At 61.8% G+C, this 56711-nt stretch carries 50 protein-coding genes and 1 tRNA gene (2 of these 51 cut by a window edge); 30 read left to right on the top strand and 21 right to left on the bottom strand.

The window, feature by feature from the left end; translation table 11 throughout:
* Positions 1-68, top strand: partial view of a MerR family transcriptional regulator gene (locus ACYVRU_RS03265; protein WP_231699535.1) — the 3' portion only. The gene continues 688 nt to the left of window position 1, outside the view; only the last 68 of its 756 coding nucleotides appear in the window; its start codon lies off the left edge, out of view; the stop codon is at positions 66-68.
* Positions 69-170: 102 nt separating this feature from the next.
* Here ACYVRU_RS03265 and thpR read toward each other — a convergent pair whose 3' ends face one another.
* Complete coding sequence (thpR, locus tag ACYVRU_RS03260) at positions 171-731, bottom strand: RNA 2',3'-cyclic phosphodiesterase (protein ID WP_114540569.1); 561 nt, start codon at positions 729-731, stop codon at positions 171-173.
* A 99-nt stretch (positions 732-830) separates the two neighbouring features.
* A complete protein-coding gene (locus ACYVRU_RS03255; RefSeq protein ID WP_114540568.1) occupies positions 831-1691 on the bottom strand; it encodes a DegV family protein in 861 nt (286 codons plus the stop codon).
* A 177-nt stretch (positions 1692-1868) separates the two neighbouring features.
* Here ACYVRU_RS03255 and ACYVRU_RS03250 point away from each other — a divergent pair, with 177 nt between their 5' ends.
* Positions 1869-2795, top strand: a complete 927-nt coding sequence (locus ACYVRU_RS03250) for a HipA domain-containing protein (protein ID WP_241521400.1) — start codon at positions 1869-1871, stop codon at positions 2793-2795.
* Positions 2796-2835: 40 nt separating this feature from the next.
* Here ACYVRU_RS03250 and ACYVRU_RS03245 read toward each other — a convergent pair whose 3' ends face one another.
* Positions 2836-3588 carry an NAD-dependent protein deacylase gene (locus ACYVRU_RS03245; RefSeq protein WP_114549437.1) on the bottom strand — a complete coding sequence of 251 codons (753 nt, stop codon included), beginning with the start codon at positions 3586-3588 and terminating at the stop codon, positions 2836-2838.
* A gap of 63 nt (positions 3589-3651) precedes the next feature.
* Positions 3652-4620, bottom strand: coding sequence for a glutaminase A (gene glsA, locus ACYVRU_RS03240; RefSeq protein WP_279056200.1), 969 nt, complete (start codon positions 4618-4620; stop codon positions 3652-3654).
* Between the two features lie 203 nt (positions 4621-4823).
* Between glsA and ACYVRU_RS03235 the strand changes: the two genes are divergently transcribed.
* Positions 4824-6188 (top strand): DNA cytosine methyltransferase, encoded by a 1365-nt coding sequence (locus ACYVRU_RS03235; protein ID WP_279056202.1) that lies wholly within the window; start codon positions 4824-4826, stop codon positions 6186-6188.
* Between the two features lie 52 nt (positions 6189-6240).
* Here the strand turns inward: ACYVRU_RS03235 and ACYVRU_RS03230 are convergent, their stop codons facing one another.
* On the bottom strand, positions 6241-7068 hold the full coding sequence (locus ACYVRU_RS03230; RefSeq protein WP_161128109.1) for a PmeII family type II restriction endonuclease: 828 nt from the start codon (positions 7066-7068) through the stop codon (positions 6241-6243).
* Positions 7069-7234: 166 nt separating this feature from the next.
* Between ACYVRU_RS03230 and ACYVRU_RS03225 the strand changes: the two genes are divergently transcribed.
* Positions 7235-7885 (top strand): HAD family hydrolase, encoded by a 651-nt coding sequence (locus ACYVRU_RS03225; protein WP_161128110.1) that lies wholly within the window; start codon positions 7235-7237, stop codon positions 7883-7885.
* Between the two features lie 260 nt (positions 7886-8145).
* Positions 8146-9555 carry an MFS transporter gene (locus ACYVRU_RS03220; RefSeq protein WP_302222784.1) on the top strand — a complete coding sequence of 470 codons (1410 nt, stop codon included), beginning with the start codon at positions 8146-8148 and terminating at the stop codon, positions 9553-9555.
* Here ACYVRU_RS03220 and ACYVRU_RS03215 read toward each other — a convergent pair.
* Positions 9533-10006 carry a GNAT family N-acetyltransferase gene (locus ACYVRU_RS03215; protein ID WP_302222785.1) on the bottom strand — a complete coding sequence of 158 codons (474 nt, stop codon included), beginning with the start codon at positions 10004-10006 and terminating at the stop codon, positions 9533-9535. The two genes, ACYVRU_RS03220 and ACYVRU_RS03215, sit on opposite strands and share 23 nt — an antisense overlap.
* A gap of 344 nt (positions 10007-10350) precedes the next feature.
* Between ACYVRU_RS03215 and ACYVRU_RS03210 the strand changes: the two genes are divergently transcribed.
* Positions 10351-11208 (top strand): AraC family transcriptional regulator, encoded by an 858-nt coding sequence (locus tag ACYVRU_RS03210; RefSeq protein ID WP_279056207.1) that lies wholly within the window; start codon positions 10351-10353, stop codon positions 11206-11208.
* 105 nt (positions 11209-11313) lie between these two features.
* Here ACYVRU_RS03210 and ACYVRU_RS03205 read toward each other — a convergent pair whose 3' ends face one another.
* Positions 11314-11763 (bottom strand): zinc ribbon domain-containing protein, encoded by a 450-nt coding sequence (locus ACYVRU_RS03205; RefSeq protein ID WP_161128114.1) that lies wholly within the window; start codon positions 11761-11763, stop codon positions 11314-11316.
* Between the two features lie 124 nt (positions 11764-11887).
* On the opposite strand from ACYVRU_RS03205, the gene ACYVRU_RS03200 reads away from it, so the two are divergent.
* Positions 11888-12418 carry a hypothetical protein gene (locus ACYVRU_RS03200; protein ID WP_302222787.1) on the top strand — a complete coding sequence of 177 codons (531 nt, stop codon included), beginning with the start codon at positions 11888-11890 and terminating at the stop codon, positions 12416-12418.
* A gap of 70 nt (positions 12419-12488) precedes the next feature.
* On the opposite strand, the gene ACYVRU_RS03195 is transcribed toward ACYVRU_RS03200, so the two are convergent.
* Positions 12489-13877: a GNAT family N-acetyltransferase gene (locus ACYVRU_RS03195; RefSeq protein WP_302222828.1), complete on the bottom strand. Its 1389-nt coding sequence runs from the start codon at positions 13875-13877 to the stop codon at positions 12489-12491.
* Positions 13878-14632: 755 nt separating this feature from the next.
* Here ACYVRU_RS03195 and ACYVRU_RS03190 point away from each other — a divergent pair.
* The gene (locus tag ACYVRU_RS03190; RefSeq protein ID WP_114548533.1) at positions 14633-15121 is read left to right on the top strand and encodes a MarR family winged helix-turn-helix transcriptional regulator; all 489 of its coding nucleotides are present in this window, start codon (positions 14633-14635) and stop codon (positions 15119-15121) included.
* A gap of 59 nt (positions 15122-15180) precedes the next feature.
* Positions 15181-15849, top strand: a complete 669-nt coding sequence (locus ACYVRU_RS03185; protein WP_114548534.1) for a nitroreductase family protein — start codon at positions 15181-15183, stop codon at positions 15847-15849.
* A gap of 34 nt (positions 15850-15883) precedes the next feature.
* Here ACYVRU_RS03185 and ACYVRU_RS03180 read toward each other — a convergent pair whose 3' ends face one another.
* Positions 15884-16336, bottom strand: a complete 453-nt coding sequence (locus ACYVRU_RS03180) for a hypothetical protein (RefSeq protein WP_114548535.1) — start codon at positions 16334-16336, stop codon at positions 15884-15886.
* 219 nt (positions 16337-16555) lie between these two features.
* On the opposite strand from ACYVRU_RS03180, the gene ACYVRU_RS03175 reads away from it, so the two are divergent.
* Positions 16556-16828 carry a helix-turn-helix transcriptional regulator gene (locus ACYVRU_RS03175; RefSeq protein ID WP_114548536.1) on the top strand — a complete coding sequence of 91 codons (273 nt, stop codon included), beginning with the start codon at positions 16556-16558 and terminating at the stop codon, positions 16826-16828.
* 98 nt (positions 16829-16926) lie between these two features.
* Here ACYVRU_RS03175 and ACYVRU_RS03170 read toward each other — a convergent pair whose 3' ends face one another.
* Complete coding sequence (locus ACYVRU_RS03170; RefSeq protein WP_114548537.1) at positions 16927-17373, bottom strand: SufBD protein; 447 nt, start codon at positions 17371-17373, stop codon at positions 16927-16929.
* A gap of 99 nt (positions 17374-17472) precedes the next feature.
* A complete protein-coding gene (guaA, locus tag ACYVRU_RS03165) occupies positions 17473-18453 on the bottom strand; it encodes a glutamine-hydrolyzing GMP synthase (protein WP_114540067.1) in 981 nt (326 codons plus the stop codon).
* A 436-nt stretch (positions 18454-18889) separates the two neighbouring features.
* Here guaA and ACYVRU_RS03160 point away from each other — a divergent pair, with 436 nt between their 5' ends.
* A complete protein-coding gene (locus ACYVRU_RS03160) occupies positions 18890-21106 on the top strand; it encodes a Na+/H+ antiporter (protein ID WP_302222790.1) in 2217 nt (738 codons plus the stop codon).
* Between the two features lie 292 nt (positions 21107-21398).
* On the opposite strand, the gene ACYVRU_RS03155 is transcribed toward ACYVRU_RS03160, so the two are convergent.
* Positions 21399-22697, bottom strand: coding sequence for an MFS transporter (locus ACYVRU_RS03155; protein WP_461185710.1), 1299 nt, complete (start codon positions 22695-22697; stop codon positions 21399-21401).
* Positions 22698-23070: 373 nt separating this feature from the next.
* Between ACYVRU_RS03155 and ACYVRU_RS03150 the strand changes: the two genes are divergently transcribed.
* The 3 genes from ACYVRU_RS03150 to ACYVRU_RS03140 all read left to right on the top strand — a co-directional run bounded on the left by ACYVRU_RS03150 (position 23071) and on the right by ACYVRU_RS03140 (position 26551).
* Complete coding sequence (locus ACYVRU_RS03150) at positions 23071-23400, top strand: thioredoxin family protein (RefSeq protein WP_114548540.1); 330 nt, start codon at positions 23071-23073, stop codon at positions 23398-23400.
* A complete protein-coding gene (locus ACYVRU_RS03145) occupies positions 23400-24890 on the top strand; it encodes a DUF2252 domain-containing protein (RefSeq protein WP_302222794.1) in 1491 nt (496 codons plus the stop codon). The genes ACYVRU_RS03150 and ACYVRU_RS03145 overlap by 1 nt, the downstream gene beginning before the upstream one ends.
* 257 nt (positions 24891-25147) lie before the next feature.
* On the top strand, positions 25148-26551 hold the full coding sequence (locus ACYVRU_RS03140; RefSeq protein ID WP_114548542.1) for a GGDEF domain-containing protein: 1404 nt from the start codon (positions 25148-25150) through the stop codon (positions 26549-26551).
* Between the two features lie 137 nt (positions 26552-26688).
* Here ACYVRU_RS03140 and ACYVRU_RS03135 read toward each other — a convergent pair whose 3' ends face one another.
* A complete protein-coding gene (locus tag ACYVRU_RS03135; RefSeq protein WP_181815518.1) occupies positions 26689-27276 on the bottom strand; it encodes an LOG family protein in 588 nt (195 codons plus the stop codon).
* Positions 27277-27586: 310 nt separating this feature from the next.
* On the opposite strand from ACYVRU_RS03135, the gene ACYVRU_RS03130 reads away from it, so the two are divergent.
* Positions 27587-28609 carry a VanZ family protein gene (locus ACYVRU_RS03130; protein WP_114548544.1) on the top strand — a complete coding sequence of 341 codons (1023 nt, stop codon included), beginning with the start codon at positions 27587-27589 and terminating at the stop codon, positions 28607-28609.
* On the opposite strand, the gene ACYVRU_RS03125 is transcribed toward ACYVRU_RS03130, so the two are convergent.
* The gene (locus tag ACYVRU_RS03125; protein WP_147270635.1) at positions 28606-28851 is read right to left on the bottom strand and encodes a helix-turn-helix domain-containing protein; all 246 of its coding nucleotides are present in this window, start codon (positions 28849-28851) and stop codon (positions 28606-28608) included. The two genes, ACYVRU_RS03130 and ACYVRU_RS03125, sit on opposite strands and share 4 nt — an antisense overlap.
* Positions 28852-28861: 10 nt before the next feature.
* Between ACYVRU_RS03125 and ACYVRU_RS03120 the strand changes: the two genes are divergently transcribed.
* Positions 28862-29230: a PLP-dependent aminotransferase family protein gene (locus ACYVRU_RS03120; protein WP_206604136.1), complete on the top strand. Its 369-nt coding sequence runs from the start codon at positions 28862-28864 to the stop codon at positions 29228-29230.
* Between the two features lie 447 nt (positions 29231-29677).
* Complete coding sequence (locus ACYVRU_RS03115) at positions 29678-31075, top strand: uracil-xanthine permease family protein (protein ID WP_264468692.1); 1398 nt, start codon at positions 29678-29680, stop codon at positions 31073-31075.
* Between the two features lie 298 nt (positions 31076-31373).
* Here the strand turns inward: ACYVRU_RS03115 and ACYVRU_RS03110 are convergent, their stop codons facing one another.
* Entirely contained in the window at positions 31374-31739 is a 366-nt protein-coding gene (locus ACYVRU_RS03110; protein WP_114548547.1) for a DUF488 domain-containing protein, read from the bottom strand.
* 524 nt (positions 31740-32263) lie between these two features.
* Between ACYVRU_RS03110 and ACYVRU_RS03105 the strand changes: the two genes are divergently transcribed.
* The gene (locus ACYVRU_RS03105; protein WP_114548548.1) at positions 32264-32833 is read left to right on the top strand and encodes an NAD(P)H-dependent oxidoreductase; all 570 of its coding nucleotides are present in this window, start codon (positions 32264-32266) and stop codon (positions 32831-32833) included.
* Between the two features lie 10 nt (positions 32834-32843).
* On the opposite strand, the gene ACYVRU_RS03100 is transcribed toward ACYVRU_RS03105, so the two are convergent.
* The 4 genes from ACYVRU_RS03100 to ACYVRU_RS03085 all read right to left on the bottom strand — a co-directional run bounded on the left by ACYVRU_RS03100 (position 32844) and on the right by ACYVRU_RS03085 (position 38296).
* A complete protein-coding gene (locus tag ACYVRU_RS03100) occupies positions 32844-34046 on the bottom strand; it encodes an excisionase (RefSeq protein WP_157012466.1) in 1203 nt (400 codons plus the stop codon).
* Between the two features lie 180 nt (positions 34047-34226).
* Positions 34227-35702: an MATE family efflux transporter gene (locus ACYVRU_RS03095; RefSeq protein WP_231699531.1), complete on the bottom strand. Its 1476-nt coding sequence runs from the start codon at positions 35700-35702 to the stop codon at positions 34227-34229.
* Between the two features lie 154 nt (positions 35703-35856).
* On the bottom strand, positions 35857-37107 hold the full coding sequence (locus tag ACYVRU_RS03090; protein WP_157012467.1) for an ATP-binding protein: 1251 nt from the start codon (positions 37105-37107) through the stop codon (positions 35857-35859).
* A gap of 265 nt (positions 37108-37372) precedes the next feature.
* Positions 37373-38296: a LysR family transcriptional regulator gene (locus ACYVRU_RS03085; protein ID WP_461185709.1), complete on the bottom strand. Its 924-nt coding sequence runs from the start codon at positions 38294-38296 to the stop codon at positions 37373-37375.
* Between the two features lie 204 nt (positions 38297-38500).
* On the opposite strand from ACYVRU_RS03085, the gene ACYVRU_RS03080 reads away from it, so the two are divergent.
* The 8 genes from ACYVRU_RS03080 (at position 38501) to ACYVRU_RS03045 (ending at position 47476) form a co-directional block, all read left to right on the top strand.
* Positions 38501-40081, top strand: coding sequence for an FAD-dependent oxidoreductase (locus ACYVRU_RS03080; protein WP_461185708.1), 1581 nt, complete (start codon positions 38501-38503; stop codon positions 40079-40081).
* A gap of 194 nt (positions 40082-40275) precedes the next feature.
* The gene (locus tag ACYVRU_RS03075) at positions 40276-40965 is read left to right on the top strand and encodes a nuclear transport factor 2 family protein (protein ID WP_016309903.1); all 690 of its coding nucleotides are present in this window, start codon (positions 40276-40278) and stop codon (positions 40963-40965) included.
* A 161-nt stretch (positions 40966-41126) separates the two neighbouring features.
* Positions 41127-42032: a LysR family transcriptional regulator gene (locus ACYVRU_RS03070; protein WP_461185707.1), complete on the top strand. Its 906-nt coding sequence runs from the start codon at positions 41127-41129 to the stop codon at positions 42030-42032.
* A 161-nt stretch (positions 42033-42193) separates the two neighbouring features.
* A complete protein-coding gene (locus ACYVRU_RS03065) occupies positions 42194-44680 on the top strand; it encodes a molybdopterin-containing oxidoreductase family protein (RefSeq protein ID WP_461185706.1) in 2487 nt (828 codons plus the stop codon).
* A gap of 15 nt (positions 44681-44695) precedes the next feature.
* Positions 44696-45316 carry a 4Fe-4S dicluster domain-containing protein gene (locus tag ACYVRU_RS03060; RefSeq protein WP_114548557.1) on the top strand — a complete coding sequence of 207 codons (621 nt, stop codon included), beginning with the start codon at positions 44696-44698 and terminating at the stop codon, positions 45314-45316.
* Between the two features lie 15 nt (positions 45317-45331).
* Positions 45332-46534 (top strand): NrfD/PsrC family molybdoenzyme membrane anchor subunit, encoded by a 1203-nt coding sequence (gene nrfD / locus ACYVRU_RS03055; RefSeq protein WP_418133379.1) that lies wholly within the window; start codon positions 45332-45334, stop codon positions 46532-46534.
* Positions 46535-46743: 209 nt separating this feature from the next.
* Positions 46744-47061, top strand: coding sequence for a hypothetical protein (locus ACYVRU_RS03050; protein WP_461185705.1), 318 nt, complete (start codon positions 46744-46746; stop codon positions 47059-47061).
* Positions 47048-47476: a DUF4405 domain-containing protein gene (locus ACYVRU_RS03045; protein ID WP_302808437.1), complete on the top strand. Its 429-nt coding sequence runs from the start codon at positions 47048-47050 to the stop codon at positions 47474-47476. The genes ACYVRU_RS03050 and ACYVRU_RS03045 overlap by 14 nt, the downstream gene beginning before the upstream one ends.
* A 222-nt stretch (positions 47477-47698) precedes the next feature.
* Here ACYVRU_RS03045 and ACYVRU_RS03040 read toward each other — a convergent pair whose 3' ends face one another.
* Together ACYVRU_RS03040 and ACYVRU_RS03035 are read right to left on the bottom strand one after the other, a co-directional pair.
* On the bottom strand, positions 47699-50356 hold the full coding sequence (locus ACYVRU_RS03040) for an excinuclease ABC subunit UvrA (protein ID WP_461185704.1): 2658 nt from the start codon (positions 50354-50356) through the stop codon (positions 47699-47701).
* Positions 50357-50808: 452 nt separating this feature from the next.
* Positions 50809-50884, bottom strand: a tRNA-Thr gene (locus ACYVRU_RS03035).
* A gap of 356 nt (positions 50885-51240) precedes the next feature.
* On the opposite strand from ACYVRU_RS03035, the gene ACYVRU_RS03030 reads away from it, so the two are divergent.
* The 4 genes from ACYVRU_RS03030 to rlmH all read left to right on the top strand — a co-directional run.
* Entirely contained in the window at positions 51241-53511 is a 2271-nt protein-coding gene (locus tag ACYVRU_RS03030) for a MurT ligase domain-containing protein (RefSeq protein WP_157012477.1), read from the top strand.
* Between the two features lie 230 nt (positions 53512-53741).
* Positions 53742-55442: an LCP family protein gene (locus ACYVRU_RS03025; RefSeq protein WP_241521333.1), complete on the top strand. Its 1701-nt coding sequence runs from the start codon at positions 53742-53744 to the stop codon at positions 55440-55442.
* A 66-nt stretch (positions 55443-55508) separates the two neighbouring features.
* A complete protein-coding gene (locus ACYVRU_RS03020; protein ID WP_114548570.1) occupies positions 55509-56294 on the top strand; it encodes an exodeoxyribonuclease III in 786 nt (261 codons plus the stop codon).
* Between the two features lie 3 nt (positions 56295-56297).
* Positions 56298-56711, top strand: the 5' portion of a protein-coding gene (rlmH, locus tag ACYVRU_RS03015; protein WP_114548590.1) for a 23S rRNA (pseudouridine(1915)-N(3))-methyltransferase RlmH. The gene runs 57 nt beyond the window's last position; the window shows 414 of its 471 coding nt (coding positions 1-414); its start codon is at positions 56298-56300; its stop codon lies off the right edge, out of view.

Here is a 56711-nt window from a genome sequence, read left to right as displayed (position 1 = left end):
GCTCGGTAGGCGAAGGCGCGACGGCCTTCCTGCGCGACGCACTTGTGGCTTGGTGCGCCGAGCAATAACCCTTTGAGCGATGCGCGGTTTGCCTGGGGTTCCCTGGTGAGCTTGCCGCAAGGTACGATGGCGTCGGTCCCGGGTAGCCATGTGCGCCCGGGGCCTTTCAGCTAATTAGGGGTTGACGTCGGCATCTCTGCCGGCTCCCCCAGCTCCACTGTGTAGAGCGGCTTGTATTCGGCGCCGTCGCGGGAAAGCGTGCTCTTGAACAGTGTGACGGTGCGGGCGTGCGCCGGCAGCGGGAAGGCCAGTGGCGGTAGGGGCTTTTTCGGAATGCGCACCCGGCGCCCCAAGGTGATGTGAGGGCGGAAAGGCTTCGGGTCGAAGGGAACGTCGCGGGCGGTGAGTTCTTCGCGAACACGTTCGGCCAGGGCCTGAAGGGCCGGGTCGGGCGCCACGCCCAGCCAGAGCGTCGCGTCGGCGGGGCGGCCGAACTTTCCCAGGCCGTCGGGCGCAAGCGAAACAGGAGCCGAGCCAGCGCAAGCCACATCGAGGGCGTCCATGGCCCGACTTGCTTCGGCATCATCGATGTCGCCGAGGAAGGCCAGCGTCAGATGGTAGGTGCTGCGGTCGAGAAAACGTCCCTCCAAAGATGCGCTTAGTCGGCGCGCTGCAGCCGCCGTGTCATCCGCGAAGTCGGCGGGTAGTTCCAGGGCGATGAATGCGCGCATGGCGATCCTCCGTTTCTCGATGCTGGTACGCTGGTGTGGCGGTGTGGCAGGATGATGGGCGAGCTGCTCCGCTTCGCTCCCCCTCTCGTCCCGTACTTTCTAAGCGCTCGGCGTTTCGGTCATGAACAGGATGCCGAGGGTGCCCGGTCCGCAGTGACTCGAAATGGTGCAGCTGGCCGTGGTGGTGTAGATGGTACGGAACCCGCGCTCTTCCAGCAGCTTCCGCACGGCGGCGGCAACCTCGTCGCTCACGCCGGAATGAGTGATGAAGATCTCGTCCTTCACGATGTCGGTGTAGCGCGCCAGCGTGTCGCTTACGTAGCGCTCAAGCACCTTTTCCTGCTTGCCGCGGTAGAGCTTGCCCACCTTCATGGCGCCGCTCTGGTTGTCCACCAGGATGCCCGGCCGACAGCTGAGTTTGCCGCCCAGGTAGGCCACCAGCGTGGGGCAACGGCCGCCGGCGGCAAGGAACTCCATGGTGTCCAGTACAAACGACGCATGGGATCGGTTGTGCAGCTCGGAGGCCTCGCGGGCGATGTCGGCGGCGCTCATGCCCGCATCGCGCATGCGGCACGCCGCGAGCACCTGTAGGCCGATGCCGGTCGAGAGACTCTTGCCGTCGATGACGTAGACGCCCTCCATGTCGGCCGCCGCTGCGCTTGCGTTTTCGTAGGCGGAGGAAAGAGCGCTGCCCAGGTTGAAGTGGACGACCTTCGAGCCGTCGGCTGTCAGCTCGGCGAAGTGCTGCCGATAGGCCTCCGGCGAGCAGGCGCCCGTTTGGGGCAGCGACTTGTCCTCGTAGAAGCCGTCGAAGAGCACCTGGGGCGTGATGTCGATGTTGTCCAAGTGGTCGCGCCCGCGGAATTCGATGTGAAACGGAAAGCTGCGAACCTGGTAGTGCTCCCGCTGTTCCGGCGAGAGGTCGCACGTGCTGTCCGCGCTGATGATGACGTTAGGCATGGTCACTTCCTTCAAAGGAGGTTGAAAAGTTGAAATGCATTGTATCGCTATTGTGGACAGTGGATGTCCTAAACGCGTCTCTGGCTTTTCTTGTAAGCGAGGCGAGCCTATGCAGGCGTTATTGCGCTCGTGCTACAATGGCTGAACTGTTTTGCGCGAATTGAAGGAGGTCGTTTCATGGTGGAGATCGCTGATCTGCGCGATTGCGCTCCGAGCGGCCTTTTCTATGGAGGGCGCGCGGGACAGAAAGAGGGCATTCTCATCGAAGGGGAGCCCTGGATTGCCAAGTATCCGCGCACGACGCGGGATTTGATGGGCAAGCATCTACCCTCGTACACCTCAAGTCCTGTTTCCGAATATCTGGGATCGCACATCTACGAGCTTTTGGGCATTCCCGTGCACGAGACAATGCTGGGATACCGTGCCGGGAAGATCGTCTGTGCCTGCCGCGACTTCACGTTCCCGAACGCGCGGCTCTTCGAGTTCAAGGAGATCAAGAACGCCCTTTCCGATGACGATGCCGGGTTCAGTTCCGCTCCGTCCGATGGCGAGGTCATCCTGCTCGGCGACGTGCTGGCCGCTATCGAAACGTCCGATTTACTGCGCAGGGTGCCGGGCGTACGTGAGCGGTTTTGGGACATGTTCGTGGCGGACGCCTTCATCAAGAACCCCGATCGCAACAACGGGAATTGGGGCGTTCTCATGACGGCGCCGATGACCTACGAGCTGGCGCCGGTCTACGACATGGGCAGTTCTCTCTTCAGCAAGCGCAGTCCGAGTGTGGCGGCGCGTCGCCTGGGCGACGAAGAGGCCGAGCGCGAGGACGCCTTCGGAACGAACGTCTCGTGCTATCGGCTGCCGGATGGCGAAGGCGGCAGCGTCGCGATCCACCCCTTCGAGTACATGGCGAAGACGTCGAACCCCGATCTGACCGCCGCCATCAAGCGCTTTGCGGCAGCCGTGGACATGGAGGCCATCGACGGACTCATCGACAGCGTGCCCGAGGAGGCCTACGGCGTCGTGCTTCTATCGGAATCGATGCGCGAGGAGCACAAGCGGCTTCTGAGAAAGCGTCTCGAAGAGGGTATTCTTCCGCTTCTGTAAATAAAGTGGCATGTCGGTGCGGATGTAGCGGGGGATATCGCTAGTACCCGAGTACTTCGCCGACGTTGGTGGCGATGCAGAGGTCGGCGTGGGCGTCGCGCGGAGTGGGGGTGCGGTTGATGATGGCCAAGTGATCGCCACTGAAGTAGTCGATGAGGCCCGCGGCCGGGTACACCGCCAGGCTCGTGCCGGCGATCACCAGCAGGTCGGCGCTAGCGATGGCGCGCACGGCCGCGGTCACGGTGCCGTCGTCCAACGGCTCCTCGTATAGCACCACGTCCGGCTTCACGATGGCTCCGCACTTCGAGCAGTGCGGTACGCCGTCGGGACTCTGCTCGCGCAGGGCCAGCAGCTTCTCCACGGTGTAGGGCGCGCCGCAGTCCATGCAGAAGTTGCGCCACACGCTGCCATGCAACTCCAGCACGTTTCGGCTGCCGGCCTTCTGGTGCAACCCGTCGATGTTCTGGGTTACGACGGCTGAAAGCGTTCCTTCCCGTTCCAGCTCGGCCAGCTTGCGATGGGCGGCGTTGGGCGCAGCGTTCAGGGCCAGCATGCGGTCGCAGTAGAAGTCGAAGAACTCGCGGGGGCGAGCGTCGAAGAAGCTGCGGGATACCATGGTCTCGGGCGGATAGGGGTAGCGCTGGGCGTAGAGCCCGTCGGCACTGCGGAAGTCGGGGATGCCGCTTTCCGTGGACACGCCGGCACCCCCGAAGAACACCATACGGCCCGGCGCGCACTCGTCAATCCACTGGCGCAGTTGCTCAATGTCGCGCTCGGTTTGGTCGCAGATCATGGCTCGTCCTTTCCACATCCAATCGCTTGGGGCCTTGGGGCTTTCCAGGAATTGTACCCGACCCTAGGCCTCGACGAGATCGAAGTGGGTGTTGGAAAAGACGTTCAGGTTCAAGCTCTTCATCAGGTGCTTGAGCGCCGCCTGGGCCTTCACGGAATTGCCCGCGTCATCCAGCGGCGGCGCGAAGGCGCACACGCCGAAAAGCCCGGGCATGACGCCGATGACGGCGCCGCCCACGCCGGTCTTCGCGGGCAGTCCCGTGGCATACAGCCAGTCGCCCGAGTGCTCGTAGAAACCGACGGCGCTCATAAGCGCGACTACCTTGGAAGTGAGCGCTGCGCCGAACACGCGCTTCTTCGTGAGGGGGTTCACGCCGTCGTCGGCGATGGTGGCCGCCGAGATGGCCAGCTGCTCGGCCGTCACGCCCAGTGAGCACTGGCGCGTGTACAGGTCGAGCGACATCTCCGGATCATCGTACATGCGGCCGTACTCTTGCAGCAGCCACGTGATGGAGCGGTTGTCGAAGTTCGTGGCGGATTCGGAATGGTACAGCTCGTCGATGAGTTGGGGCTTGCTTCCCAAAAGAGCGGTCATGTTGTCGAAGATGGCCTTCCATTTCCCATCGGCATCGCCGTGGGGCTTGACGAGCGAACAGGCCGCGATGGCGCCGGCGTTCACGAGCGGCGTGGAGGGCCGGTCGTTTTCCAGCAGGATGGCGAAGATGGAATTGAACGGCAGCCCCGTGGCATCGGCGCCGATGTCGTCAAGAATCGCCTGAGCCCCGTGCTGCTCTAGCGCCAGAATGGCCGTGTGCACCTTCGAGACCGACTCGATGCCGAAGCGGTAGTCGGTGTCGCCCACGGAGATGAGTCGGCCGTCCGGCAGGCACAGACTGATGCCGAACAAACTGGGATTGATGTTCGCGAGATACGGGATATAATGCGCGTTCTGGCCGCCCTTGATGTCCTTGCAGGCTTCATAGGCGTCGTGTACCGCGGTGATGATCTGGTCGAAGGTGAGACGGGTGATCATGGTGCGCTCCTCGCTCCTTGGTGAGAGTTTTCCTCATGGTACGCCGCCGCCTACGGGGCCGCCGCATTCTGACGGCGGTCGTTGGCAAACTGTGGGAGTAGAGCGAGTTCTTTCATCCGGCTGTCGCCTCCACGACTGCGCTAAAGCCGCTCTGTGATAATATGGTCTGAAAAATTTTCCAAATAGAAAGAACGTGGATATAGATGGTTTCGGAGAAGCAGGAAAGTCTTCTTTCGGTAGATGACGCAGCGGATTCAATCGGCGTTACCAAGCAGACGGTGACGCGGCTCATCCGAGAGGAAAAACTGCCCGCCCAAAAAGTCGGCAACAAATGGGTCCTTCGCGAAGAAGCGCTGCGGGACTACATGCGGGACAACAATCTCGTCCCAGAGCCTGAGGATCATGGGTGCTTGATGAGCGAAAAGCCGGGAATAGTGGCGCTCAGCTTCTTTTCGGGGGCGCTCGGCCTTGACCTGGGCATGGAAGCTGCGGGCATTGAGCCGCTTCTCTATTGCGAAAACGATCGCAAATGCAGGATGACCATTCAGGCAATGCGACCGCAAGGCGCCTTGATTGGCGACATCAACCAGTATTCGGCCACGGAGATCCTTCGGATGGCCGGTTTGGAATCGGATGCGAAGGTCGATGTCATGTTCGGCGGCCCTCCTTGTCAGGCTTTTAGCACGGCTGGCGCGCGACGTGCGTTTGACGACGCGCGGGGCAATGTGTTCCTGAAGTACCTTGAACTGGCTTCAGAAATAAAACCTACGTACCTGGTAATAGAAAATGTACGCGGGCTTCTTTCGGCTCCCTATGCTGTTGAGCGACACGGGCAGCCGGTCAAAGGGGGCGCGCTGCATGTGATTCTTCGCAAATTGGAGGAGGCGGGGTATTCCGTGAGCTTCAATTTGTATAACGCTGCGAATTTTGGTGCGCCTCAGATTCGGGAACGCGTTGTGCTTATCGGAAAGCGGGGAGAAAGCAAAGCCCCTTATTTGACGCCCACTCACGAGTGCGATGGGCAGCACGGACTTCCGCCGTGGAAAACGTTCGGCGAGGCCGTGGGGGATTTGAAGGCGCGTCCCATGCAGCATACCGATTTCCCCGAGAAGCGCCTCAAGTATTTTAGAATGCTCAAAGAGGGGGAGTATTGGAAAGATCTGCCCGTGGCTGTGCAGCGCGATGCCATGGGGAAGGCCTTTGAGCTGTCGGGTGGCAAGACGGGATTCTATCGGCGCATACGATTCGATCGTCCGTCTCCGACGCTGGTCACCTCTCCGACGATGCCGGCGACGGATCTGTGCCATCCTACGGAAGATCGCCCGCTTTCGGTGGAGGAGTACAAGCGCGTTCAGGGCTTTCCCGACGATTGGCGTATCTGCGGGAATGTTGCGGATATGTACAAGCAAATCGGCAATGCGGTGCCGGTAGCGCTCGGCGAGGCCATTGGGCGGGCGATTATCGGGGACATGAACGGGGACGAACCTGACGAGCGATTCGCCGATTTTCGCCATTCCCGCTATCGATTGACCAACGACGAAACGTGGCAGGCGCCTGTCGCACGATGATTTCCGACATGGCTGCGCCTGTTCTCTGGAGGGATATGACGCGGCTCTCGAACTAGCAAAGCCGCTGCTTGAGCAGTTGGACGTCGTTCATAGTGTTGCCAAGGGAGTTCTCCTCAAGGGCCTGGCGCATCTCTTCCTGCAGCCGGTCGATGCATTCTTGACGCGCTTGGCGGACGTCGCCGATCTCGATGCGGGAAACGTCGTCGATAAGACCCTCGACGGAGTCGAAACCGGTAAGCCATTGCCAAAAAGCCGCACCCGTTAGGTACCGGTACTGAAATCCGGCGATGTCCCGATTGGCCTGATCGCGCTCGTCGGGTTGGTACGTGCGTATCTCGTCGATAGCCTTGTTGTGGCGCAGCACGCAGAACGCTGGCAGCACTTGTTGGTTGCTGGCGCGCTTGAATCGCCTCTGCGTCTCGCACTTATCTTTCAATTCGCGGAGCTCCTGGGGGAACGACGCCGAATTGGTGGTGTTGACCTGCGATTTGAGCTCACATACGTAAAGGGCTCCGTCGCGTACCGTCATCATGTCCCCGGTATCGAGGGTGTCGGAGGAGATTGCCGCAATCAGTGCCTGCCACAGGTTGCCCATGACCGTTTCCTCGCTGGAGCTTTCGCAGGCCCGGAATGCCTCGAGTACGAACTCTTCAGCGGTGGCAACGCCGCGGGCGGCGAACATGATGACATCTTTGCCAAGCAGTTTCTTGAGGTTGATCTTAGAGCTGTCGCGATAGTAGGCCGCTCTCTTGGCGGAGAACTCCCGCAGCATGTCGTAGGCAATGGCGCGCTGCCGGGCTACGTCGTCAGTGTAGATAACGCCGTTCTCGACGCGCTGCTCCGAAGAGAGGGTGATGGATGGGTGCGAAGGGGTGTCCATAGGGAGATGCCTTTCTCGGCGTTTGATTGCGAATGCCATTATATTGCATGCTTGGGGCCATTTCAGAAGCGAGCTTGTTTGCGAGTCTGGCTTTGCTGAAGGGTTGTGCGGTTCGCTTGCTCTACAATGGCGATAACCTGTTTTCCAACCTTTCTGAAAGGCTTCCATGAACGACATTCAAGGTGTGCTGTTCGATGCGGATGGCACGCTGATCGACACCTACGACATCATTCTCACTTCGATGCGCTATGCCGTGAACGACGTGTTGGGTTGCTCGCTTGATGACGACGAGCTAATGGCAGGAGTTGGCACGCCGCTCTACGATCAGATGCTGCATTTCACGGGCGGCGACGCGGCTCGCGCTACCGAGATCACGCAGATCTATCGCGATCACAACGACGGCGTCCACGATGCGCGCATTCGCGCCTTCGGCGACACGAAGGCGGCGCTCGAGCGATTTCAGGCGGCGGGTATCCCGATGGGCGTGGTCACCTCGAAGCGCCATGCCATGGCCCAGCGCGGGCTCGAAATGAGCGGTATCGCAGACCACTTCCAATTCCTCATCGGCCATGACGATTGGCCCGAGCATAAGCCAGCTCCCGGCCCCATTCTGCGAGGCTGCGAGCTTTTGGGCGTGGCGCCAGAATGCAGTCTTTACGTGGGCGACAGTCCCTTCGACATCCAAGCTGGCAACGCTGCTGGCTGCGCTACCGCCGCCGCTCTCTGGGGCATGTTCCCATGCGAGGTCCTGGCGGCCGAGCGTCCCACGTTCATGTGCGATTCGCTAACAGAACTCGCGGATCGGCTGGGCATCTAGGCCAGCTTACAGCTGCACAACCATATCGCACTCTCGGCAAGTTGCGCGAACGCTCTCTCGTACTATGACTTCTTGGTACAAAGCGCAACGTGCTTTCGGCGCGTTGGCGCGGAAGCATCTGCGACGAAACATGCTGCGGCGAAACACGCTGCGGCGGCCTCGGACGTAGTCGCCGGCGGTGGAGGTGCGTCGACTGCCGGGGCGCCACGTGCGAAGGCGCCTGGCTTTAGCCGGCCGCAATATAGAATGGAGTAGCTGATATGGCTGTTCAAAACAAGCAGACCGCAAAACACCGCCAGGCGATGATCGTGGTGCTGTTCGCGTGCAACCTGCTTGCCTCTTTGATGCAGTCGCTCATGAACGTCGCGCTCGACTATGTTTCGGCAGAGTACCACGTGAGCCTGTCCGAGGCGAACCTGCTGGTGCTCGGCTATTCCATCGTGGCGGGTATTGTCATTGTGCTCGCAGCCCTCTCGCTCCACCGCTTCGGTTTGAGGAAGGTCATGCTCTTCGGGCTGATCGTGTCGTTCGTCGGCTCGCTGCTCGGCGTTCTGGCCTGGGATTTTCCCTCTTTGGTGGCGGCGCGACTCATTCAGGCCGTTGCCACCGGCCTTTATTTCCCCGTGGTGAACGAAGCGCTGCTCAATCTTTCACCTAAAAATGGGGCCGGTCGTCTGCTTGCCGTCAATAGCGGCATTATCGGAATAGGGCTTGCGGTGGCCCCCATCGTTTCAGGTCTCGTCATCACCTATTGGGGGTTGCGGGTGCTGTTCGCCATTCCCGCGGTGACGGCATTCGTTCTCTTTTTCATTGCGCGTCGCACGATCGTCGATATTATGCCGCGTCAGAAGTTGCCCGTCGACGGGCTGAGCGTCGTGCTCATTGCCGTGGGGCTTTCCGCCTTCATGATCGGCTTGAACGAGGTTACGCGCAACCCGCTGCCGATGGCGGCGCTCATGATCGCGGGAATTGCCGTGTGTGCGTGGTTCATCCACCGTCAAGGACGCCTCGCCCATCCGCTTTTGGACATGCGTCCGCTTCGCAACAAGACCTATGCTCTGGGCGAGACCCTCATCGTTCTCAGCTATATGAGCTCAATTTACCTCAGTCTGCTCATTCCGCTTTATTTGGAAGGGGTGGCGGGTTTCACGCCGTTCATCGCTGGTTGCTTGCTGGCTCCGGCGACGCTGTGCTATGCGGGTCTGTGCTTTGTCAGCGGCCGGATGCTCGGGAAGGCGGGGGTGTGGCCGCTTGTACCCGTCGGATTCGGCGTGTGCCTTGTCGGGTTCGTGGCGCTTTCGGTGTTCACGCGGCTCGATCTTGCGCTGGCCATCGTGGGCTGCATGGCGCTTGCGTGCGCGGGAATCGGCACCGAGTATCCTGCGATTAAGAGCGTCGATCTGGAAGTGCTCGACCCCGAGCTGTCCGCGAGCGGCTCGTCGATCCATTCCACTTTGGTGCAGATCGCAGGATTTATTTCGTCGGCGCTCTTCGTCGGTCTCATGTCGGGGCAGGTTCATCATTTGATGGCCGATGGCATGGCGAAAGCGCAGGCCTACAGCGCAGGTTTCTCGACCACCGTGTACTTGGCGGTCGCCTTTGTAGTGGTAGCGGCCATCTCATCGGTGGTTTACGCGCGCCATGTGGTCAAGCTGACCCGTGGGAAGTAGGGCACAGGCGCATATGCGGGATGGGGAAGGGGTCGCCCATGCCGTCGGTTTCCGAGCGGTCGAACACCTCGAAGCCGTAGTGCTCGTAGAAGCCGACGGCTTGCTCGTTCTGCTCGTTTACATCCACGAGGGTGGCGCCGTGCTCGCTTACGGCATGGTCGAGCAGGAGTGAGCCCAGCCCGCAGCCGCGAAGGGACGGGTGGATGAACAGCATCTCGATCATAGTGCCATCGACACCGATAAAGCCTACGACCTGGCCATTCTCGTCCCGGCAAACCGCCAGGTGCGCAACGGATGCAATCGCATCTGGCACATAGGCCGCAATGCGCTCGATATCATCCGGCGTGAGAAACGTGTGCGTTGCCTCAACCGAAGCTCGCCAGCAGGCGACCAGCTCGGCTAGCGGGCCCGTGTCGTCGCCAAGCTCAATGTCTTCGATGCAGAATGCCATTGTGCTCCTTCCGTGCACGCATGAAACTTTGAGGACTATAGCATACCGTGCTGCAGCGGTCGGGGTGCTGCTCGTGCGCTGCTTCTACCAGTACTTCCGGTGCGAGACGAGAGCACCCATGAACGAGACGGGCTCTTCGCAGCGATACCTTGTTGCTCTTTGACAAAACAGTAAACGGCGGTAAAAGAAGTTCAAAACAGTAAAGCGCTGGGAGACGCTACGGAACCGCAGCGACCGCGGCTTAGGCGGGGCAGAAGCGTGAGCCGGACGTGCCGAAGTTGCACTTGAACGGAGAGGAAGGGGCGTGGTTCAATGGGTACTCTGATCGGGTAAGGAGGTGCGAAGTGAGCCAGCTTGAAGATTTGAATCGCGCCATGGCCTACATCGAGGAACATTTGGATGGCACGGTCGATATGGACGTGCTTGCGCGCATTGCGGTGTGCTCGAAGTATCAGCTGCAGCGGATGTTCCCCTATCTGACGGGCGTGACGCTGCCCGAATACATCCGTCGCCGCGCTATGACTCGGGCAGCCCAGGATCTGCGGGCGACGGACGCGAAGGTGGTGGACGTGGCCCTGCGCTACGGCTACGACTCGCCGACGGCGTTCGCTCGGGCGTTCCGGCGCGTGCACGGTGCCTCGCCCAACGATGCTCGGCGCCCGCAGACTAAGCTGACGCTCTACCCGCGCTTCGTGTTCACCTTGTCCGTGAAAGGAGAAGAGCCAATGGATTACCGCATCATTGAACAGGGCGCCTTCCGCGTCGTCGGCATTCCGTCCGACAACGGGACGTGGGAGGTGGAAGATGCTGGGGAGAAGGCCGTCGATTACTGGGAGAAGTTGGGACCCCGCGTGCACGAGATTCTCGATCTCGTGGACGGCAGCGAGCCGGCTGGGCTGCTCGGTGTTCAGTTCTGCCGCGACGGCGCGTTCGACTGCTACATGGCCTGCGTCGCGACGAACCGCCCGTGTCCCGAGGGCATGGAGGAGCGCACCGTGGAAGCGGCCACCTACGCGGTGTTCGAATGCGTGGGACCCATGCCCGAGGCGATGACCAACCTGTGGCACCGTATCCTGACTGAGTGGCTGCCCTCGTCCGGCTATCGCTGGGAGAGCAAGACCGACGTTGAGCGTTACTTCACGCCGCGCATGACCGCCCCCGACAGCCGCAGCGAAGTCTGGCTCCCGGTGGTGAAAGCCTAGCGTGCTGGCCACCCCGATGCGTTCGGGCAACATTCGCAGGGCGGTTTCGGCCGTCTTACGAATGTCCGGAAATTCGCGCTGTCGGTCGCCGGTGTCGCTCGCGCGCTACTTCTGCCAGTGCTGCAGGTGAGGGACGAGGACGCCCATGAAGGAGACGGCCTCTTCTTGCGACATGCCGGTGGCCTCCATGAGGAAGGGGGCCGTCTTCTCGATGAGTTCGTCTTCGCTTTGGTAGGCGAATTGGCCGCCGTCATAGCACCACTTGCAGTAGGCCGTGTTCTCCGTACCGTCGGTCTCGGTGCCGTGGGGCATGTTGGGGACAGTGAAGGGGGTGCCGCAGCATTGGCACAGCTGGCTCACGTCGATGTCGAAGAGCTGGATGACCGGCACGTCCAGCACGGTCGCAATGAGCTTTCGCATGTCCACGGACGGCTCGGTCTCGCCGTTTTCCCATCGCGACACCGCCTGACGGGTGACGTAAAGCTTCTCGGCCAGATCTTGCTGGGTCATGCCGCGCTGCTCCCGCGCCGCGGCAAGGGTTTCCTTGAACGCCATGTTCGTCCTTTCTTGCAGGGCCCCCGGGTGGTTGCCCGCGTTTTTACAGGGGCGTCTGGGTGATTGCCCGCATTCTCGCATGAGCTCATTCTGCCTGGTTGCCTGACTCCCTTCAAGCAACATCTTGTTGCGCGCGGACGCTCATGGATGGCTGAAAGTTAGAAGAGGTTTTCTATCGGCGCCGGGCGCCGTGGGCGGCTTTCGGCTTGGTGGCTTCCGGGTGCTCGGCCAGACAGAGGTCGAGGAGCGTTTCAAGCTCCTCGGCGACATCCGTATCCGCGTCGCTGGGGTCGAGACGCTGCAGCACGCCGAACTCGAAGGCGTCTTCGCCGCGCTGATCCCAGAGGGCTTGCAGCCGCTTGTCCGGGTAAAGTCCCGAAGACAGTTTTGTCCAGTTTCGTCAAACGAGCTAATCGTCGATCAAAGGGTTGTGAAGCATGCGCAATCCGCGCTCGATAGATTTTGTGTCAGTCTTGTCGCGCAAATGAAAGCTGATTCCCTGGTTGATGAAAAACTCGACGATCGCTTCGAGGGCGCCAGACTCCATGCTCTTCTTGATGGTTTGACTCTTCAACTGCTCAATGATTCCTCAAAAAAGAACCAATCGTTTGCCGAGGCGGTTCTTCGGTGTCATATGGCGACGCTCGTTCCATAGCATTCGCGGGGCGCTCTTTGGGAGTCTCCGCATTAAGGGGGGCGACCATTTTCATGGAAAGGAGAGTCTTTTACGATTCTCGAAAGCACGTGCCGGCGCCGTAGAGGCGAATCGTGCCGCCCTCGAGTTCGTGCGCGTCACCCAGGTAGTCCCAGCCGCACTTTTCGTAGAAACCCGCCAGATTGGTGACCAGGTACAAGCGCTTGTGACCCATGGCGGCTGTGACGGCACGGGCGCAATCGAGCAGGTGCCGCGCGAGGCCGTGATGGCGGTACTCTTCCTCCACGTACAGGGCGCAGAGGTTGGGGGCGAGGTCGGGCCGGTCGTGGAAGTCGTTCTCGATGATGCCGCAGCCCGCAATGATGGGGCTCGCGATCTCGTTGTTCGCGCGCACGATGTACCACTGGGGGACGGCGCTGCCAGCTCGGGCGCTTTCCCGCATGCTCTCCAGGTACGCATCTTCTGGAATGCCCCACTTCGCAGAGAACCACGCAGCCGCCTCTTCCGCCATTTCAGGATGATCCGCCACCCGCCAAATGCGCCAAGGCGCGGCTGCGCCCGGGGCCGTGCTTGGCTCTTCCCCCGAAGGCCAGCGGTCTCCATCGCCAGGCGTTCGCTTGCCGGGTTCTGCCTTTGGCTGCTGGCTAAAAAGTCGCTTCTCTTGTGGGGCGAAATAGTGCTCGGTGGCGTAGAGGTAGCGCTCTTCGAAGCGTTGCACGGCTTCCCTCGACTTTCTCGTGAAGGGAAGCAGCATGTCGTAGGCGTGGAACCAGTGGGGATACAGGTCCACGGAGGCTTCTATACCTGCGCGCTTGAGGTTCGCGACGTACTCAAGCGTCTCGCAATAGAACGGCTCTGCAGTGCCGACGTAAGTGTAGGCAGGAGGCAGCCTTGCGTAATTGGTTTCCCGGGCGGGAGCGGCGTAAGACGGTGGCGTCGTGCCTCCTAAATCGCGGAGATAGTGTTTCCAGGCAAATCGGTTGGTGCGCGTGTTCCACACGGGTGCGTGATTGTCTCGCGAAGAGGCGGTCTCCCGGTCGTCCAGCATGGGGTAGAGGGGCATCTGGAAGGCGACGTTGACCTCGCCGAGATCTCGCGCCAAAAGGCAGGTGGCCACGGTGAGGCCGCCCCCGGCGCTTTCCCCGCCCACCATAATCTGTGCGTCGTTGATTCCCAGCTCGTCGGCGTGGACCTTCAGAAAAAGCAGAGCGGCGTAGCAGTCTTCCAGATCGGCGGGAAACGGTTTCTCGAACGCGGTGCGGTATTCCGGGGCCACTACCACGGCGCCGTGCTTTTCCACTAGAAAGCGGGCGTGGGACAGGAGTATTTTCTGGTACATGCCGTGAAGATGGCCTCCTCCGTGGAGCCACAGGATGCCAGGAGTGTTTTCTTGTGGCCGCGCGCTTTCCGTGGGGCGCAAGATAAGAACCCGTATGTCGCGATCCGAAGCGGGGATCATCCTTTTCTCGATAGTATGCAATTTCCGCGCGGCCATGTTCACCCTCTGGATTCCCGAGGTTTTTCTGCTCAGGGTAATATACCGCCAGAAGGCAGAGGGGTCAGAGGAGAAAAGCCCTGACGCGTATTCGGGCGATGCAATGCGTTCTATGGCCGAGGGTCTGCTCTTGCCGGCCTTTCGGTCGACGAACCCCCCGGTTTCTGCAGCAAATCTCGAGTTGTAAGCGTCTGCTTCCGCTTGTGGTAGAAGACGCGTCGAGTGGTTGGAGAGAAATGCCCGATCAGAGCGGTGCGCTTTAGGGCGATTACCCGAGAAGGCTGACGACGCCCTTCCTCGGACGCTTATAACTCAAGATTTCATGCAGAATAGGGTACCTTCGCCGACCGAGGGCCTTTGCGAGAACGGGTTCAGGGAGGTTAGTTTGCGAGAGCTGGTCTGCGGAGCGACGATGCCGCCACTCCGCAAAAGCAATTGCCTGAAGGAGGGATCTTTATCTAAGCGACGCCTTGCGGCCGAGCGCGCTCAGTGCTTGCGGGGTTCCCTCCACGTTCTCGGTGTGCCAGTTTTTGTGGCCGCCAACATACCGTGTGGCGTATCTGCCGGATGGGCGTAGGCTTCTAGCTCCTTTTGCCGCGCGTCGTTTGATGGACACCCTCTGTTTTTGGCTGCCATGTTGTTAATAGCTATATAGTTTAGAACTATACTATCAAGCAACAGGAAGTCGGAGTCAAAGAAGGATAAGGCGGAAAGGTTCTATGGCTGACAAGACAGGCGGAGCAAAAGGTGAGGAGCTGCGCATCGAGCTTCTGCGAACCATTTTCAAATTCAAGAAACTTGCCAATTCCGGCTTGGGAATGAGACCGATAGACGGGAAACAGGACATCAGTCTCGCGGAATTCATGTTGCTAAGGGCGGTGGACGGCAACTCGGTCGATAACCCCTCGAACGTGAGCCCAACGGATATCGGGCAATTCCTCTCAGTCACTAAAGGCGCGGTGTCGCAAATGCTGAACTCACTTGAGGAGAAGGGCTTCATTTCGCGTGCCCTCTCGCGCGAGAACAGGCGCAACACGCTGGTTCTGCTCACGCCGAAGGGACGCGAGCTGCTCGGTGACGAGGAGAACGAGTTCAATGCAAAGCTCGATGCGCTCATAGAAACGATGGGGCGCAAGGACATCGAGGAGCTGATAGCCATAGTCGAAAGGCTGACGGAGGTTCTTGATAGCCCGCAATTCGCGGAATGAACCCGAGTCTGCTTGTCTTTGCCGCGAGGCTCCCTTTTCCCAGTAAGGAGAAACACAACATGGATATGAAGCAAGCCATGGTTGAAAGGCACATGGTCCGAAAATACACCGACAAACCTATTCCGACCGAAATCGTGCGGAGAATCAACGGGCGGGTCAGCGATGTCAACGCGGAATACCGTACCGATATCGAGCTGGTGAGAGATGACGGCTCCGCCTTTAATGCGGCAATCAAGCTCATTTTGGCCAAAGGCGTGCGCAACTACTTCATCCTTGCGGGCAGAGCCGCTCCCGATCTGCGCGAGCGGTTGGGAGCGGCGGGAGCCGATCTCATGCTGTTCTGCCAGACGTTGGGGCTGAACACCTGGTGGGTCGGCGGTACGTACAGCCACGCCAAGATGGCGCAAAAGGCGCCGGGCGATGAGGTGATTGGCATTATCGCCGTTGGCTACGGTGCCACGCAAGGGAAGCCGCACAAGTCGAAATCTGCCCAAGAGGTTGCGACCTACGAAGGCCCCGAGCCCGAGTGGTTCAAGAACGGTGTCGAGGCCGCGCTCCTTGCCCCCACTGCTCTTGGTAAACAGGCGTTTAAGATAGAAGGTGCGGGTGATGAGGTTTCCATCACGTACGAGCCGGGAGCATTCGCGGGCGAAGACCTCGGTCTGGTGAAGTATCACTTTGCCCTAGGGGTGGGTAGCCATTCGTTTTGCTGGAAAGCCGCCCGTTGAATCTTCTGAGCCAGCCGATTTACTGAGTCCAGGCTTAGCGTCCGAGCGCGCTCAGCGCTTGCAAGGTGGGCTGCACGTTTTCGGCGTGCCAGTTTTTGTAGCCGCCGGCGTACTGCGTGGCGTATATACCGGACAGTCGCAGGTCGCTCAGCTCCTTTTGCTGGGTGGTGAGGCGCACAGCGCCGCTGCTGGTCTCGATGTCGATGACTACGTTGAGCAAGTCGTTGATAAGCTTCACAGATTCAATGTCCGCATACGGAATAACGAGCGAGACGTCCCGTTCCAACGTTCCCCAAAACGACTCGAATGGAAGCAGGATGAGTTCGTTCTCGCACATCTGGAGGACCGCCACATCCCATGTCTCGAAAAAGCGGACGATCTTCTCGCTCAAATCTCCCGCCGCGCCCTTGACGATGATGCACCGATCCTCCAGAGGCGCGTAGCCGGCCTCGATCGCATATTCCCAAACCTTCTCTTCGCGGGCCATAGTTGTTGCTCCTTTCGCTCGGGTTTGCGTCGGCGGGCATTATTTTCCCGATTCGCCCCTATGCCTGCAAATGGGTCGTATTGGTAAAATGCCTGTTCAAAGGCCCTGTAAAAGACTTTTGACAGCTGCGTCTGCGCCATCTTGCAAGACTTGTGGGATATCATTTCGGTGCACACAAGCGGCGCGACACGCCAACGGGTAATCGAAAGGAAGGGATCGATGGAGCTGGCTCGGCAGTTGAAGGCCAAGCGGGAAGAGCGCGGGCTTTCCCAGGGCGAGGTTTCGAAGGCGATCTTCGTGTCACGCCAGACCATCTCGAGTTGGGAGAACGACAAGACCTATCCGGACGTGCAGAGCCTGCTGCTTCTCAGCCAGCTGTTCGAGGTTTCCGTCGACGAGCTTGTGAGGGGAGATGTGGTCGCCATGCAGCAGGCTATCGCGGAAGACTCGCGCATACTGCTTGCAGGGTTGTTGCTCGCTTTGGAAGGATAGGCTGCCAATCGCACTGACGCATTGGCGTAGATTCAGTGTGACTGTTTAAATCTGCGAATACTACTTTGCGCGACAGAGGATTATGTCCGGACTTCTCCCTAGTGCTCTATCGCGAGCAGGCTGTCGCGGGTGTCTTTTTGAACCAGGGGGCGCATGCTGTCTGCGTAGCGGGCGACGTTGGCGTCTCTTAGTGCGGAGACGATTTTGGGCGCGAGGGCGGGCTTGGCCTTGGCGAGCAGGGGGAGCAACTTTATGCACTGTCTCGCGCAGATGGGCTTTTCGTCGGTTATATGCTCGAGGTACCCGCCGATTATGCCGTCGATTTTGTCGTCGACGTCCCACTTCGCGTTGTGGGCTATCAGCGCGAGCCCGCGCGTGCGAACGTACGAGTTGCCGCTGCTCGCCATTGCGATGAACTTGTCCATGTGTGGGTAGAGGCAGTTGCTCTCGGCGCTCATTTCCTCCAGCGCTTTCAGCGCCTGATATGCCTGCGAGTTGTCTTGCGACGTCAGAAGCTCAAGCAGCTCTTCGACCTTCTCGCTCATCGTGTCTCCCTTTTAGCTATTTTGCTGCAAGCAGGTGGCAAGTCGGGCGCTCCTCGACGAAGGGCGCCCGACAGGTCGATTGAAAGCTGGCGCGGGGTTTTATTCCCACTCCACCGTGCCCACAGGCTTCGGGGTCAGGTCGTAGCAGACGCGGCAGATGCCGGGGACTTCGTGGGTGATGCGGTCGGTCATGCGCTTGAGGAGCGCCCAGTCCAGCTCGGGCACCTCGGCGGTCATGACGTCCACGGTGTTGATGGCGCGGATGATGGCCGGCCACTCGTAGGCGCGCACGCCGTCGCGCACGCCGGTGGCGCGCATGTCGGGCACCACGGCGAAGTACTGCCAGGCGCCCACGTTCGCCGCTTCCATCTCCTCGCGCACGATGGCGTCGGCCTCGCGCAGGGCCTCCAGGCGGTCGCGGGTGATGGCGCCCAGGCAGCGCACGCCCAGGCCCGGGCCGGGGAAGGGCTGGCGCTCAACCATGGACTCGGGCAGCCCCAGCTCGCGGCCGACGACGCGCACCTCGTCCTTGTACAGCAGTTTCACGGGCTCCACCAGGTCGAACTGCAAATCCTCCGGCAGTCCGCCGACGTTGTGGTGGGCCTTCACGCCGTCCTTCGACTCCAAAATGTCGGGGTAGATGGTGCCCTGGGCGAGGAAGTCCACCTCGTCGCCCACCTTGCGGGCCTCCTCCTCGAACACGCGGATGAACTCGCCGCCGATGATCTTGCGCTTCGTCTCGGGCTCGTCGACGTCGGCCAGAAGGTCCAGGAAGCGGTCGGTGGCGTCCACGTACACCAAGTTCGCGTCCATCTGGTTCTGGAACACGTCGATGACCTGCTCGGACTCGCCCTTGCGCATAAGCCCGTGGTTCACGTGCACGCACACGAGGTTCTTCCCGATGGCCTTGATGAGCAGCGCCGCCACCACCGAGGAATCCACGCCGCCGGACAGCGCCAGCAGCACCTTCTTGTCGCCCACCTGCTCGCGAATGGCGGCAACCTGCTCGTCGATGAACGCCTGTGCCAGCTCGGGGGTGGTAATGCGCTCCATGTCGTCGGGGCGAACGTTCTCGTCCATTGAGACCTCCTCGGTTTCAGTGCGGCTTTTCCGATGGCGAGATTATAGCGTACAGGGGCAGGGGGCGACGGAGCCTGCCCTCCGGTTTGGCGGCGAACTGCGGTCAAGTGTGCAGGATTTTGCGATAGAGAGAGTGCTTCGGAATCGTTGTGTGCAAGATTTTGCGATAGGGAGAGTATGAACGCCCTTTTTGCGCCCGTTGAGTTCTCCCTATCGCAAAATCCTGCGCGAATTCCCTGCGTGCTCTGCCGAACGGGGCAGTACGCGAATGAACGGGGCGAGGGGCCTGCGATGCCCGGGATGCTTTTCCGCAGCGCGAGACGTGACGGGGGCGTGACAGGGGTGAAACGGGTGCGGGACGTTGGCACCACGGAAATCGCGGCGTCGGCATAATAGAAGCCGTCAATGGGAAATTGCGTGAGGAGAAGAGGCGCACGTGGAAATTTTGGAACTGGCGCTCATTGTGCTGGCTTGTGTCATCGGCTCGGCGGTGCTGTGCCAAGTTGTGCCGCGGCTGTCGTTGCCGCTCGTGCAGATCGCCGTCGGCGCGGTAGTGGCCCTGGCCGTTCCGGCTGTCCGCGACGTGAGCATCTCCTCCGAGCTGTTCCTCGTGCTGTTCATTGCCCCGCTGCTGTTCAACGAGGCCCGCGAGACGAACCCCCGCGACCTGTGGGAGAACAAGGGCTCCATCCTGTCGTTGGCCGTGGGACTCGTGCTGCTCACGGTGCTCGTGGTGGGCTTCGTGCTGAACTGGTTCGTGCCCTCTATCCCGCTGGCCGCCGCCTTCGCCTGCGCCGCCGCCCTGGCCCCCACCGATGCCGCCGCTGTGGGCGCACTCGCGTCGTCGGTCAGCCTGAAGAGGCGTCAGTCGACGCTGCTCTCCGGCGAGTCGCTCATCAACGACGCGTCCGGCGTTGTCGCCTTCCAATTCGCCAGTGCCGCCGCCCTCACCGGGGCTTTCTCGGCCCTCGATGCCGCCGAGGAGTTCGGCCGCCTGTTTCTCGGCGGTATCGCTGCCGGCGTGGTCGTGGGCGTCGTGGGGCTGTACTCCATGCGGGCCCTGCGACGCGGCGGCTACGAGAGCACCACCATCAACGTGCTCTACGAGGTATTCTCGCCGTTCTTCGTGTACCTGTTCGCCGAATGGCTCGGCACCTCTGGCATTCTGGCTGTGGTGGCCGCGGGCCTCATCATGGCCGATCGCTCCCAGCGCCTCACCTCCGCTTCCATCGCCCAACGCCAGCTGGTGTCCCGCAGCTTTTGGCGCATCATCGTGTTCCTCATCAACTCGGTGGTGTTCGTTCTTTTGGGCATGCAGCTGCCCCAGGCCTTCACGCCGGCCATTGCCGATCACTTCTCGCTGCCGTTTCTTTTGGGGGTGGTGGCGCTGGTCACGGCACTTATCGTGGGGTGCCGCTTCGGGTGGGTGCTCGTCATGGAGGAGGTCTATCGCGTCGGCCGTCGTCGCAGCCGGCGCCGCACGCTGCGGAAGAAGGCGTCGAAGGTGGAAACGGTGGAGACGAACCAGCCTTCGCCCACGCCGCATCTGCGCCACCGCCGCCCCCATTGGCGCGAGCGCATCGGCAGCTTGCTGAAGAACGCACTGGTGCTTACCGTGGGCGGTCCGAAGGGCGCCGTCACCCTTTCCATCATCTTCACCCTGCCGCTCACGATGCCCGACGGCGCGACGCCCTTTCCCGAGCGCGATCTTATCGTGTTCCTCACGGCGAGCGTCATCCTGTGCACGTTGCTCCTGGCCGACGGCCTGCTGCCGCTGCTCTCGCCGCGTGTGGCGGAAGCTTCCAACGAGCAGGAACTGTCCCGTGCTGCCATCCGCGTTTTGGAAGGCACCTTGCGCGAGTTGCAGGCCATGCTGGCCTCCGACGAAAACACTCAGTACGATCCGGCTTTGCGCCTGACCATCGCTCACTACCGGGTGCGCCTGGCCCGTGCGCGCGAGTCGGTGGACGATACGTGCAGCCAGCAGATCGGCGCTCTGGCGACCCAGGTGCGCGAGGTGCAGGAGAAGGCCGCCGATGCCATTCACGAGAAAGGTGGCTACGACAACGGCACGCGGGCTCCTTACTACGCCATGCTGCGCGAGGTGCGTCGCTCGCTGGGCTACGATGGTGCCGACGTGAAGGTGGGCTCGCGGTTTTCCACTCTGCGCGGCCGAGCGCGACTTCTGTGGCAGCGCACGAAGCCGCCGGCGGTGGAAAGCGACCAGGACGAGCGCGTCTACTACGACACCTGCCTGTTCGCCATCGAGTTGGAGCACGCGGCCATCGATTATCTGCAGGACGTTGTCGACCAGCATGACGGCCGCCAGGGTGCCGCGCAGCTGCTTTTGGAGGAGCATCGCATGGTGCTGAACTCCCTGTGGAACCGCATCAACCACGGCCAGGACGTGAAACAGCAGGATCGCCCCGACATCACGCTGACCCACCACCAGGCGCTTCCCGATGGCATACAGCCCCTGTTCGGAGGCCAGTTCGCCGAGGCCGCCCGCTACGCTGACGAAGTGGACGCCGACGCCCTTTCCATCGAGCTGGACCAAATCCGGCACTTGCAAGATCACGGGGAAATTTCCCTGCCCGTCGCCAACGAACTGCGCCAACGCGTCTACGTCCTGCAAATGAGCCTGGGGGAGTAGCGTGTCCGGAGGCTGGAAATGCACTCAATGAGTGCGGTACAGGGCAAGAATGTGCACTCAGTGAGTGCAGCAATTTCGCGGATTTCGGAAATCCTTCGGCAAATGCCACTTCGACCCCGCAATGGTCGATGGGCGCTGGGGCTCTCTGCCATTACGGGCCTGAAGTGGCAGAAAAATGCCAGTTGAGGGCAGTTATGGCAGAGGGGAGAGATTCGGTCTTGCCATTTCTGGGTCGAACTGGCATTTCCCCCTCGCTTTCGCGAAAAAGCAAGTAGAGGGTCTCGTCGCGTTGCTACCCCTCGTCCAGCGCGCGCACGGACTTCGGGAGGTACAATGCGAGGCCCAGGGCCAGGCAGGCCAGGCCGTCTACAATGAAGAACGGGGCGACGCCCATGGCTTCGGCCAGCACGCCACCGATGGCGATGCCTACTGGGGTGGCCAGCCCCATGGCGGCGGTGAGCAAGCCCATGGCGCGGCCCATCTTGTCGTCGGGCACGTTGCGTTGGGTGAGCGTCATGGTGGGGCCGTTGAACCAAGCACAGGCCACGGCCATCACAGCCACCAGCCCGATAAAGGCCGGGAAGGCTTCGGGCGGCAGAAACCCGCAGACCGCAGTGGCTACGCCCACGATCACGGCTGCCACGGCGATGAGCCCCGCGAGACGCTTGCCGCCGCCCCAAGCGATAAGGATGCCCGACCCCACGAGCATGCCCACCCCGAAGGCCGCCTCGGCGAGGGAGGCTGCATAGCCATCGCCGCCGAAGTGCTGGTAGGTCATGAGCGGGAACACCGCCGACAGCGGCCCGAAGATCATCATGCCGATGGTAACGCCGCCGATCAGCAGCACAAGTCCGCGCGTTTTCGCAATGGCGCGCCAGCCGTCGCGCAAGTTCGCCAGCACGTGCTGCTCCTTCGCCGTTGCGTCTACCACCGTGGGAATCTTCGCCAGGGCCAGACCCAGAACGGCCACGCAGGCACCGGCGAAATCGAGGAACATCACCGAGGAGAACCCGAGGGTGGTGTATAAGAAGATGCCGAAGGCCGGCGCTCCGATGGAGGCGACCGAGGCCAGCAGCTGATCCAGGGTGTTGATGCGCAGCAGGTGCTTGTCGGGCACGAGCATGGGCATGGCCGCCATCATGGCCGGACTGTGGAAGGCTTGGCCCACCGCCCGTGCGATGCAAACGGCAAGCAAAAGCGGAATGGACACATCGCCAGCCAGAATAAGCAGTCCCGCCATCAGTGAGATGATGCCCACGGCTCCGTCGGCTGCGATCATGATGAGCTTGCGGTTGTGCTTGTCGGCCACGATGCCTCCGAAGGGCGAGATGAGTCCGACAGGCAGCATGACGGCAATGTTCATGGCCGCCAGCATAAGGGCGCTGCCGGTGCTCTCGGTGACGTACCACACCACTGCGTAACCGGCGGCGTAACTCGTTATCATGGAGGCAGCCTGACCGGCCCAGATGAACGCAATGATGGCAAGCCAGTTCTTCGGCAGCGACAGGCCGGCGGCACTCAGGGGCGGCGTGGGGGCGGTGTCGGTGCCCTCTTCAGCGACGGTGCGGGAATGCGGGGACAATTCAGTCACGGGAATCTCCTTCGGGATATAGAGGCGATGCGCGGAAAGGGCGGATCCTTTTTAGAGTGCAGTTGCAGATGGGGTTGCGCCAGCGATTTCGAGTTGCAAAGGGCGGCGCGGAGAAAAACGGCGCAACAAGAAGTTGCCCGCACGGGGCAACCAGACGCTCTCGTTCGCGAGCGATTTCTGTTAGCGCGCCAGCAGTCCCGCCATCAAAACACCTTGCCTTGGTCGATTCCTGTGGCGCCCAGTGTATCCTGTGGCGCCCAGTGTAAGAGAGCATTTTATGCTTGTCAATCCGACTACGATGCGCGGGGGATTCACGCGATGGCATCCTCGCTCGCTATACTGGGCTTGATGCAAGATACGAAAGGGGCGCGGCATGGTGGAACTGACGAAAGAGAATTTCGATGCGCGGGTGACCAATGCGGAAGGAACGGTGCTGGTTGATTTCTGGAGTCCAGGTTGCGGTCCGTGTCGAGCCATGGAGCCCGTGCTGGAAGCTGTGGCCGCGCGGCATCCCGAGGTGCGCTTCGCGAAGCTGAACGCGGCGGAGCACCCCGACATCGCCTGGGCCTTCAAGGTGGTGAGCGTGCCCACCCTCGTGCTCTTTCGCGACGGGGCGCCCGTAGACGACATCGTCGGCGCGGTACCCGCCCAGCGCATCGAGGATCTTCTGGCTAAGGGCGGCCGCGAAGGGGGAGGAGCCTGATGGGCAAGAAGGCAGAGGCGCTCCACAAGTCGCTTACCGGGCAAGGGCTGGCGAGCCGCGCGACGGGCTCCTCGCTCGTGCATAAGGTGGCGGGACGCCAGGCGAAGACCCAGGAAGTGCCCGTTCGAGGACCGGATTTCGAGGCGTCCCAGCAAAAGGGGCACGCCTGTCGGCAAAAGCTGCCTCGCAGCAATCTGGGGAAGTGGGAGGTGCGTCCCGACCGCGGCGAGGCGGTCGATCTCATCTTCCAGCAGGATGCCGATCGGCTGTCCTTCCTCGTGCCCGAGCGCCATCGCCGCATGGCTGCCTCGCCGTTCGCCTTCTTCCGCGGCGCGGCCCTTCCCATGGCCGCCGACTTGTCCACCCTGCCCACTACGGGGCTTTTGGTGCAGGCGTGCGGCGATGCCCATATCGCGAACTTCGGCGGGTACCGCTCTCCAGAGTCGCACCTCGTGTTCGATTTGAACGATTTCGACGAGACCACCCGCGGCCCTTGGGAATGGGACGTGGAGCGCCTGGTGGCCAGCGTCGCCATTTGCGGACGCACGCGCGGCTTCGGCGACAAATGGTGCCGCGAGGCCGTGCGTCTGGCGGCCCAAAGCTATCGGGAGTCCCTGGCATACTTCGCCACGCTGGGATCCTTCGACGTGTGGCGGGCCTACCTCGATGTGGCCGAGGTGCTCCAGGGCCTGGCCGACAAGGTGTCCAAGGACGATCGGCGCCAGGTGGCCGCCGATTTGGAACGGGCTTTCTCCAAGACCAACGAGCGGGCGTTCGAGAAACTGGTGCGTATGGAAGACGGCCAACCCCAGATGGTCTACGATCCGCCGGATATCGTGCCGCTCAGCCATTTCCTCTCCCCGGACAACCAGCGGCGCGTCCAGCGCAGCCTGGCGCGCATGCTCGACGACTACCGCGCAACGGTGAGGCCGCCCTACCAGGAGCTGCTGAAGAACTACCGGCTCATCGGCGCGGCGCAAAAGGTGGTGGGCGTGGGCAGCGTGGGCACCCGCTGCTGGGTGGCGGCGTTCTCAGGCAATCAGATGGCCGACCCGCTGGTGCTCCAAATAAAGGAAGCGAACGCATCGGTGCTCGAGCGGTTCTGCGGGCGGAGTCCCTATCTTTCCCACGGTGAGCGCGTGGTGGCGGGGCAGCGCCTCATGCAGACGACGAGCGGGGTGCTGCTCGGCTGGACCCACGCCCGGGACGAGCGCGGGCGCCGGCGCGACTACTACGTGCGGCAATTGTGGAATTGGAAGATGTCAGTCGACTTGGACCACGCCAGCGCCGATGAGCTGGAGATTTACAGCCAGCTGTGTGCGTGGGTTCTCGCTCGCGCCCATGCTCGCACGGGAGACCGCGTGGCCATGGCTTCTTACCTGGGAATGTCGGACAAGTTCGACACGTCCATGGTGTCGTTCGCGCTGGCCTACGCCGATCAGAACGAGTCCGACTTCGAGCAGTTTCTGAAGCGCATCAAGGCAAGCTGAGCGTGCGGGCGGCGGCAAAGGAACGAGGCGTACGCGGCGTTTCGGCCGGCTGTGCGGCCGTGGCGCATCCTGAAGTGCGTCGGTCCTTTCGGCCCGCGCGGCGCAGGTTGGGAAATTGTTGACAAAACGGTACTCCCTCCAGTCGGTTTCGGGAGGGCTGACAAGGGGCGGAGTGCTATCATAGGGCTCGTCTCGCGCGGACGGCGTCACGGGCCGTCGCTTCGGACGCATGAGGGGCTGAGGAAAAGGAAGGTTCTATGGTGTCTTTGAGCCGCCTCTTTCACAAGACGGAGGAGCTTGATACGAAAACGGCCGCCGTGCCGACTTCGGCCGCGCCGGCTTGCGCTCAGACGGCCGAGGCTAAGACAGCGTCCGTTGAGCTTCCGCAAGAGTTTCTCGACAAATTCCCCGGAGGCATGTTTCGTTACAAAGCGGAGAGCGCCGGTGTGATCGATCGGGCGAGCTCGGGGCTCGTGCGTCTCTTCGGCTGCTCGGACGCCGAGCAGTTCCGCGCGCTTACAGGCAACACGTTCAAAGGCATCGTGCATCCCGACGATTGGGAATGGGTGAGCGCGTCCATCAGCGAGCAAATGGAGCACGGTGACAGCGATTACGTGCGCTATCGCATCATTCGCGCCGACGGCGAGGTGCGTTGGGTGGACGACTGGGGCCATTTGGTGGAAGACGCCTCCGGCGCGCGCTGGTTCTACGCGACGCTTATGGACGCGACCGAGCGCGTGCGCGAGAAGGAAGAGCTGCGGCGGGCGAACGAGCGGCTGGAGATCATCACGGCGCTCTCGAACGACGTGCTCTTCGATATCGAGTGCGGTACGGGCGCGGCCCATGTGTACGGCGATTTCGAGGGCCGTTTCGGCCGGCCTCCCGAGCAGAAGGATTTTGTGGTGAGCCGACGCTGCCAGAAGCCGTGCGAGCTGACCATCACGTCTCATGACCTCACACCGCTCATGGCGCAGATCGGCGAGAACTCGCTTGTCGATTTCGAGACCTCGACGTCGGGCGCCGATGGGGATCCGGTGTGGTACCGCTATCAGTCGGTCGTCCTTTACGATGAGGAGGGTGGTCCGGTGCGCCACGTGGGGCGTCTGCTGGACACGAGTGAGGCGGCCATGCGCGAGAGCCAGTTCCGGCGCAAGGCCGAGCGCGACAGCCTCACGGGGCTTTACAATCGCGCTGCCGCCCTCGACCGCATCGAGACGGCGTTGCGTACCGAGAGCCGTCCTTGCACGCTTATCGTGGTCGATGTGGACGATTTCAAGGCTGTGAACGATTCCTACGGGCACCCCGAGGGCGATTACGTTTTGAAGAGGCTGGCCATCTTCCTGTCCCAGGTCATGCGCAAGGAGGACATCGTGGCCCGCATCGGCGGCGACGAGTTCCTCATCTTCGCTCCGGGACTGGGCTCGGGCCCTGCCGCCGATCGCGTGCTGGAGCATTTGGCCCGCGGGCCCTTTGCCGGTCAGCGCGCTACCGACGAGGTGACCGATACGGCCTATCACGCGGCGCCCACCATCAGCGTGGGCGCGGCCTGCTGCCTTACGCCGCCTATGCCCTTCGATGTGCTCTACGCAGCGGCTGATAGCACGCTGTACCAGGTGAAAGAGGCGGGGAAGGCCCAATATCTGCTGACGGTCATCGGCTAGTGAGTCTCTCTGCGGGCGGGGCTGCCCGGTATTCCGATTCGCTCAGGCAGTCCTCGCTTTGCGAAACAGCCCACTGGGCTGTTTCGGTCGCTGCGGAACTCGCTCGGTCGGAACACCGGACATCCCCTCGTGAGGCTTTACCCGGCTTTCTGCAGCAACGGGCCGTCGCAGCGGATGGTGCGACGCGTGTCCGCCGTGCTCAGAAGGCGTGCCAGCTCTTCCACGGAGCGCGGGAAGTGGCAGCGATCCAGGTCGCACTGGTCGAAAAAGCGGTGCTCGACCATCGATTCCAGAAACGAGCGAAGCGGGTCGTAGAACCCGTCGATATTCAATAGGAAGCACTCGTGCGGCCCCATATCTAGGCGCACGCGGGTGAATATTTCCGAGATTTCCTCGAGCGTGCCCACGCCTCCCGGCAGCGCCACGAACGCGTCGCCCAGCTCGATCATCTTCGCCTTGCGCTCGCCCATGGTGTCGCACACGATAAGCTCGGTCAGGTCGTGCTGGGCGACGCCGGCCTCGATGAAGAAAGCGGGTTCCACGCCGATGACGGGCGCCCCGCCCTCGATAGCGGCGCGCGACACGGCTCCCATGAGCCCGACCGAGCTGCCGCCGTACACAAGGGCGTGCCCCGCGCGGGCGATCCAGGCGCCCAGGTTGCGGGCGGCTTCTTCGAAATGCGGATTGTCGCCGAAGTTCGACCCGCAGTACACGGTGATGTTCATGGCTCTCTCCTCTGCGGTGGGTTTAATCTGTTCGGAGAAAGTCCCAAGCATAGCACCACCCTTGCCCGGGAGCAAATCGATCCGAGGGTGCGGACGGCGTAACGGATGTTGCGGCGACGGTCGCGCGAGACGCCAAATCGCCAAATGCGCGAGCCGCCAAGCTCCTTTGCCAACGCGTTCCGCGTGGCTTACAGCTCCCATTCACTTCGCTTACTTTGCTGTCACCTTTGCTGCATCGCCTTCGTCTGTCCCCTATGCTGGCATTGCGGACACACGGAGACGGCAGACGAGCAAATTGAGGATGACGAAGATGGGCGCAGTAAAACACTTTCTGGGGAACTACAGCGAAAACTTCGCGGCGGCGCTGGTGCTGTGGCCGGCGCTCTCGTTCTTGCTCACGCTTCCTATTTTGGCCTATCTCTACCATCGCGACGGGCGGCTGCGCTTCGGCACGTTTGTGGGGGCCTACCTTACGGTGCTCTATGTCTGTGGTCTCGGCTGCTTCACGCTGTACCCGCTGCCCTCGGGCGACGCGGGCTTGGGCATCACCTACGGCGTCGCCCCCAACTTCAACCCGATGAACTTCGCGAATGACATTGCGAAAGACGGTTTGAAGGCGGTGTTCCAACTCGCCTTCAACGTGGCGTTCTTCATGCCGCTGGGCTTTATCGCCGGCCGTCTTCTTCGGCTGAAGTTTCTGCCTTCGGTGCTGCTGGGTATGACTGCTTCCCTGCTCATCGAGACGGCCCAGCTCACGGGCTTGTTCGGCATCTACCCGTACGCCTACCGCTGCTGTGATGTGGATGACGTGATCACCAACACGTTGGGCGCCGCTCTCGGCTGGGCGTGCGCATGGCTGCTCGGGCGAGTGGTGCCGCCGGGAAAGCTGGCGAGCGAGGAGCCGACTGATCAGCCCGGATTCGTGCGTCGCTGCGTGGCGCTGTGGATCGATTTAGTCATCGTGTGGCTGGTGGCCGTGGTGCCCTACGGCGTGGTGGCCGTGGGATTCGAGGTGGCCGGTCTTGAGCCGTTTGCCCTGCCGGGCATGACCGCCGGTCAGACAGGTGCCATCCTCATAGATGGTGTGGCCCTGATTGCTCTCGCCGTAGTAGAGGTCGTTATCCCCTGGCTTCACGACGGGTCCACTCCGGGAGGCTCGTTCGTGCGCATGACCTTCGAGACGCATCCCCGCACGACGGGCTACCGTGTGCTGTTCTACGCAGCCCGTTCGGCGACGCTGGCGCTCGCCTTTCTCTGGGTTCCGTGGATGGCGGTTATCCTGTTCGTTTTCTACCTGGTGAAACGGGAGATGCCCTACGATCTGATTCCCTAGGCGCTCTTCCAGAAATCCTGTATGAGGGCCTGGCGGTTCTCGCACTCCGTCTTCTGCAGCAGGCGGTGCACGTACACCTTCACGGTGCTCGGCGCAATGGTGAGCGCCGCTCGATTGCGTTCGCCAACGAAATCGCAGATGAGCAACAAGAAGAAGGTGAGACACGCGTCGCCGATGAGAATGGTGACCACCGACCGTGCGAGGAGGTAGCTCGCGTCGGCCGCCCCACTGCTGGTCAGCACGGCGGCAGCGATGCTGTCCTGCTGCGGCGAGTTCAACGACGCGCTGGCCACCTACATTCTGCAGAATCGCGAGGCTGTGCTCGAGCGCAACCGTGAGATCGTGTTCCGTAATATGGCCATCGCCCAGGAGTGGATCGACAGCGAGCCGCGTGTGACCTGGCAGGCGCCCAAGGGCGTGTCAGTGGCCTACATCCAGTGGGATATTCCCATGGACGACGAGGAGTTCTGCATCAAGCTGCTGAAGGAAGAGGGCGTGCTGCTCGTGCCCGGCAACCGCTTCGAGCTCCCCGGCGGCGCGCGTCTGGGCTACTGCGCGCCCGAACCGGTGCTGCGCGAGGGCCTCGCGCGTCTCGGCCGAGCCCTGCGTCAGTTCGACTAGCCACCTTTGTGCTCGCCGTGGCTGGTCGGGTCGATGCGGCCAGTGCGCGATGGTCGCCATTTCACTTCCTCCGAAACGTCTGCCTTAACCTTCGTTTCCGGAGCTGACGATTGGGGCCGCCCCTCCTATCTCGGGGCGGCCCTTTGTGCAAAATAGGGTACTTCTCGTAGTCTTTCGAGCGAAAAGCTGGGAATTATGCAGATACCACCTGGGGAAACGCTTGGGAAGAGACGGGAAGGCCCGCGAGAAATTACGAGAAGTGCCCGGTTTTGCTCATTTCAACGAAAGAGGCGGCTCTTAACATGAGAGCGCCGGGCGGTTTGCGGGGCGCTTGGCCCCTTCGCGGGCGCGAAACCCAGTGGCAACGGAAGCCGTGCCATAATGGGCGGCGACCGATTCCCGCGATGATTCGAGGTTTCCGTGAGCGATCCCAAGACCGTGCCCACCATGGGCGCCCCCGATGCGTCCGATGCCGTCTACGATGCCCGTACATTGGGTGCGCCGAAGATGACCGTCTTCGGCATCCAGCACATGTTCGCCATGTTCGGCGCCACCATCTTGGTGCCGACGCTTACCGGGCTCTCGGTTTCGGCCACGTTGCTGTTCGCGGGCTTGGGCACGCTGCTGTTCCATTTCCTTGCGAAGGGGAAAGTGCCGGCGTTCCTCGGATCGTCGTTTGCGTTCATTGCGGGGTACGCGGCCATCGCGCCCAACGGGGAAGCGCACCTTCTACCCTATGCTTGCCTGGGCGTGGCCTGCGCGGGGCTTTTGTACTTGGTGGTGTCGGCGCTGTTCAAGGCGTTCGGTCCGCAGCGCATCATGCGGTTCTTTCCGCCGGTGGTCACGGGCCCCATCGTCATCTGCATCGGGCTTATTCTGGCAAGCTCGGCCATTGCCAACTGCGAGACGAACTGGCCTATCGCGCTCGTGGCTATCATCATTATCGTCATTAGCAACATCTGGGGCCGCGGCATGATCCGCATCATTCCCATCCTTCTCGGTGTTGTGGGCTCCTATCTGGCCGCGGCCATCGGGGGCATCGTCGATTTTACGCCGGTGGTCGAGGCGCCTTGGATCGGTTTGCCGGTGCTGTGGGACAACACGGTGTTCGCACTGTTCGGCCCCAGCTTCGACGCGGGGCTTGCCATCACGGCCATCATCACCATCATGCCCTTGGCCTTCGCCACCATCATCGAGCACATCGGCGACATGTCGGCCATCAGCTCTACCTGCAATCGCAATTTCATCGCCGAGCCGGGGCTGCACCGCACGCTGCTCGGCGACGGCCTGGCCACTATCGTGGCGTCGCTGTTCGGCGCGCCGGCTAACACCACCTACGGCGAGAACACCGGCGTGCTCGCCCTCACCCGTGTCTTCGACCCGCGCGTGGTGCGCATCGCCGCTGGGTTCGCCATTTTGCTGTCGTTCTGCCCGAAGTTCGCGGCGGTCATCTCCTGCATGCCGGCGTGCGTGATCGGCGGCGTGTCGCTGGTGCTGTACGGCATGATCTCGGCGGTGGGCATCCGCAACCTCGTGGAGAACCACGTGGACTTCATGCTGAGCCGCAACGTGCTGATCACGGCGCTCATCTTGGTGCTCTCGCTCGGCATCGCCTACAGCGCCGCTGGTGCTATCACTTTCGAGGTGGGCGGCGTGACGGTGGCGCTCTCGGGCTTGGCCGTGGGTTCGGTGGTGGGCATCGTGCTGAACATCATCCTGCCGGGCAAGGCCGACTTCGACGCCTGGGATGGAGGCCTCGCCGCCGAGGCCGAAGCCGACGACGTGCCGCTGCCCCTGGAAGCGGAAGTGACCAACCTGCCCATTCGGGAGCAGAGGAGAGGATAGGGAAGATCAGGGCGGTCAATCGGCTGCCCGGTCGATCTGCTGTCCGCTCAATCGGCTGCCCGGTCGATCTGCATCCTACTTTCGGGCGAAAAATTCGAGTTGTTAGAGCTTTGCTTCACGTATTTCTGCGGAGGTTGGGGCTTCGAAGAGGTTTTCCCTGCATAGGCGTAGCGCCATGGCTGCGATTTGCGATTTTTGCGACGCTCTTTTCTGCTGCAAAGTCTAACAACTCAAAATTCTGAGCTAAAAATGTCGCTGATATTGCCTGGGAGTGTCCGAAAATCGCTTTCGCTTTTTCTTATTCGTGCGCGGGGAGCCACTTCTGAAGGACGACGGCCTCGTTCTCTTTTTCGTCGCGGGCGGCGTATATCAGGGTGACACGCGGGTATTTGGCCATTTCGGGGCTGGACAGCTTCTTCGCGAACTTTAGCGCCTCGGGGTTCGCGTCCAGCTCCGCCACATACTTTTCTTGGAAAGTGGCCCAATGGGATGGGTCGTGGCCGAAGGCCTTCCGCAATTCGGTTGAGGGCGCAAGGAACTTCGCCCATTCATCGTAGTGCACCCGGGCCTTGGTGAGGCCGCGGGGCCACAGCCGGTCGACGAGCACCCGGTACCCGTCGCTTTCTTCGTAAGGTTCGTACACGCGCTTGATGGCTATCTTCATGAGAACGCCTCCTTGGGGCATGGTAGATAATGAGCAGGACACAGTAAGCTCACCTGCGATTATCGTGCGCCATGCCCATCGTCGGCACCTGGCGCGTCTCCTGTAAGCAAAGCGCCCCTGCCTCGTTACGAAGCAGGGGCGCTTCCCGAGGGTTGATTCGACTTTGCCTGTAGTGCGCGCGAGTCGCAGGGTGCCAATCTGGCAAGTTTTCGGCGTTGTTCGACGTATTTCGCACCCCGGAGGTTCAAGTAGCTGCGAGGTCTTCCTCCAGGTATGTTTCCGACCTGGGAAAACGTAGTGCAGGCCATAATGCGTATCCCTTGCTGCGTCCCCTGATGTCGAAAACCGCCGAAAACTTGCCAGATTTGCCGATTGTTTTTGCGCGGATGCCCTGCGAACGTCTCCTGAGGCATCCGAATGAGGGTGTCTGACGCTGCGGATGTCGATTCGTGGCTGAAGGTGGCGCGAGGTGAGTGGCGGCTCGCGGTACAATGGCGTCGTTCAATGGGAAAAGGAGGAACGCCATGACCGTGCTGTTCGTGAATGCCTGCCTGCGCGGAGACGAGTCGCGCACGCTTACGCTGTGCCGCGAGTATCTGGAAGGTATCGAGGACGTGAAGGAAGTGAACCTGTCCGAGATGCGCCTCGAGCCCTACTACGGCGACTCGGCGGCCTATCGCGCCCAGTTGGAGGCCAAGGGCCTGTTCGACGACCCCATGTTCGACATTGGCAAGGACTTCGCCGAGGCGGATGAGATCGTCATCGGCGCTCCCTACTGGGATCTGTCGTTCCCGGCAGCGCTGAAGATATACATCGAGCACGCGGCCGTTATGGGCATGACCTTCCACTACACGGAGGAGGGACGCTGCGAGGGGTTGTGCCGCGCCAAGCACCTCACCTACATCACCACGGGCGGCGGTCAGGTGAGCGCCATGAACTACGGCTACGAGTACCTCTGCGGCATCGCCAGCATGTTCGGCATTCCCGAGACGCGCTTCGCCGCCGCCGAAAACTTGGACGTGGTGGGCGCCGATATCGAGGCGAACCTGAATGAGGCTCGCAAGGTGCTCAGCCGTCTGAAGGCGACGCGGTAGGGAAGAGACGCTATCGCGCGATGCGAGTGAGCAGATCCACCTTGCTGCGGACAGCGTCGACGATAGTGGCCACGCGTCGCTCGGGAATATTGGGATTCTGGGAGAGGATCGCGCCCACTTCCTCGGGGTAGCCGTCCAGCATGACCGGGTCGAACCAGTCGAAATAGCCGTCGAACAGGCGCAGCTGGTCGACCGGCTTCATGCCGTTCATTTTGAAGGGCTTGGCCATATACAGGAAATCGCCGGGCACTTCCAGGAACTCCGCGTCGGACCACAAGCACGATCCGGAGTCGAACACCGGCGCGATGCCCGTCACCTCAAGCGTCTCCACGTTGCGGATGATGCCGAAGTTGCGGTAGTGACGGTCGCGGTTGGCCAGCACGAAGTCGCCGGCGAACATCTTGGCCAGCGAGGTCATGGTGGCGTCGGCGTCAAGCCCCAGATCCTCCAGGTGCTTCACGTAGAAGCGCAGATCGGACAAGTTGTTCGGCTGTTTCACGTTGCGGATGACGTCCCAGGCGGCCACCAGTTCCTCGTCGGGCCCCAGCAGGTTCGGGCAGGCAGAGTACACCCGGCGTCCGTCCTCGAACAGCGTATAGGGAGTGAACTCGCCGGGTTCCATCAACCGACGGTGCAACGCCGTAGCGGCCACCTCGTTGTAGGGCTCCTGATTCACGAAGCCCACTCCTGACTTCAGCAGCACGCGCTCGCCGTTTACGATCTTCCACTTCTTCAGAAGGTCGCCTCCCAAGGTGCTGTTGGGGGAGGACAGGCTTACCGTGCGGTAGTCCGGCGCATCGGGGGAAGACCCCGCTAAGTCCTGGCCCAAGGTGAGAAATCCCAGGTCATCAGAGAAGTCGTTGTCGAAGAAGTTGACGGCGTCCCACGAGGCGGGATCGTCCTCGTCGTTCAGCCAGTAGCGGTCGGAAAGCGACAGCCCGAAGCTCTTCTCGGCGAGCACCAGCGTGCTTTCCAGCTGCAGGTTCTCCAGAAGACGTTTGACATGCGCACGGGAAGCAGGGATGGCGCGGTGGCGCCACCAGTAGTTCAACTCGGCCTTGGAAATGTCGCCCCGGCGATCGACGAACCCGAACGGCGCCGCCTCGGGGGCGAACACCTCGCGGATGCGCACGGCCTTGTGGTCACCCAGGTCGTAGTCGAACGACAACACGGGCGTGTTTTTGTTCATGAGCACGTAATGGGCAAGGGTCACGAGGTTCACCGCCTTTCGGAGCATGGGGCGCCGCGACTTGGGACGCGGGACGTTGGGGCTGAGGGTTCGGCGTTGAGCCCATTATACGGGAAACCGTCGACCTATGCCGACCTACGCCGCTGCGGGTTCGATGGGGCGCGACCGTCCCACGCCGCTACGGATCCAATGGGGCACGCCGTCCTACGCAGCCGCAGGCTCAATAGACCGGTAGCAGCGGCGGCGCACGATGAAATAGGAGACGAGCATGGCCACGATCATGAACGACCAGGTGACCGGATAAATCACCATAAGGGTGTCCCAGGTGCCCGAAAGCGGGAACACCCAGGTCACCAGCGCCACGCGCAGCACGCAGGAACCGAGGATGGTGATGACCGCCGGCAGGGTGGACCAGCCCATGCCCCGCATGGCGCCGGCGGGCACTTCGTAGAAGGTGGTCAGGCAGTCAGGCAGCTCCACGAACCACAGTCGCACGAGACCGAAGCTGAGGGCGGCCGCGTCTGTGGTGAACAGCCCTAGCGCCCGGGTGCCCAACGCCGTGAACGTCACGCCCAAAATAAGCGACGAGGTGAACCCGAACAGTACGCACCAGCGGAAGATGGCCCGGCAGCGGTCGGCGTTCTTCGCGGCGAAGTTCTGGCCGGTAAAGGTGACGGCGGTCTGACCGAAGGCGTTCACAAAGAAGTAGGTGTAGTACTCGAAGTTCAACGTGGCCGCCGAGCCCGCGATGGCCGCCGAGCCGAAGCCGTTAATGGTCGCCTGAACGACGGTGTTGGAAAGCGAGAACACGGCGCCCTGAATGCCGGCGGGAATGCCGATGCGCAGGATGCCGGCCAGCTCGGGGCCGCAGATGCGCAGCTCGCGCAGGTGCAGGCGGAAGGGGCCTTCCTCGCGCATAAGGAACGCCACCACGATGACGGCGCTCAGGGCAGCGGCGATGACGGTGGCGATGCCGATGCCGGCGGTGCCCCAGCCGAACAGGCGCACGAAGGCGAGGTCGAGGACGAAGTTCACCACGACGGCGGCAGCGAGGGCGTACAGCGGCCGTTTCGCATCGCCGTGGGCCCGCAGTAGCGCCGACCCGAAGTTGTAGATGGTGAGAAACGGGATGGCGCAGAAGTAAAGCCGCACATAGGTGAGCGCGTCGGCGAGGGAGTCTTCGGGCATGCCGATGGCATCTAGCACCCAGGGGGCCAGGGCGAGCCCCGCCCCGCCCAGGACCACCCCGGCGATGAGTGAGAGCGCCATGGCCGTGTGGACGCTCTTCTTGATGCTGTGGAACTCGCCGGCACCCACATGCATGGCCACCACCACGTTGGCGCCGATGGAGAGCCCCACGAACAGGTTCACGAACATAGCCGTCACCGGGTTCACGCCGCCGATGCCCGCGAGCGAGAAGCTGCTGACGAACTGTCCGGCAATGGAGGCATCCGCCGAGTTCAGCAACTGCTGGAGGATGCTGCTCAGCGCCAGGGGAATGGCGAACCGCAGAATCTTGCCCGGCAAGGGGCCGTTGAGCATATCGATGCCGTTGTCGCGCTTATCGCGTCGATTTCGCTTAGGGCGGGTGGCCGGGCTGTTTGACTTGTCGAGCTCGTCGCGCCCATCGGGCCGACGCGCGTCCCTCTCATCCGATATGTCTCGCTGCAAAGATTCCATAACGAGCGAATCATAACGCGGCCGCCACGGCCGCGCCCCACGATTATGCCATCGGCGTGCGAGACGGCTGCAATGGGATTGTGACCGTTGAGCTGCTCGTTGCGAGGAGGATGCGGTTTGGTGTTACAGAGAAATATCGAAGGGCTTTCTCCCGCTAGTTTCTCTCGTAGCGGACGGAGCGGCCTTCGCCGACCTTAGTTACGAGTCCTTTCTCAACCAATGCATTCAGAGTTCTGATAGCCTTGCTTTTCGATAGCTGCGTCTTTTCGCTTATCTGGGATCGTGTGAGAGCAGAGCCCTTGGCGAGCACGGCAAGTATGGCTTCCTCGTCGAGTGTTACGTTCTCAAGCACTGTCACGGGAAGCATCACCGTAATCGAGCTATCGCGCAGAGCGAAAGAGGGCGATACTGTTTCATGGGCGTATTCGTCCAGGATGCGCGGGATGCCCGTACCGAACCGTTCTATATGTCCCAGTCGAAAGAAAACGTTCGCAAGGATTGGGTTGCGAGCCACTGAAGGGCCTCCTGCGAGGTAGAGCTCCTCTGTGATTCCGGCAGGCAGTCCTCCTGGCGAGGTTATTTCAATGCGATCGGCAAACATGCCCACTTTTATGTTGGCGCGAACGTCCCAGCAACGGTGGACAAGCGCATTGGCGATAGCCTCCCGAAAAGCCTCCCGCGGTACGAGCGTCTTCGCTATGCGCTCGAATCCGACGATTTCTTCGTAGGCGTAGTAGGTGTCGAACACTTCTAGCGTGCGTTGCATCTGCTCAAGAACCGACATGTGCTCGAACGTGTGCCGGGCGTTGATGATGTTGATGCTCTCGCCGAAGCGCGCAATATCAATGCCAGGGAAATGATTGCTATCGGCGAGAAGGGCGGCCGCGTTGCAGTATTCGCCGGAAGGTGTCATAAGCTCAAGCGAAATAAGGGAATTTTGATCGAGGGGTTTGAGCCCCAGTTTGGAGGCGAGCTCCTTCTCGAGATGGCCAAATGCGAGGTCCTGCTCTTTTGCGACGAGGGCGTCGAAGCTGACATGCTCACCCGTCAAGACGAGCCTGCCGTACTCAAGGCGGCTCACTTCGACGGTTGAGGTGTCGGCTCTACGATAGGCGCGTCCAGAGAAAAGATAGGGTTTGTCGGGGCCTTCATGCACCGTTAGTGTGACTGTTCTTGTGTCCTCTTCGATGGACAGCTCGAAACGAGGCACTGGATCGATCGAGTCGTTAATCGCATGTTCGACGCGAAGGCAGGTGTCTTGCGGATCGGTCAATCCGACGGGCGTGCCGTCGTCTGCGATGCCGAAAATGATCTTCCCCGTGCCGTAGTTGGCATAGGCGCTGACGGTCTTCAGGTAGCTTTTCGACAGCTGCTGCTTAAACTCGAGAGTGGTTGTTTCGCGCATAGTGTCCGCCTTTTCGTCGCATCGTTGCAGACATTATGCAACGAAAACAATTTTCGTTTCAAGTGATTGCAACGAAAACAGGCAATTTGTGCCTATCGTCGCAGGGCGCGGGGCGTTTCGATGTCGTGATAAAAGGCGCCAGTCTTCCTCCTATAATCCGAAATGTCGTAAGAAACTGGGAGTTTATTGCGACATTTTCAAAAGAGTTACGCGCCACCTGCCTGAGTAACTTATCAGTTTTATGTCTAGCGCATTCAGTTAGCGCTTAGCTCGTAAGGCCATTCTCTTTGCCGCAAGTCTCCATGCACTCAAGAACGATGGCTGCACCTTCACGCACCCAATCGCTGGCGTTAGCTGAATACGTGAGTGAGGTGGGCATGCCGAAAGGCTTTCCGTCCAGTTCTTCGAAGAGCGCCACGTCGGCGCGGTCGGCGAACCAGTGGCGATTTTCCGATAGCCCGCAGATGTGGAGGCTATCGCCGTAGGTGGCGAAGGCCAGGCCGCTCATGCCGTTGATGGGCTGAAGGCTGAAGCGCAGATTCAGATTGTCGCCTAACATGCGCTCGTAAAGATAGCGGATGCGGTCGTAATTGTGGGCATCGTTGATGATGATGGATGCGCCGCGAAGGTCATTGCGCGAAAGCGCGGACTTGCTTGCCAGGGGATTCGACGCCATCATGCTGATACTCATGCGGAAGGCCAAACACGTTTTTGTTACCAGATCGAGAGCGCTCGCCTCCTTTACGAGTGAGGCAAAAGGCGTGTAGTCGTAATCGAGCACGATGTCGGCCGTGCCATTGGCGATGGGCTGGAAGATGGGATCTCGGTAATCGTGATCGACGAAAGCAAAGGGCATGGGCAGCCGCTCTTTAAGTTTGGTCGCAAAAAGAGGAGTTGGATATTGAACAGCGATGCGAAGAGTGGCGTCAGGATCGCCCATCTCTCGGCACCGTGCCAGTGTCTCGTCGAGTCCATCCAGCAGTGTTCGGGCTCCGTCGAGAAAAACGGCCCCTTTATCGGTGAGTCGGTTGCCCGCTTTCCGGTCGATGAGCGAAAAGCCCACGTCGCTCTCGAGCGCAGCAATATGGGTGCTTAGCGTTGATTGGGCGATGAACAGCTCTTTGGCGGCATCGGTGAAGCTTAAGTAGCGAGAGAAAACGACGAACTCTCGCAAGTACTCTGTTCTCATAGCGAACCTCCTCCCTTGCTTTTTTGCATTATCGCATGTTGCGCAAAGCAAGAGCACGACGTCCGAGACGGCGATATCGGATTTCACGAAAAGCCATCATGAAACGTGATAGCGGATCGCGCATTTGCATTTAGCTATCGGCCTGGCGCCAGCGCACTATGGAGTCGTGCCGAAGGGCAACTAATGTAAGGAAAGGGGACAATCATGAATCTGAACGAAGGGCTCAATCGTCGCAGCTTTTTGAAGGGCGCGGCTCTCATGGGTGGAGCCGCCGCTTTTGCCGGCATGGTTGGTTGCGCGCCCCAAACGTCCGCTTCTCAGGAACTGAGCTCCACGAGCGATTCGGCGTGGGACAAAGAAGTGGACGTTGTGATCGCCGGCGCCGGCGGCGGTGGCCTGGCTGCGGCTGTTGAGGTCTCTGCGGCGGGCAAGGAAGTTGTCGTGTGCGAAGTGATGAGCAGCGCCACCATGTCCAATTCAGCCCTGTGCGCCGGTATGATTCAGGGTGCTTGCACGAAGCTGCAGAAAGAGGCCGGCATCGATGATTCGGTCGAGGAGTTCGACAAGTACCTGACGGCTGTGGCCGAGGGCTTCGAGAATCCCGAGCTGCGCCGTCTGTACGCCGAGAAGTCCGGCGAGACCATCGATTGGCTAGCCGAGCAGGGCGCGGCTCTTTCCACTGAGCGCCTGTCGACCCAGGGTACCATGGTGGACTACTATACCGATGTGACGCCCGCTGTGGCCCGCATGCACCAGAACGCCGATGGCATCGGCGCTGGTTTCACCGAGCCGCTGCGCAAAAAGGCTGAGGAGCAAGGTGCGGAATTCATGTTCGATACCCAGGTCACGCGTTTGCTGACCAACGCTGACGGCGAGGTGGAGGGCGTTATCGTCGCAGATGGCGGCAAGGAGCAGCGCATCAAGGCGCGTCTGGGCGTCATCTTGAACACGGGCGGTTTCTCCCGCAACGCCGACATGGTGCGTAGCTTCATGTCGCCGGCCATGCCGGGCATGTTTAACGACCGCCCCGTCATGGGCTCCTATGGCTCGCCGTGGCAGCAGGGCGACGGCATTATGATGGCCTGCGCGCTCGGTGCCAAGCTGGTGAATCCTTGGTGCGCCTACAATGTGGCCCCTGGTCTGGAGCGCAAGGTTGAGGATAATTCCGCAGGCTACATTTCCATGCCGGGTATATTTGTTTCTACTGACGGCCAGCGCCACGTTCTGGAGAGCGGTCGTCCCACCGAGAACGTGGTGGGCGATGTTTGGAAGCAGCCGAACGGTTATGTGTGGAACATCTGGGATCAGGGTCTCGCGGACGCGACGGCTGATTTCGGCGGCCCTGTCATGTACTGCAGCGATGGATTCGAGGAAGAGCTTTCCGGCGGCTATATCGTCAAGGCCGACACTGTGGAAGAGTTAGCGGCGGCTCTTGATTTGGATGCGGACACGCTTAAGAAGACTATCGACGACTTCAATGAAGGTGCGGCCGCCGGTGCCGATGCCTTGGGTCGCCAGGGCGCAATGCCCCTGATGCAGCCGCCTTTCTTCGCAGGTCGCGTCATCGCCGTTTCGCCCGATACAGCTGGCGGTGTTGACGTGAACACCAACACCCAGGTGCTCAACGTGTTCGGCGAGGTTATCCCGCGCTTGTACGCGGTGGGCAACATGGTCGGCGGTTTCAAGGGGAAGGTGAACGCCGGCTGCGGCCAGGCGCTCGGCTGGACATACACTTCGGGTCGCATCGCCGGCCAGCACGTGGTGACGCTGGAGCCACTTGCGTAACTATTTCGATGTCGCCTGCCGAGTCCTCCCCTCCCGCTCGGCGGCGCGACCCAATGAGGCGAGGGCGGCCCGGCTGTCGGGCGCCCTCGCCGGTATGGCTAAGGCAGGAGTGGGCGGATTGTCGGAACGCAAGCGAAAGACAGGGGAGTGTCATGATGGAGAATTCGACGAATGAACGGCAGGATAACCGCGAAATGGATCGACGCACCGTGGTGCTGAAGGGAGCCGCAGTTGCCGCTGGTGCTTTGTGCGGCGCGAGCGCCTTGGGCCTTGCGGGCTGTTCGACGCCAATGGCCGATACGGGGGAGCAAACTTCCATGGATGAACTGATGAAAAAGATGCAGGAGCTCGAGGATCGGCTCTGGGTTGCTGAGGCCAAGGAAGAGATTCGCTACAAGTTGTGCATGTACGCTCGTGGCGACGATCGGCAGGATGCCGCCATCGGCAAGCCTGTCTATGCCGAGGACAGCTACGTTGATTTCGGCACGAGCCCGGAATTCGGCGAAGTGTTCAAGGGCTCGGGCCAGGAGTGGGCCGAATATTGCGCGAACACGATCGATAAGGGCATTACGGCTAATGGCGGTTACTACGCGCACCAGATGTACAACATCGCTATTACCGTGAATGGCACGAAGGCCGGTTCCGAGACCTACGCGAACGCACCGGTGATGAGTCCCAACGAGGACGGCACTTGGCACGTGCTCCAGACGGTGGCCCGCTACTGCGACAAATGGGAGTATCGCGATGGGGAATGGGTCATCGTCGAGCGTATCGTCACTAACGATTTCGGTTGGCACCTGACGTCGGAGAAGCTGCAAATTCCCTACGGCTGCGCCTTCGACGAGACCGATCCGTCCTACGGCGCTCTCGCCTACGGTGCTTAAAAAGTCGTAGCGCGCATACTGTTTGGGATGTTAAGCTTTAGCGAGCTGGCATCGATGGAAGGCCCGTCCTCATGCGGGCCTTCCATCGTATTGGATTGCTGCGGAGGAAGGCTCGTCGGGCTGCGATGGCCGATCGGAGCCGCACGACGCGAGGATGGGCTATGGACATTCAGCAGATCAAGTACTTTTCTCGGGTTTATGAGATGCGCAGTTTCACGCAGGCGGCCGACTCGCTGTTCATTTCGCGGCAGGCATTGCGCAAGTCGGTGGCGCGGCTCGCCCAGGAAATGGGGGAGCCGCTATTTGAGAACCGGGGCAACGTGCTCTTCCCCACGGCGGCGGCCGATCTGCTGTTCAGCGCCTCGCGTCCGGTGTTGAGTGCGTTCGCGCAAATGGAGGCCGAGTTGAACCTCGGCAAGCTAAAGAGCCAAGGGATCGTGCGTTTTGGGCAATCGGTGGAGGCAAGCGACGTTATGACCTCGGGCGAGATGAGACAGGTCATCGACTTCTCCTCGACAAGCGAGCTCGTGACTAAGGGAATGCGCTTCACCGAAGCAAACTGCGTGGAGCTGCGCCAACAAATCCTTGAGGGCGATCTTGATTATGCGAGTCTTATCGCCACAGTGGTGAACGAGTCCCTCTTTGATTACGACACGGCCATTGGGGGACGCATCCACATCGCCGTCCGTACTGATGATCCCCTTGCTGAGAAAAGCTTCATACGTCTCGAGGATTTGGAAGGACGCCCCTTCACCTCTCAAGGAGCTGGATTCGATGTGCATGATCGCCTGGTGGAGGCGACCGAAGAGCGCGGTGTCAAGCTTAACATTGTGTGCACGCGTTCGGGTTTGCACAATCGGCTCGAAATGGTGCAAACCGGGGTGACGCTCACCTACGCCTACCGCGATCTGAAGTTTCCCCGTGTTGCTCCGGACGTGGTGTGCATTCCTCTTGAAGAGGCTCCCATGAAATGGTTCTACTGCACCATTGCGAAGAAGGGGCTCGGCGACCCCTATCTGCTGCGGTTTTTCAGCGGCAAAGAAGATTTCGTCCTCTGGAAGGACTGACGGCGGTTCGTCTCCATATCTAAGCGAGCTCCTTCGTAAACCAAAAGCTTCCGGCGAACAACTTAAAGATTCTCCCCTCAAGCCTCGCGCGATTTCAGAATGAGGCCAGAAGATGCCCGTCAATAACGCGACGGGTACACGAGACGAGGAAAGGGGATATCTTGGAGCCTGTTCAGAACACGACGGGAGCTCTAACGCGAAGAGGGTTCCTCAAGACCACGGCCGCGGCCGCGCTCGTTGCGGGCGGCGTTTCGGCTGCGGGGTTCGCGGCCCTTACGCCCAAGACGGCTTCGGCCCAAAGCGACGAGAAGATCTGCACGACCTACTGCAACGCCTGCATGGGTTGTCCGCTGGAGGCCGTGGTGCGCGACGGCAACGTGGTGCTCACGCGCGCCAAGGAGATCGAGGGCGCGCCCATCGACCAGAAGCGCATGTGCGCCCGCGGCGCCTCCATCCCCACGCTCATCGTGCAGGAGAAGCGCATCCAGTACCCCATGAAGCGCGCCGAGGGCACCGAGCGTGGCGCCGGTCAGTGGGAGCGCATCAGCTGGGACGAGGCCATCGACACCATCTGTACGAAGATCAAGGAGTACCAGGCAGAATTTGGCTCGGGCAGCGTGTGCTCCTTCACCTACGGCACTACCGAGCCTCGCAACATGTACAATCTCAACCGTTTGGAGAACGTGGCCCAGTTCTCGCACCAGAACCGCACCACCGACTTCGCGCTCACGCAGGGTACCATGTACACGGCGGGCGGCTTCTACTATCAGGGCGGCGTCGACATGGATCTCGTCTCCCAAATGAGCACCTTTGTCGTGTGGGGCCATAACCCCATCGTGTCCTGGCCTAACGCCTGGCACTACATCGCCGACGCGATTGAGAATAACGATTGCAAGCTCATCGTCGTCGACCCCAACAAGAACACCATCGGACAGAAGGCCGACTTGTTCGTGTCGCTGCAGCCCGGCACCGATGCCGCGCTCGCTCTCGGTTTGGCGAAGATCATCGAGGAAGAGGGCAAGACGGATGATGCCTTCATGCAGCAGAAGTCCTGCGCCCCGTTCCTCGTGAAGGAGTCCGACGGCCGCTTCCTGCGCAAGAGCGACTTGGAAGAGGGCGTGGCGGCCGATGCCGACGACTTTGCCGTGTGGGACGAGGCCACGAATGCCATGGGCTACGCCTCCACGGCGCAGAACCCCGTGCTGCGCAAGAAGGGCATCGAGGTCGCCGGCCAGCGCTGCAATACGGCCTACAGTCTGCTCATCGACCGCATCAGCGAGTATCCCATCGAGATGGTGTCCGAGGCGACCACCGTTCCCGAGGAAACCATTCGCACCTTCGCCGACCTACTTTGCCGTCCTGGCATGGCCGACATCTTCCAAGGCTATGGCATCGACCATTACGGGCACGGTTTCAATACCATTGCGGCAGTGAGTGTTTTGCGTATTATGCGCGGTATGGTGCCTGAGCCCCGTATGAGTTACCCGCTTAATTCCAGCGGCTTCGATGAGACGGAAACCGAGCATCCCGCTATCGTCCAGTCGCTGGGTACCTTTATGTTCAACGACCTGCTCGACACGGGAAAATACACATTCCCGGGCGTGACCGCGCACATGGGCGAGCAGGTGATGGAGCTTCCCGATGTCACGGTAGAGCAACCGCTCAAGATGCTCATCTCTTTCGGTGCGAACATCGTGAACTCAGCTCCCGACCGTAACAAGACCATCGAGGCGTACAAGAAGTTCGATTTCCTTGTGACTGCCAACATCGAGTGGTGCGATACGGCCGACATTTCCGATATCGTGCTGCCGGCGGCCACCATTCAGGAAGTGGGCGGCCCCATTGGCATGAACGGCTGTCTGGTTTGGGCCGATAAGGCCGTCGAGCCGAAGTTCGAGGCCAAGTCCGACTACGACATGGCGAACCTCATCGGCCGTGGGCTCGGCTTGGACGAGTGGTTCCAAGAGGAGTTCGACGAGGGCATGAAGCACGTGGTGAACACGGCCATGAGCGCCGCCATGGGCATCGATGCCGACAAGCTGAAGGAAGCCGGCGTGATGTACGTGGGCGCCGTTCCCATGCCGGCCTACATGACCATGACGGGCAAGCTGCAGTTCTATCAGGAGAACCCTGGCCCCATCGAGAACTACGGCCAGCCCATGGATCCCGCGAGCATCGCGCTGCCCCATTGGGAGCCGCCCATGGAGGCGTGGCCCGTCACAGCCGGTGGCTTCGATGCCAACCCCCTGGCCGAGAAGTACCCGCTCATCGTGACCGCCGGCACCCGTCGCTTCCGCGTGCACTCCTACTACGGCCAGAACCCGCTGCTGCGCGAGATGGAGATCAACGAGCCCTGTGTGCGCATCAATCCCGTGGATGCCGAGGCCCGCGGCATCGAGGACGGCAGCTACGTGCGCCTGTTCAACGACCGCGGCCATGCGGTGGCCAAGGCCACCTTCAGCGCCGGTATTCGCCCGGGCTGTCTGGATATCGACCGCGGCTGGCAGCGCTCCCAGTACCTAAGCGGCTGCAATAACGACCTGACGAGCAAGCAGATTGTGGACTGGACCTGCCCCACCTACGCCTACCACGATTGCCTCGTGGAAATTGAGCCGTGGGACGGCGTGGTGGCGGAGTCTCAGGAATAAGAGGAGGAGGAACCCATGAGATACGGAATGGTCATCGATCTTAAGCGCTGCTCTGGCTGCAAGACCTGCTCGGTCGTGTGCAAAGTGGCCAACAACATCCCCAACGACATTATCTGGAACCGCGTGCTCACCGAGGGCGGCAACGCGCCTGACACGGCTGGTGGCACCTGGGACAATCCCGAGATGCAGCACTGGCCCGTGGCCTGCCAGCACTGCGAGAACCCTGCCTGTACCAAGGTGTGCCCGGTGGGCGCCACGTGGAAGGACGAGCAGACGGGCATTGTGCGCCAGGACTACGACAAGTGCATCGGCTGCCGCATGTGCCTGGCCGCCTGCCCCTACACGGGTGTCCGCTCGTTCAACTGGGAGGAGCCGGCCTACTACGCCGACTTCGCCCTGGGCGACGCCGATGCTGCCAAGCACGAGAAGCACACGGTGGAGAAGTGTATCTTCTGCACCCAGCGCGTGGCCCGCGGCGAGCAGCCGGCCTGCGTGGCCGACTGCATCGGCCGCGCCCGCCACTTCGGCGACCTGGACGACCCGAACTCCGAAGTGTCCAAGCTTTTGGCCAGTCGTGAGTACACGCAGCTGCACGCCGAATTCGGCACCAAGCCCTCTGTCTATTATCTCGTCTAGGAAGGGAGATACGCTATGAACGATGCGAAAGGAAGCGCCGCGTCTCATCGCGGACTGACCGTGGGGATCATCGCTTGCGCGGTGGTGGCTGTCATCGGCGTTGCCCTGTGGATGGTGCAGCTGTCCGGTGGCATGATTCAGACCGGCATGCGCAACCTCGATTCCTGGGGCTTCTACATCACCCTGTTCATGTTCTTCGTGGGCCTGTCCGCCGGCGGCCTCATCATCAGCTCCATCCCCAACGCCTTCGGTATGAAGGGCTTCGGGGACATCTCGCGGGTGGCCATTTGGACGAGCATCTGCTGTACCTGCGTGGCCATCGGCTTTGTGGTGGTTGACTTGGGCGGTCCCTTGCGCCTGTGGGAGCTGTTCGTTTATTCCAACCTTTCATCGCCGCTCATGTGGGATATCATCGTGCTTTCCACCTACCTCATTCTCTCCATCGTGTACCTGTGGGCCTACCGGCGCGAGGATGAGGGGAAGATGTCGCACACCGCCATCCGCGTCATCTCCATCATTGCTCTGGTGGTGGCGGTGGGCGTGCACACGGTGACGGCTTGGATTTTCTCGCTGTCGGCGGCCCACGAGTTCTGGCACACCGCCCTTATGGGCCCGTGGTTCGTGGCCTCTGCGCTGGATTGCGGTACGGCGCTCGTGCTCGTCGTCGTCATCGCCCTGCAGAAGGCCGGGCGGCTTTCCATCGAGCGCTCCTCCATGGTGAACCTTGCGAAGATGCTCGCGGTGTTCACTTGCGTTGATCTGTACTTCTTCGCCTGCGATCTGCTGACGAGCGGCTTTCCCGGCGGCGAGGGCGCCGATGTGGTGGCCATGCTCGTGACCGGGCCTCTGGCGCCGTTCTTCTGGACGCAGATCGCCTGCATGGTGCTGGCCTGCGTCATCCTGTTCGTGCCTCGTCTGCGTACCAAGGGCGGCGTGGTTGTAGCCTCGGCGCTCGTGATCGCCGGCGTGTTCTGCAAGCGCTGCCAGATTCTCATGGGCGGCTTCCAGATTCCCAACATCGAGTTCGCCGACGTGGCCAACCAGATGACCATCACCCACTGGGACTCTGGCATGTCGCTTCTCGGCTACCAGGGCCTCGTGTACTGGCCGACGCCCCTGGAGTTCGGCGTGGCGGCCGGTGTCGTGGCCCTCGGCGGCTTCCTGCTGCTACTGGGTCTGAAGTACCTCCCCCTGCACCTTAAGGAGAAGACCGCCTAATCGGCTGCTCCGGTACAAGATAGCTCTCTCTTCGAAGAGCCGCAGGCCCCGCAGCTTGCGGCTCTTTTGTTGGGAAGGAAAGGAAGAGGAAAGGGTACGCGGTGAATTTGAGTTCGAAAGAAGCTAAGCGGTCGCGGGGGCAAAGGTCGGCGAGAAAGAGGCTGCTGGCCGCTGCGGTCGTAGGTGCCGTTCTGGTCGGTGCGGTGGGGGTGGGGTTTGCGGTTGCGCCGGATTCGGGGCTGCATCCCCTGACGGCTGACGTTGCTTGTCCGGTAGCGGGTTGCACGAACGGTGCGTGCCACGGATACGACGCCGTTCCCGAGCCCGACGGGCACAGCGAGATGCGCTGCCCCGAGGCTGGCTGCACATCGGTCGAGTGTCATGGGTGGGAGACGCTCGCGAGGCGCTACCACCAGGCCTCCGACATGTCTTTGAATCTGTGGATACTCATGCCCATAGTGCTGGTGCTGGGCCTTTGGGTGGTATCGCGTCGTTTGTCGAAAGGGGAGCGGCATGCGGGCGCCTAGGGTCATTTTCGATATTGTGTTGCTGGCTCTCTATTTGGTGGCGGCGAACCCGGCGTTGACGGGAGTGCCCTTTCACGAATATCTTGGGGCGGGCATCTTCGTGCTCATGGTTGCCCATGTTGTGGTGAGCGGTGAAGGCCTGGGCGGCCGCGGTCGTTGGGCGCAGCGCGTGCTCAACGGGGCGTTGCTGGTCGCGCTCGCGTTCTGCGTCGTATCGGGAGCTATGGTGTCGGGGACGCTGCTGCCTTCTTTGGGCTTCTATGCGACGGGCTACTATTTTTGGGGCCCATTGCATGCCCTATCCGCCAAGGTGCTGTTGGCCGCCCTGCTCGTGCATGTTGTTCTGCGCGCACCAGGGGCTCTGGCGGTGTTTCGTCATCGGGAAGCGCAGGTGGAAAAAAGGGTTAGTGGTTGAATGTGCGCGGAGCTTGAGTTTGTGTGCAGAATTTTGCGATTGGTAGACCTCCTGAAGCCAAATCGGACTCGAATGAGTCTTCCAATCGCAAAATCCTGCACAAATTAGAGCCATGGGATGCTGCCAATCGCAAAATCCTGCACAAAAGCCTATGAAGGCCGTGCGCCGAATGTCCTTGTGCGATAGTTTGGAAGGTGCCAGTGGTGTTTAGCCGGCATTCTATTATTCCAACTCCCTTGCCAGGTAGCGGCCGGTGAGACTGTCGGAGTTGGCAGCCACTTGGGCCGGAGTGCCCTCGGCGACGATGCGGCCGCCGGTCTCGCCACCGCCGGGCCCCATGTCGATGACGTAGTCGGCGTTGGCGATCATGTCCAGGTCGTGCTCGATGACCACGACGGTGGCGCCGTGCTCGATGAGCTTCTGCAGCACGCCGATGAGCGTTTCCACGTCCAGCGGATGCAGCCCGATGGTGGGCTCGTCGAAGATGAAGAGGGTGTCGTCCTGGCTGCGGCGCATCTCGCTGGCGAGCTTCAGGCGTTGGGCTTCGCCGCCGGAAAGCGCTGGCGTGGCCTCGCCCAAAGTGAGGTAGCCCAAGCCCAAATCGTGCAGGATCTGCAACTTGTCCCACACCTTCTTCAGGTGGGCGAGCGCGGAAAGCGCCTGGTCAACGGTGAGAGTGAGCACCTCGGGAAGCGATAAAGTGTGCACGCTTTCGAAATCGCCGGCGTGGCTGTAGGCCGTTGCCGGGCTCTCATGGGAGGCGGACTCATGGGCCGCGTTGCGCTCCATTTCGGCGTCGGTGGACAGTTCGACGTCGCCTTCGATGGCCATTTGGATGGCGTAGGCCTCCCGCCCGTAGCGGCTGCCGCGGCAGTCGGGGCAGGGGATGTCCACGTCGGGGAGGAACTGCACGTCCAGGGAGATCTGTCCCGTGCCGTCGCAGGTGGGGCAGCGCAAAGATCCGGTGTTGTAGGAGAACGCCCCGGCTTTCAGCCCCTGCTCCTTGGCGTTCGGCAGGGCGGCGAAGGCGTGGCGCAAATCGTCCAGCACGCCGGAGTAGGTGCCCACGGTGGAGCGCACGTTCACGCCGATGGGCGTGGCATCCACCAGGTCGACCCGCGCGATGCCCGGCGCGTCCACGGACAGCACATGCCCTGGCAGTGTCGTGCCGGCCAGTGACGCCTTCAGCCCGGCGACGAGGCTTTCCAGCACGAGTGTCGTCTTGCCCGAGCCGGATACGCCGGTCACGCAGGTCAGACGCCCTTTCGGAATGCGCGCTTCCAACGGATGCACGGTGTGGATGGCGTCGGTCTCCAATGCGATGGCCCCTTCGTCGAAAAGATGCTCGGGCGCGACGGGCGTGCGCACCCGCACCTTCGCCGTTCCCGCCAAAAACGGCCCGATGCGACTGACTGGGCTCGCTTCCACGTTGGCCACCGACCCCTGGGCGATGACGCGGCCGCCGTCGGCGCCCGAACCGGGGCCGATCTCGATGAGGTGATTCGCGTGGCGCAACACGGCCACGTCGTGATCCACCATCACCACGGAGTTGCCGTCGGCCAGAAGGTCGTCCATGACCCCGAGCAGCCCCTCGATGTTCGCCGGGTGCAGCCCGATAGAGGGCTCGTCCAGCACGTAAAGGACGCCGGTGGTGCGGCTGCGCACGGCGCGCGTGAGAGCCACGCGCTGGCGTTCGCCGTTCGAAAGCGTCTCGCTGGCGCGATCGAGGGTGAGGTATCCCAGCCCCAGCTGCTCCAGCCTTTGTATGGGCTCGGTCGTCTCGCTCGTGATGGAGTCGCACATCGGGCGCATTTCCGCCGGCAGCCACGGGGCCACGGTGGGAATCCAGTCGCGCAGCTCGTCCAGCGACAAGGCCGTCACCTGGGCGAGGTTGCGCCCGTCGATGGTGGACGTGCGCGCCTTCTCGGACAGCCGCGTGCCGTGGCAGTCGGGGCACACCGACTCGCACAGGAACTTCGCCACGCGCGCCATGCCCTTCTCGTCCTTCGCCTTTGCCAGCGCGTTTCTCACGGTATTCACGGCGCTGTAGTAGGTGAAGTCCAGCTCGGTGGCATGGTCTTTGTTCTTGGGAACATACAGAATGTGGCGCTTTTCCATGGGGCCGTGCAGTACGATGTCCTTCTCGGCATCGGTCAGATCCTTGTAGGGCACGTCGGTGCGCACGCCCATCTCGCGGGCCACCTGGGGCATGAGCGACCACATGAGGTTGCGCCAGGGGGCCACGGCGCCCTCTTCCAGGGTAAGGTTGGGATCGGCGATGAGCGTGGACTCGTCGATGTCGCGCACAACGCCGGTGCCGCCGCAGGTGGGGCAGGCGCCGCCGCTGTTGAAGGCGAGATCCTCGGCGGAGGGGCCGTAGAATTCCACGCCGCAGGTGGAGCAGGTGATGGGCAGATCGGCCGCCACGTTCAGGGTCGGCGCGTTCACATGCCCGTTGGGACACACGTGGCAGCCGAGGCGCGAGAACATGAGACGCAGGTAGTTCAAAAGCTCCGTGGAGGTGCCGAAGGTGGAATGGACGCCGGGAATGCCGGGCCGCTGGCGCAGGGCGAGGGCGGCAGGCACGTGCAGCACCTCGTCCACGGTAGCGCGTCCGGCCTGGGAAATGCGCCGGCGCGTGTAGGTGGAAAGCGCCTCCAGGTAGCGGCGGCTGCCCTCGGCGTATAGAACGCCCAGCGCAAGCGAGCTTTTGCCCGAGCCGGAGACGCCCGCAATGCCCACGAGCTGCCGCAGCGGCACGTCCAGCGAGAGGTTCTTCAAGTTGTGCACCCGCGCCCCCCGCACCTCGATGGCAGTGGGCTCGGTGAAGGCGAGAGGTGTGGGGGTTGCGGCGACGGTGGCGGTGACGGGTTCGGTCATAGGGGGCTCCTGGGAAGAGGCAAGTCGGTTTCCCTCCAGTGTAACCCTTCCTGCGAAGCGCGATCGGATAGGTTTTCGAATCGCAACGGACGCGGAGTTTCTGGAAAGTCGGCATGGTCGGGTTTCCGGCTGTCCAGCGTTTTTTTGGAAATAGATGGGAGTTTCGGGCGCCACATCGGAAATAGATGGGAGTTTCGAGCACGAAAGGGCCCCTCTTGTGCCTAATTCATTTCCCAGGGTGCTCGAAACTCCCATCTATTTCTCTTCTCTCGATGGCTACTGCTCGAAACTCCCATCTATTTCCAAAACGAGGCCATGGAGCAGCAAATTTGAGCACCTGACTATTGGGCATTCGCAGACAGTTTGTAGATCGCAGAACGCATCTCGGGCGATCGGGGTCGTTGAAAAAGAACAGGCCAGCAAGTTTTTCCCTTGCTGACCTGCACAAATTCTGGAGCCAACGAGCGGATTCGAACCGCTGACCTACGCATTACGAGTGCGTTGCTCTACCAGCTGAGCCACGTTGGCAAAGGCGCTTCTTGTGAAGCGGCTGTTTAGTATAGCGAACTGGGCGATGCTGCGCAAGCATTTGAAGCTGCGAATTCCTCTTTCACGCACAACGTCGGAGATGAATTGTGCCGAATTGTGCCGAATTGTGCCGCCTTCGGGAGTGGCGGCCTTCAATGGCCCTTCGGCACTTCAACATTTCGGCTGAATCTGGAGAGGCCGTGGGTTGAGGCGGGGGAGGGCGCTCCAACGCTATACTGGTCGCCATCGAAAAAACGGGGAGTGTGGCTTGAAACTCGCGGTGTGGTAGCACAGTCAAGCCGCTTAGGGTGACCTTGAGCGCGGCCGCCTCCTCTTAAGAGCAACGAGGTGCATTCATGAGCTTGAGGTTTTCGCTTGCGAAGGCGGCCGGCGCCGTTTCAACCTGGGGGCTGCGTCATGTGGCGAGGCGGCCTGCGGCTAATCTGCCGGGGAAGATCGCGCTCGCCATTGATCCGTCGCTGCTCGACGAGCTGCGCGGCAAGTGCGCGCAAGGCTCGGTCATCACCGTGGGCACCAACGGGAAGACCTCGACGAACAACCTGCTTGCCGACGCCTTCGAAGCTGCCGGGTGCACTATCATCTGCAATCGCACAGGGGCGAATCTGGCTGCGGGCATCACCTCGGCGCTTCTGCAGCAGCCGGCTGCCCAGTGGGGCGTTTTCGAATGCGACGAGCTGTGGCTCGCCCACGTGCTGCCCCGCCTGCGCTCGAACTATGTGCTGCTGCTGAATCTGTTCCGCGACCAGCTCGACCGCTGCGGCGAAATCGACCGCATCCAAACGTCCATTGCGGGGGCGTTGGCCGCCTCGCCGGACACCGTGCTCGTGTACAATGCCGACGACCCGCTGTGCGCCCGCATTGCCGACGAGGTGCCCAACCGCACGGTCGCCTATGGCCTGGACGAGTCCATGGGCCTGGCCCAGAACACCGTGACCGACGCCCAGATGTGCCAGAAATGCGACGGCATGGTGCGCTACCATTACCGCCAGTACGGCCAGCTCGGCGACTACTTCTGCGACCAATGCGACTTCGCGCGCCCGACATTGGACTTCGCCGGCCGCGACATCGCCATCGGCCCCGCTGGCGTGACCATGGAGGTCTGCGGGCCTGCCGGCTGCGAATCGGTGCACACGCCGCAGCCGACGCCCTACGCCGCCTACAATCTCGTGGCCTCTTATGCCCTTTGCCGCGAGGCGGGCATTCCCACGGCCGATTTCCAGCGGGCCCAGGATGCTTTCAACCCGCGCAACGGGCGCCTGCAGCGTTACCGCCTCGGCGGTCGCGACGTGCTGCTGAATCTGGCGAAGAACCCCACGGGCTTCAATCAGAATTTGAAGATCGTAGAAGCTGACCAGGGTCCCAAGATGGTGGCCTTCTTCATCAACGACCAGGTGGCCGACGGCCATGATATCTCGTGGATTTGGGATATCGATTTCGAAGAGCTTGCCGGACAGCCGGGCACGGTGGTGTTCGCTGGCGGCTCCCGTGCCCACGACCTGGCGGTGCGTTTGAAGTACGCCGGCATCGAGGCGGCGGTGATCGAGAACATCGAAGACGCCTTCTCCCGCCTGGGGGCGCTTGTGGCCGCGGGCACCCTGCCGGCCGACGCCGCCGTCTACGCCATCGCGAACTACACGGCCCTCCCCCAGGTGCACGCCGCCCTGAACGCCATGGAAGCCGCCGAACCCGCTGTCGCCCCCGCCCCGACGCCGGCCCCGATCGCCGAGGCCGCCGGCGCGAGTGCCGCTCCCACCTCGTGTCATCCTGAGCGCAGCGCCGAAGGCGCGGAGCCGAAGGATCCCGCAACCTCCGAGCCTTCCGCAACTCCCGCCTCTCTCGCATCTGAGGAATCCCCTGAGCCCCCCGTCATCATCGCCCATATGCTGCCCGACCTGCTGAACCTCTATGGCGACGGTGGCAACGTGCGCATCTTGGAACAGCGCCTGCGCTGGCGTGGCATCCCCGTGGAAGTGCGCCGCATCCAGCACGGAGAGGCGGTGGACTTCTCCCAGGTCGACCTCGTTTTCATGGGCGGCGGCCCCGACCGCGAGCAGAAGCTTGCCAGCGAGCAGCTGCTGGCGATGCGCGACGAGCTGGCCGTCTATGTGGAAGGAGACGGCCCGCTGCTCGCCATCTGCGGCGGCTACCAGATTCTCGGCCGCCAGTGGCTGTGGGGCGACGAGCTCGTGCCCGGCCTCGGCCTCATCGACATGGAGACGCGCCGCCCCGGCACGTCCGCCGACCGCCTCATCGACAACATGGTGCTGGAATCCCCCCTGGCCGCCCATCCTGTGGTGGGCTACGAGAACCACGCCGGCCGCACTTACCTGGGCGAAGGCGTGGAAGGCTTCGGCCGCGTCGTGTCCTCCTGCGGCCACGGCAACAACGATGACGATCGCGTGGAGGGCGCGCGCTACAAGAACGTTGTGGGCACCTATTCCCACGGGCCGCTGCTTTCTAAGAATCCGGAAGTGGCCGACTGGCTGCTCGCCCGCGCTCTCGAACGCCGTGCGGGGCGCACCGGAACCCCGGCCGCCGATCTCGCTCCTCTTGATGATGGCGCCGAGCTCGCCGCCAACGCCTCCATGGTCAAGCGCCTGTCGTAGGAGACGCTTCAATGCTGACGCTCCTGCTCGGCGCATCCGTGGCGAAGTTGTGGGCAATCTGCCGTTCTCCTATGGCTTTTCACTGGTAATGGGGCCCATTTTGTTGCGCCGTTCGGCAATTCTTTGCCAAAATGTTACTTCGAATTGAGCAATTCTTGGTTTTGCGGTGCTGCACGGCTTGCGGTTCTGCTCGCCAAGGAACACGAACCACGAAAGCGAGACCTTCCAGGATGGCCGAAACTCCAGGCAAGAACAACCCTCGTGCCCAACACGCATCCCAGCCCGTGGGAAAGTCGAACAATCCGAGGCATTCGCAGCCCGTCGGCGCCAACAACCCCCGGAACTCCCAGCCCCTTGGGAAGGCGACCAACAATCCGCGCCATTCCCAGCCGGTAGGGTCGAACAACCCCCGCCATTCGCAGCCCGTCGGCTCGAACAACCCGCGGCACTCCCAGCCGCTGCCCAAGCAGCCCGCCCTTGAAGGCATGGCGGCCAATGCCGTGCCGGCGCTACCGCCCATGGCCGAGCCCAACCCCTATTCCCGCGGAGCCACCGGCGACGACTACGCCAAGGACCGTCGCCGCAAGAAACGCCGCCGCATTCTGCTGGGCGTGCTGGCCTTCGTGCTCGTGGGCGTGCTCGGCGCCACCGGGGCCGCTTGGGCCTACATCTCCGGTATCGAGCAGGAGATGAACGAGGACATCACCCCCGAGGTCGTGGAAGCCTTGGAGGCGCCGGCCGAGTACGACGGCGGCACCTTCTACATGCTGCTCATGGGCACCGACAAGTCGGCTGCTCGCGAGCAATCGACCCAGTATGCTGGCGATACCTTCCGCTCCGACTCCATGATCCTCACCCGGGTCGATCCACAGAACAAGAAGGTCACCATGGTGTCGATGCACCGCGACACTGAGATCGAGATCGAGGGCTACGGCCTGCAGAAGCTGAACGCCTCCTACGCCATCGGCGGCCCGGCGCTCGCCATCAAGACGGTCTCCCAGATGGCCGGCGTGCCCATCTCCCACTACGCCGAGATCAACTTCGACGGCTTCGAGGATGTCGTCGATGCCCTGGGCGGCGTGGAAGTGGACGTGCCCATGGAGATCAACGACGACGAGGCCGGCGGACATGTGGATGCGGGCGAGCAGACGCTTTCCGGCGAAGAGGCGCTCATCCTGTGCCGTTCGCGCCACTCCTATGACGAGTACGGCGACGGCGACCGCTACCGCGCGGCCAACCAGCGCTTGGTGCTCGGCGCCATCGCCAAGAAGATCCTCTCGGCCGACCCCGCCACCATGGCCAACACCATTAGCGCGCTTTCCCAGTACATCACCACCGACTTCAAGGTGGGCGACATCGTGGCGCTGGCCACCTCCATGCAGGGCATCGACCCGTCTAAGGACATTTATTCGGCCATGGAGCCCACCATCAGCGAGTACAAGAACGACACCTGGTACGAGCAGCTGGACGTGGCCGCGTGGAACACCATGATGGGCCGCGTGCGCGAGGGCCTGCCCCCCACCGAGGTCGATGAGGTGGACGAGTTGAACGGCACCGTGCTCGCTAGCGTTGGCGACGGCAAGGCGGCCGCCAGCGACAGCGAGGGCGTTCAGGGCGTAAACGGCACGCAGCGCCAGACCTTCGGCGAGACGCGCACCGGTATCGTCACCATCAAGAACGGCAACGGCATCAACGGCGTGGGCGCCGAGGCGCTCGAGCGCATCAAACCGCTCGGGTATACCGCCGACGCCTCCAACGCAAACAGCTTCAGCTACGAGGAGACCGTGGTCGTCTTCGATACGCCCGATCAGCGCGTTTACGCCGAGGAGCTCATCGACGCCCTCGGCTGCGGCCGCGCCGTGCAGAACACCGACGGCGAGTACGTCTACGACGGCGACTTCCTCATCCTGATCGGTAGTGATTGGCACTAGGAAGCCGTGCATCTCATCAACCGAAAGGGCCCCGCATTGGGGCCCTTTTGCGAACAAAGGAGTCCCATGCGATTTGTTTCGTGGAATGTGAACGGCATTCGTGCTGTGCTGAAGAAGAACTTCCTGGAAGTGTTCGACGCCTTTAACGCGGACATCTTCGCCATTCAGGAGACGAAGTGCCAAGTGGGCCAGGTGGAGTTGGATCTGCCAGGCTACCACCAATACTGGAGCGCCGCCGAGAAGAAGGGCTACTCGGGCACGGCGGTGTTCACCCGCGAGGAGCCGCTGCGGGTGTTGCACGGTTTGGGCAACGAGTACCTGGATGCCGAGGGACGCATCGTGGCCTGCGAGTTCCCCCAGTTCTGGTTCGTGAACGTGTACACGCCGAACTCCCAGATGGAGCTCGCGCGCATCGATCACCGTATGGAATGGGACGATGCCTTCCGCGATTTCTGCAAGGGGCTTGAGGCCGGCGTGCTGCCCGACGGCGCCTCCAGCGACCCGAAGCCGGTGGTGATGTGCGGCGACTTCAACGTGGCCCACGAGGAGATCGACCTGAAGAACCCGGGCCCCAACCGCGGGGCATCGGGCTTCTCCGACGAGGAGCGCGGGAAGTTCACCGAGCTGGTGGACGCCGGTTTCACCGACACCTTCCGCCTGCTGCATCCGGACGAGACGGGCCGCTATAGTTGGTGGAGCTACCGGTTCCGCGCCCGGTCGACGAATGCGGGATGGCGCATCGACTACTTCCTCGTGAGCGATGCGCTGCGCGATCATGTGGTGGCCGCCAGCATCTACGACGACGTGGAAGGCTCCGACCACTGCCCGGTCGGCCTGGAGCTGGATATATAAATGCTGAAGATAACCGTCGTTGCCGTGGGCAAGCTGAAGGAGAAGTTCTGGGTGGCGGCCTGCGACGAATACTTGAAGCGGCTGCGCCCCTACGCGAAGGTGACCGTGGCGGAGATTCCCGATGTCGACCCGGCCCGCGCCGGCGGCGTGGAGACGGCCCTCGAGCGCGAGGGCGCAGGCATTCTGGCGGCGGTGCCGGAGGGGGCGCACGTCATCCTCATGGCCATCGAGGGAAAGCAGCGCTCGAGTGTCGACTTCTCCCGCCACCTGGACGATTTGGCCCTGCGCGGCGCAAGCGAGCTTGCCTTCGTCATCGGCGGTTCCGACGGCGTGAGCGATGCGGTGCGGGCACGCGCCGACGAGACGTTCTCTTTCGGCCCCATCACCCTGCCCCACAACTTGGCCCGCGTCGTGCTG

The sequence above is a fragment of the Adlercreutzia sp. CNCM I-6216 genome (genome assembly GCF_977113345.1).
This window is presented reverse-complemented; position numbering and strand designations above follow the sequence as displayed.

Coding starts and splice junctions, on each gene's coding strand:
- thpR (WP_114540569.1), bottom strand. CDS start 731: ATGCGCGCATTCATCGCCCTGGAACTACCCGCCGACTTCGCGGATGAC.
- ACYVRU_RS03255 (WP_114540568.1), bottom strand. CDS start 1,691: ATGCCTAACGTCATCATCAGCGCGGACAGCACGTGCGACCTCTCGCCG.
- ACYVRU_RS03250 (WP_241521400.1), top strand. CDS start 1,869: ATGGTGGAGATCGCTGATCTGCGCGATTGCGCTCCGAGCGGCCTTTTC.
- ACYVRU_RS03245 (WP_114549437.1), bottom strand. CDS start 3,588: ATGATCTGCGACCAAACCGAGCGCGACATTGAGCAACTGCGCCAGTGG.
- glsA (WP_279056200.1), bottom strand. CDS start 4,620: ATGATCACCCGTCTCACCTTCGACCAGATCATCACCGCGGTACACGAC.
- ACYVRU_RS03235 (WP_279056202.1), top strand. CDS start 4,824: ATGGTTTCGGAGAAGCAGGAAAGTCTTCTTTCGGTAGATGACGCAGCG.
- ACYVRU_RS03230 (WP_161128109.1), bottom strand. CDS start 7,068: ATGGACACCCCTTCGCACCCATCCATCACCCTCTCTTCGGAGCAGCGC.
- ACYVRU_RS03225 (WP_161128110.1), top strand. CDS start 7,235: ATGAACGACATTCAAGGTGTGCTGTTCGATGCGGATGGCACGCTGATC.
- ACYVRU_RS03220 (WP_302222784.1), top strand. CDS start 8,146: ATGGCTGTTCAAAACAAGCAGACCGCAAAACACCGCCAGGCGATGATC.
- ACYVRU_RS03215 (WP_302222785.1), bottom strand. CDS start 10,006: ATGGCATTCTGCATCGAAGACATTGAGCTTGGCGACGACACGGGCCCG.
- ACYVRU_RS03205 (WP_161128114.1), bottom strand. CDS start 11,763: ATGGCGTTCAAGGAAACCCTTGCCGCGGCGCGGGAGCAGCGCGGCATG.
- ACYVRU_RS03195 (WP_302222828.1), bottom strand. CDS start 13,877: ATGATCCCCGCTTCGGATCGCGACATACGGGTTCTTATCTTGCGCCCC.
- ACYVRU_RS03190 (WP_114548533.1), top strand. CDS start 14,633: ATGGCTGACAAGACAGGCGGAGCAAAAGGTGAGGAGCTGCGCATCGAG.
- ACYVRU_RS03185 (WP_114548534.1), top strand. CDS start 15,181: ATGGATATGAAGCAAGCCATGGTTGAAAGGCACATGGTCCGAAAATAC.
- ACYVRU_RS03180 (WP_114548535.1), bottom strand. CDS start 16,336: ATGGCCCGCGAAGAGAAGGTTTGGGAATATGCGATCGAGGCCGGCTAC.
- ACYVRU_RS03175 (WP_114548536.1), top strand. CDS start 16,556: ATGGAGCTGGCTCGGCAGTTGAAGGCCAAGCGGGAAGAGCGCGGGCTT.
- ACYVRU_RS03170 (WP_114548537.1), bottom strand. CDS start 17,373: ATGAGCGAGAAGGTCGAAGAGCTGCTTGAGCTTCTGACGTCGCAAGAC.
- guaA (WP_114540067.1), bottom strand. CDS start 18,453: ATGGACGAGAACGTTCGCCCCGACGACATGGAGCGCATTACCACCCCC.
- ACYVRU_RS03150 (WP_114548540.1), top strand. CDS start 23,071: ATGGTGGAACTGACGAAAGAGAATTTCGATGCGCGGGTGACCAATGCG.
- ACYVRU_RS03145 (WP_302222794.1), top strand. CDS start 23,400: ATGGGCAAGAAGGCAGAGGCGCTCCACAAGTCGCTTACCGGGCAAGGG.
- ACYVRU_RS03140 (WP_114548542.1), top strand. CDS start 25,148: ATGGTGTCTTTGAGCCGCCTCTTTCACAAGACGGAGGAGCTTGATACG.
- ACYVRU_RS03135 (WP_181815518.1), bottom strand. CDS start 27,276: ATGAACATCACCGTGTACTGCGGGTCGAACTTCGGCGACAATCCGCAT.
- ACYVRU_RS03130 (WP_114548544.1), top strand. CDS start 27,587: ATGGGCGCAGTAAAACACTTTCTGGGGAACTACAGCGAAAACTTCGCG.
- ACYVRU_RS03120 (WP_206604136.1), top strand. CDS start 28,862: ATGCTGTCCTGCTGCGGCGAGTTCAACGACGCGCTGGCCACCTACATT.
- ACYVRU_RS03115 (WP_264468692.1), top strand. CDS start 29,678: ATGGGCGCCCCCGATGCGTCCGATGCCGTCTACGATGCCCGTACATTG.
- ACYVRU_RS03110 (WP_114548547.1), bottom strand. CDS start 31,739: ATGAAGATAGCCATCAAGCGCGTGTACGAACCTTACGAAGAAAGCGAC.
- ACYVRU_RS03105 (WP_114548548.1), top strand. CDS start 32,264: ATGACCGTGCTGTTCGTGAATGCCTGCCTGCGCGGAGACGAGTCGCGC.
- ACYVRU_RS03095 (WP_231699531.1), bottom strand. CDS start 35,702: ATGGAATCTTTGCAGCGAGACATATCGGATGAGAGGGACGCGCGTCGG.
- ACYVRU_RS03090 (WP_157012467.1), bottom strand. CDS start 37,107: ATGCGCGAAACAACCACTCTCGAGTTTAAGCAGCAGCTGTCGAAAAGC.
- ACYVRU_RS03085 (WP_461185709.1), bottom strand. CDS start 38,296: ATGAGAACAGAGTACTTGCGAGAGTTCGTCGTTTTCTCTCGCTACTTA.
- ACYVRU_RS03080 (WP_461185708.1), top strand. CDS start 38,501: ATGAATCTGAACGAAGGGCTCAATCGTCGCAGCTTTTTGAAGGGCGCG.
- ACYVRU_RS03075 (WP_016309903.1), top strand. CDS start 40,276: ATGGATCGACGCACCGTGGTGCTGAAGGGAGCCGCAGTTGCCGCTGGT.
- ACYVRU_RS03070 (WP_461185707.1), top strand. CDS start 41,127: ATGGACATTCAGCAGATCAAGTACTTTTCTCGGGTTTATGAGATGCGC.
- ACYVRU_RS03060 (WP_114548557.1), top strand. CDS start 44,696: ATGAGATACGGAATGGTCATCGATCTTAAGCGCTGCTCTGGCTGCAAG.
- nrfD (WP_418133379.1), top strand. CDS start 45,332: ATGAACGATGCGAAAGGAAGCGCCGCGTCTCATCGCGGACTGACCGTG.
- ACYVRU_RS03045 (WP_302808437.1), top strand. CDS start 47,048: ATGCGGGCGCCTAGGGTCATTTTCGATATTGTGTTGCTGGCTCTCTAT.
- ACYVRU_RS03040 (WP_461185704.1), bottom strand. CDS start 50,356: ATGACCGAACCCGTCACCGCCACCGTCGCCGCAACCCCCACACCTCTC.
- ACYVRU_RS03030 (WP_157012477.1), top strand. CDS start 51,241: ATGAGCTTGAGGTTTTCGCTTGCGAAGGCGGCCGGCGCCGTTTCAACC.
- ACYVRU_RS03025 (WP_241521333.1), top strand. CDS start 53,742: ATGGCCGAAACTCCAGGCAAGAACAACCCTCGTGCCCAACACGCATCC.
- ACYVRU_RS03020 (WP_114548570.1), top strand. CDS start 55,509: ATGCGATTTGTTTCGTGGAATGTGAACGGCATTCGTGCTGTGCTGAAG.